Source organism: Paenibacillus sp. sgz302191 (genome assembly GCF_057749925.1).
In genome coordinates this window covers 1-57,671 of sequence record NZ_JBYLHY010000010.1, presented here as the reverse complement: position 1 = coordinate 57,671, position 57,671 = coordinate 1, and the positions used below count along the sequence as shown (strand labels likewise).

48 protein-coding genes and 2 pseudogenes (1 of these 50 running past the window's edge) are annotated in these 57,671 nt (G+C 51.1%); 33 read left to right on the top strand and 17 right to left on the bottom strand.

What is annotated here, in order from left to right:
- The 4 genes and pseudogenes from AC3G2T_RS16330 to AC3G2T_RS16315 form a co-directional block, all read left to right on the top strand.
- A protein-coding gene (locus AC3G2T_RS16330; protein WP_488436167.1) for an amino acid adenylation domain-containing protein crosses the window boundary here: on the top strand, positions 1–2,385 show its end. 7,440 nt of this gene lie to the left of the window's left edge; 2,385 of the gene's 9,825 nt are visible here — the last part of the coding sequence; its start codon lies off the left edge, out of view; its stop codon occupies positions 2,383–2,385.
- Positions 2,386–2,466: 81 nt separating this feature from the next.
- Positions 2,467–3,036, top strand: a complete 570-nt coding sequence (locus AC3G2T_RS16325) for a hypothetical protein (RefSeq protein WP_488436166.1) — start codon at positions 2,467–2,469, stop codon at positions 3,034–3,036.
- Positions 2,988–3,899: an ABC transporter ATP-binding protein gene (locus tag AC3G2T_RS16320; RefSeq protein WP_474681832.1), complete on the top strand. Its 912-nt coding sequence runs from the start codon at positions 2,988–2,990 to the stop codon at positions 3,897–3,899. The genes AC3G2T_RS16325 and AC3G2T_RS16320 overlap by 49 nt, the downstream gene beginning before the upstream one ends.
- A pseudogene (locus tag AC3G2T_RS16315) lies at positions 3,880–5,619 on the top strand (ABC transporter ATP-binding protein). The gene AC3G2T_RS16320 and the pseudogene AC3G2T_RS16315 overlap by 20 nt, the downstream one beginning before the upstream one ends.
- Before the next feature lie 210 nt (positions 5,620–5,829).
- On the opposite strand, the gene AC3G2T_RS16310 reads toward AC3G2T_RS16315, so the two are convergent.
- The 3 genes from AC3G2T_RS16310 to AC3G2T_RS16300 form a co-directional block, all read right to left on the bottom strand.
- Complete coding sequence (locus AC3G2T_RS16310) at positions 5,830–6,288, bottom strand: nucleoside deaminase (RefSeq protein ID WP_474681831.1); 459 nt, start codon at positions 6,286–6,288, stop codon at positions 5,830–5,832.
- A 370-nt stretch (positions 6,289–6,658) separates the two neighbouring features.
- Positions 6,659–7,939, bottom strand: coding sequence for a glycoside hydrolase family 125 protein (locus AC3G2T_RS16305; RefSeq protein ID WP_474681830.1), 1,281 nt, complete (start codon positions 7,937–7,939; stop codon positions 6,659–6,661).
- Between the two features lie 40 nt (positions 7,940–7,979).
- Positions 7,980–8,174 (bottom strand): hypothetical protein, encoded by a 195-nt coding sequence (locus AC3G2T_RS16300; RefSeq protein ID WP_488436165.1) that lies wholly within the window; start codon positions 8,172–8,174, stop codon positions 7,980–7,982.
- A gap of 73 nt (positions 8,175–8,247) precedes the next feature.
- Between AC3G2T_RS16300 and AC3G2T_RS16295 the strand changes: the two genes are divergently transcribed.
- From AC3G2T_RS16295 to AC3G2T_RS16270, 6 genes and pseudogenes are all read left to right on the top strand, one after another.
- A complete protein-coding gene (locus AC3G2T_RS16295) occupies positions 8,248–9,201 on the top strand; it encodes an ABC transporter permease (RefSeq protein ID WP_474681829.1) in 954 nt (317 codons plus the stop codon).
- A 19-nt stretch (positions 9,202–9,220) separates the two neighbouring features.
- On the top strand, positions 9,221–10,132 hold the full coding sequence (locus tag AC3G2T_RS16290) for a carbohydrate ABC transporter permease (RefSeq protein WP_474681828.1): 912 nt from the start codon (positions 9,221–9,223) through the stop codon (positions 10,130–10,132).
- A 121-nt stretch (positions 10,133–10,253) separates the two neighbouring features.
- Complete coding sequence (locus AC3G2T_RS16285; RefSeq protein WP_474681827.1) at positions 10,254–11,843, top strand: type 2 periplasmic-binding domain-containing protein; 1,590 nt, start codon at positions 10,254–10,256, stop codon at positions 11,841–11,843.
- 205 nt (positions 11,844–12,048) lie between these two features.
- Positions 12,049–14,300, top strand: a pseudogene (locus AC3G2T_RS16280) (glycoside hydrolase family 3 N-terminal domain-containing protein).
- Positions 14,297–17,479: an alpha-mannosidase gene (locus AC3G2T_RS16275; RefSeq protein WP_488436164.1), complete on the top strand. Its 3,183-nt coding sequence runs from the start codon at positions 14,297–14,299 to the stop codon at positions 17,477–17,479. Before AC3G2T_RS16280 ends, AC3G2T_RS16275 begins: the two are co-directional and overlap by 4 nt.
- A 76-nt stretch (positions 17,480–17,555) precedes the next feature.
- On the top strand, positions 17,556–18,575 hold the full coding sequence (locus tag AC3G2T_RS16270; protein ID WP_488436163.1) for a glycoside hydrolase family 130 protein: 1,020 nt from the start codon (positions 17,556–17,558) through the stop codon (positions 18,573–18,575).
- A 63-nt stretch (positions 18,576–18,638) separates the two neighbouring features.
- Here AC3G2T_RS16270 and AC3G2T_RS16265 read toward each other — a convergent pair whose 3' ends face one another.
- Entirely contained in the window at positions 18,639–20,969 is a 2,331-nt protein-coding gene (locus AC3G2T_RS16265; protein ID WP_488436162.1) for a helix-turn-helix domain-containing protein, read from the bottom strand.
- 151 nt (positions 20,970–21,120) lie between these two features.
- On the opposite strand from AC3G2T_RS16265, the gene AC3G2T_RS16260 reads away from it, so the two are divergent.
- The 5 genes from AC3G2T_RS16260 to AC3G2T_RS16240 are packed head-to-tail and all read left to right on the top strand — an operon-like array spanning position 21,121 to position 25,798.
- The gene (locus tag AC3G2T_RS16260; RefSeq protein WP_488436161.1) at positions 21,121–22,221 is read left to right on the top strand and encodes an amidohydrolase/deacetylase family metallohydrolase; all 1,101 of its coding nucleotides are present in this window, start codon (positions 21,121–21,123) and stop codon (positions 22,219–22,221) included.
- On the top strand, positions 22,199–23,311 hold the full coding sequence (locus tag AC3G2T_RS16255) for a DgaE family pyridoxal phosphate-dependent ammonia lyase (RefSeq protein WP_488436160.1): 1,113 nt from the start codon (positions 22,199–22,201) through the stop codon (positions 23,309–23,311). The genes AC3G2T_RS16260 and AC3G2T_RS16255 overlap by 23 nt, the downstream gene beginning before the upstream one ends.
- Positions 23,304–24,059: a 2-dehydro-3-deoxy-phosphogluconate aldolase gene (gene dagF, locus AC3G2T_RS16250; protein ID WP_488436159.1), complete on the top strand. Its 756-nt coding sequence runs from the start codon at positions 23,304–23,306 to the stop codon at positions 24,057–24,059. Before AC3G2T_RS16255 ends, dagF begins: the two co-directional genes overlap by 8 nt.
- Entirely contained in the window at positions 24,052–25,065 is a 1,014-nt protein-coding gene (locus tag AC3G2T_RS16245; protein WP_488436158.1) for a sugar kinase, read from the top strand. Before dagF ends, AC3G2T_RS16245 begins: the two co-directional genes overlap by 8 nt.
- 10 nt (positions 25,066–25,075) lie before the next feature.
- Complete coding sequence (locus AC3G2T_RS16240; RefSeq protein ID WP_488436157.1) at positions 25,076–25,798, top strand: GntR family transcriptional regulator; 723 nt, start codon at positions 25,076–25,078, stop codon at positions 25,796–25,798.
- 245 nt (positions 25,799–26,043) lie between these two features.
- Here AC3G2T_RS16240 and AC3G2T_RS16235 read toward each other — a convergent pair whose 3' ends face one another.
- Positions 26,044–26,457, bottom strand: a complete 414-nt coding sequence (locus AC3G2T_RS16235; protein ID WP_474681818.1) for a MarR family winged helix-turn-helix transcriptional regulator — start codon at positions 26,455–26,457, stop codon at positions 26,044–26,046.
- A 194-nt stretch (positions 26,458–26,651) separates the two neighbouring features.
- Here AC3G2T_RS16235 and AC3G2T_RS16230 point away from each other — a divergent pair, with 194 nt between their 5' ends.
- From AC3G2T_RS16230 to AC3G2T_RS16215, 4 genes are all read left to right on the top strand, one after another.
- Complete coding sequence (locus AC3G2T_RS16230) at positions 26,652–27,107, top strand: CBS domain-containing protein (RefSeq protein ID WP_488436156.1); 456 nt, start codon at positions 26,652–26,654, stop codon at positions 27,105–27,107.
- 60 nt (positions 27,108–27,167) lie between these two features.
- Positions 27,168–28,388, top strand: coding sequence for an MFS transporter (locus AC3G2T_RS16225; protein ID WP_488436293.1), 1,221 nt, complete (start codon positions 27,168–27,170; stop codon positions 28,386–28,388).
- Positions 28,389–28,558: 170 nt separating this feature from the next.
- On the top strand, positions 28,559–29,080 hold the full coding sequence (locus AC3G2T_RS16220) for an RNA polymerase sigma factor (RefSeq protein ID WP_488436155.1): 522 nt from the start codon (positions 28,559–28,561) through the stop codon (positions 29,078–29,080).
- Positions 29,081–29,086: 6 nt separating this feature from the next.
- Positions 29,087–30,478: a DUF4179 domain-containing protein gene (locus AC3G2T_RS16215; protein ID WP_488436154.1), complete on the top strand. Its 1,392-nt coding sequence runs from the start codon at positions 29,087–29,089 to the stop codon at positions 30,476–30,478.
- A 313-nt stretch (positions 30,479–30,791) separates the two neighbouring features.
- On the opposite strand, the gene AC3G2T_RS16210 is transcribed toward AC3G2T_RS16215, so the two are convergent.
- Entirely contained in the window at positions 30,792–31,088 is a 297-nt protein-coding gene (locus AC3G2T_RS16210) for a hypothetical protein (protein WP_488436153.1), read from the bottom strand.
- Here AC3G2T_RS16210 and AC3G2T_RS16205 point away from each other — a divergent pair.
- Positions 31,071–31,286 carry a double zinc ribbon domain-containing protein gene (locus AC3G2T_RS16205; protein ID WP_488436152.1) on the top strand — a complete coding sequence of 72 codons (216 nt, stop codon included), beginning with the start codon at positions 31,071–31,073 and terminating at the stop codon, positions 31,284–31,286. The two genes, AC3G2T_RS16210 and AC3G2T_RS16205, sit on opposite strands and share 18 nt — an antisense overlap.
- 56 nt (positions 31,287–31,342) lie before the next feature.
- Here AC3G2T_RS16205 and AC3G2T_RS16200 read toward each other — a convergent pair whose 3' ends face one another.
- Positions 31,343–33,253 (bottom strand): glycosyl hydrolase family 18 protein, encoded by a 1,911-nt coding sequence (locus tag AC3G2T_RS16200; RefSeq protein ID WP_488436151.1) that lies wholly within the window; start codon positions 33,251–33,253, stop codon positions 31,343–31,345.
- Positions 33,254–33,418: 165 nt separating this feature from the next.
- Between AC3G2T_RS16200 and AC3G2T_RS16195 the strand changes: the two genes are divergently transcribed.
- The 4 genes from AC3G2T_RS16195 (at position 33,419) to AC3G2T_RS16180 (ending at position 36,846) form a co-directional block, all read left to right on the top strand.
- Positions 33,419–33,943, top strand: coding sequence for a DUF309 domain-containing protein (locus tag AC3G2T_RS16195; protein WP_488436150.1), 525 nt, complete (start codon positions 33,419–33,421; stop codon positions 33,941–33,943).
- A 5-nt stretch (positions 33,944–33,948) separates the two neighbouring features.
- Positions 33,949–34,677, top strand: coding sequence for a response regulator transcription factor (locus AC3G2T_RS16190; protein WP_474681811.1), 729 nt, complete (start codon positions 33,949–33,951; stop codon positions 34,675–34,677).
- The gene (locus AC3G2T_RS16185) at positions 34,670–36,130 is read left to right on the top strand and encodes a sensor histidine kinase (protein WP_488436149.1); all 1,461 of its coding nucleotides are present in this window, start codon (positions 34,670–34,672) and stop codon (positions 36,128–36,130) included. The genes AC3G2T_RS16190 and AC3G2T_RS16185 overlap by 8 nt, the downstream gene beginning before the upstream one ends.
- A 140-nt stretch (positions 36,131–36,270) precedes the next feature.
- Positions 36,271–36,846 carry a hypothetical protein gene (locus tag AC3G2T_RS16180; RefSeq protein ID WP_474681809.1) on the top strand — a complete coding sequence of 192 codons (576 nt, stop codon included), beginning with the start codon at positions 36,271–36,273 and terminating at the stop codon, positions 36,844–36,846.
- 64 nt (positions 36,847–36,910) lie between these two features.
- Here the strand turns inward: AC3G2T_RS16180 and AC3G2T_RS16175 are convergent, their stop codons facing one another.
- Positions 36,911–37,486: a beta-class carbonic anhydrase gene (locus tag AC3G2T_RS16175; protein WP_488436148.1), complete on the bottom strand. Its 576-nt coding sequence runs from the start codon at positions 37,484–37,486 to the stop codon at positions 36,911–36,913.
- A 54-nt stretch (positions 37,487–37,540) separates the two neighbouring features.
- Positions 37,541–37,864: an iron-sulfur cluster biosynthesis family protein gene (locus AC3G2T_RS16170; protein WP_474681807.1), complete on the bottom strand. Its 324-nt coding sequence runs from the start codon at positions 37,862–37,864 to the stop codon at positions 37,541–37,543.
- Positions 37,865–37,973: 109 nt separating this feature from the next.
- Between AC3G2T_RS16170 and AC3G2T_RS16165 the strand changes: the two genes are divergently transcribed.
- Positions 37,974–39,494, top strand: a complete 1,521-nt coding sequence (locus AC3G2T_RS16165) for a carboxypeptidase M32 (RefSeq protein WP_488436147.1) — start codon at positions 37,974–37,976, stop codon at positions 39,492–39,494.
- A gap of 133 nt (positions 39,495–39,627) precedes the next feature.
- Here the strand turns inward: AC3G2T_RS16165 and AC3G2T_RS16160 are convergent, their stop codons facing one another.
- Positions 39,628–39,897, bottom strand: coding sequence for a hypothetical protein (locus AC3G2T_RS16160; protein WP_488436146.1), 270 nt, complete (start codon positions 39,895–39,897; stop codon positions 39,628–39,630).
- A 1,451-nt stretch (positions 39,898–41,348) separates the two neighbouring features.
- On the opposite strand from AC3G2T_RS16160, the gene AC3G2T_RS16155 reads away from it, so the two are divergent.
- Positions 41,349–41,591: a hypothetical protein gene (locus tag AC3G2T_RS16155; protein ID WP_474681804.1), complete on the top strand. Its 243-nt coding sequence runs from the start codon at positions 41,349–41,351 to the stop codon at positions 41,589–41,591.
- 50 nt (positions 41,592–41,641) lie between these two features.
- On the opposite strand, the gene AC3G2T_RS16150 is transcribed toward AC3G2T_RS16155, so the two are convergent.
- The 3 genes from AC3G2T_RS16150 to AC3G2T_RS16140 form a co-directional block, all read right to left on the bottom strand.
- Positions 41,642–42,460, bottom strand: a complete 819-nt coding sequence (locus tag AC3G2T_RS16150) for a hypothetical protein (protein WP_474681803.1) — start codon at positions 42,458–42,460, stop codon at positions 41,642–41,644.
- A 390-nt stretch (positions 42,461–42,850) separates the two neighbouring features.
- A complete protein-coding gene (locus AC3G2T_RS16145) occupies positions 42,851–43,774 on the bottom strand; it encodes a response regulator (RefSeq protein ID WP_488436145.1) in 924 nt (307 codons plus the stop codon).
- A gap of 5 nt (positions 43,775–43,779) precedes the next feature.
- The gene (locus AC3G2T_RS16140) at positions 43,780–45,063 is read right to left on the bottom strand and encodes a sensor histidine kinase (protein WP_488436144.1); all 1,284 of its coding nucleotides are present in this window, start codon (positions 45,061–45,063) and stop codon (positions 43,780–43,782) included.
- 194 nt (positions 45,064–45,257) lie between these two features.
- Here AC3G2T_RS16140 and AC3G2T_RS16135 point away from each other — a divergent pair, with 194 nt between their 5' ends.
- Positions 45,258–46,532 carry a cation:dicarboxylate symporter family transporter gene (locus AC3G2T_RS16135; protein ID WP_488436143.1) on the top strand — a complete coding sequence of 425 codons (1,275 nt, stop codon included), beginning with the start codon at positions 45,258–45,260 and terminating at the stop codon, positions 46,530–46,532.
- Between the two features lie 46 nt (positions 46,533–46,578).
- The gene (gene aspA / locus AC3G2T_RS16130) at positions 46,579–48,003 is read left to right on the top strand and encodes an aspartate ammonia-lyase (RefSeq protein WP_488436142.1); all 1,425 of its coding nucleotides are present in this window, start codon (positions 46,579–46,581) and stop codon (positions 48,001–48,003) included.
- A 311-nt stretch (positions 48,004–48,314) separates the two neighbouring features.
- On the opposite strand, the gene AC3G2T_RS16125 is transcribed toward aspA, so the two are convergent.
- The 4 genes from AC3G2T_RS16125 to AC3G2T_RS16110 are packed head-to-tail and all read right to left on the bottom strand — an operon-like array spanning position 48,315 to position 52,469.
- Complete coding sequence (locus AC3G2T_RS16125) at positions 48,315–49,433, bottom strand: GerAB/ArcD/ProY family transporter (RefSeq protein WP_488436141.1); 1,119 nt, start codon at positions 49,431–49,433, stop codon at positions 48,315–48,317.
- A gap of 38 nt (positions 49,434–49,471) precedes the next feature.
- Positions 49,472–49,714: a hypothetical protein gene (locus AC3G2T_RS16120; protein ID WP_488436140.1), complete on the bottom strand. Its 243-nt coding sequence runs from the start codon at positions 49,712–49,714 to the stop codon at positions 49,472–49,474.
- A gap of 2 nt (positions 49,715–49,716) precedes the next feature.
- Positions 49,717–50,889: a Ger(x)C family spore germination protein gene (locus AC3G2T_RS16115; protein ID WP_488436139.1), complete on the bottom strand. Its 1,173-nt coding sequence runs from the start codon at positions 50,887–50,889 to the stop codon at positions 49,717–49,719.
- On the bottom strand, positions 50,886–52,469 hold the full coding sequence (locus AC3G2T_RS16110) for a spore germination protein (RefSeq protein WP_488436138.1): 1,584 nt from the start codon (positions 52,467–52,469) through the stop codon (positions 50,886–50,888). Before AC3G2T_RS16110 ends, AC3G2T_RS16115 begins: the two co-directional genes overlap by 4 nt.
- Positions 52,470–52,640: 171 nt before the next feature.
- Between AC3G2T_RS16110 and AC3G2T_RS16105 the strand changes: the two genes are divergently transcribed.
- From AC3G2T_RS16105 to AC3G2T_RS16085, 5 genes are all read left to right on the top strand, one after another.
- A complete protein-coding gene (locus AC3G2T_RS16105; RefSeq protein WP_488436137.1) occupies positions 52,641–53,648 on the top strand; it encodes an ABC transporter substrate-binding protein in 1,008 nt (335 codons plus the stop codon).
- 57 nt (positions 53,649–53,705) lie between these two features.
- Positions 53,706–54,497 (top strand): ABC transporter ATP-binding protein, encoded by a 792-nt coding sequence (locus AC3G2T_RS16100; protein ID WP_488436136.1) that lies wholly within the window; start codon positions 53,706–53,708, stop codon positions 54,495–54,497.
- Positions 54,487–55,332 carry an ABC transporter permease gene (locus AC3G2T_RS16095; protein ID WP_474681792.1) on the top strand — a complete coding sequence of 282 codons (846 nt, stop codon included), beginning with the start codon at positions 54,487–54,489 and terminating at the stop codon, positions 55,330–55,332. Before AC3G2T_RS16100 ends, AC3G2T_RS16095 begins: the two co-directional genes overlap by 11 nt.
- Before the next feature lie 66 nt (positions 55,333–55,398).
- Entirely contained in the window at positions 55,399–56,361 is a 963-nt protein-coding gene (locus AC3G2T_RS16090; RefSeq protein WP_488436135.1) for an aromatic acid exporter family protein, read from the top strand.
- Positions 56,362–56,513: 152 nt separating this feature from the next.
- Positions 56,514–57,146 (top strand): DUF4352 domain-containing protein, encoded by a 633-nt coding sequence (locus AC3G2T_RS16085; RefSeq protein WP_488436292.1) that lies wholly within the window; start codon positions 56,514–56,516, stop codon positions 57,144–57,146.
- The last annotated feature ends 525 nt before the right edge of the window (positions 57,147–57,671 follow it).

The window sequence follows — 57,671 nt, the reverse complement described above, 5'->3', positions numbered from 1 at the left end:
GGCTTGTTCCAATGTGCCGAAGGAGATCATTTACTTATTGCCATTCATCATTTGGTGGTTGACGGGGTTTCATGGCGTATTTTATATGAAGATATTCAAGCAGGACATGATCAGTTCTTAAGAGGTCAAGAAATTCGGTTTCCACAGAAAACGGCTTCGTTTAAACAATGGGCAGAACAAATGTCTATTTTTGCAGATAGCGCTGCGATGGAGCAAGAAGATAAATATTGGCGTCGTATGGAGCAGGTTGAAATAAACCCGCTGCCTAAAGATGTTGATTGTGATGAGACTATCGGGAAAGATAGTGAAACGATAACCATTCAGTGGACAGCAGCGGAAACCGAGCAATTGTTAAAGCAGACACATCATACGTATAATACGGAAATTAATGATATATTGCTGACGGCACTGGGAATGGCTATTCATGAATGGACAGGCATGGAAGAAATCGTTGTGAATATGGAAGGGCACGGGAGAGAACAAATCATTCCGGATGTGGATATCACGCGTACAGTGGGATGGTTTACGAGTATGTACCCAGTGATCCTAACGATGAAAGCCGGGATCGATGTATCGAGAAGAATTAAGACGGTTAAGGAAGAACTGCGCCGGATACCGAACAAGGGTATTGGCTACGGGATTTTAAGGTATTTGTCACATGTGCGTGAAGGATTCACTTTTGAGAAAAATCCCGAAATTAGTTTCAACTATATGGGCCAGGTGAATCAAGGTTCAGACAATGGTGGAATTAAATTTTCAACTTATTCCAGCGGACCATCCGTAAGTGAAAACAACAAGAGACCGTTTGTACTTAATATCAATGGGATCGTTATAGAGGGAAGGCTGTCGCTCACCATTAACTATAGTCGAAGACAATATCAACGGGAAACGATGGAGCAGTTGGCTTGTTTCTATAAGGAAAGTCTTAAAGAAGTCATTGAACATTGTGTTACGAAAGAACGAACCGAACTTACACCAAGTGATATTTCATGCAAGTCATTAACCATTGATCAACTGGATCAATTAGTGGAACAAACTCAGCACATCGGTCATATCGAAAATGTGTATCCACTAACACCGTTGCAGAAGGAAATGCTGTACGAAAGTGTACGAAATCCAATTTCGGGAGCTTATTTTGTGCAAATCATGTTTGACATGCGTGGAGATTTCGATGCTGCCTCTTTTGCACAGAGCTTGGATCATTTGATGCAAAGACATGCGATATTAAGAACTAATTTTTATCGTGATTTCGTGGACATCCCGTTGCAAATCGTTTATCAAGAGAAAAAATTTGAATTTAATGTTGAAGATTTAATGGATATGAATGAGTTGCAACGAAAGGCGTATGCTGACGATTATATCCAACTGGACAAGGAAAGAGGATTTGATTTACAACAAGATTCTTTAATACGCATGTCTCTCTTACGAACAAAGAATGAAGAATACCGCGTCATATGGAGTTTTCACCATATTTTAATGGACGGCTGGTGTATGTCTCTTGTAAGCAAAGAAATTTTTGAAAATTACTTTGCGATTCGGGAGAACAGAAAACCCGAAATGACTTTATTAACACCGTATAGTCAATTCATTGAGTGGTTGGAACAGCAAGACAATGAAGGAGCCATAACGTATTGGAGTCATTACTTGGAAGGCTATGAAGGGCAAACGAAATTACCCGGAGAAAAAATCAAACTGAAGCATGAAAGACAAGATTCCAGAACGCTAAGCTGTTATTTGGAAGATGCACTGATCCAGCAAATGAAACAGGCAGCGGAGCAGCATCAGGTTACGATTCATACGTTCGTGCAGACGGCTTGGGGTGTTTTGCTGCAGCAATATAATGAAAGCAACGATGTTGTATTCGGAAGTGTTGTATCGGGCAGACCGCCTGTCATTCCTGGTATCGAAAGTATGATTGGATTATTTATCAATGCAATCCCTGTTCGTATCCACTCTAAGGGAGAGGATTCTTTTATATCAATCATGAAAAGGAATCAGGCACAAGCCGTTGAGTCACATGCATACGATACGTATTCCTTGTATGATATTCAAAATCTAACCAAGCAAAAACAATCTTTGATCAACCATGTTGTTGTATATCAGAATTTTCCTGTAGAAGAGCAAATGGAGAATTTGGGCAAAAAAGGGGAAAGACCGCTTGAAATTATGAATGTTGAGGGTACAGAACACAATAGCTTTGATTTTACTTTGATCGTAAAGCCCCATGAGAAGATGAAGATCATATTGATGTACAATGCAAATGTTTATGACTTATCCACCGTAGAACAGATTCAAAAACATTTTGTTTCCATGATTAAACAGGTGGTAACGAACCCGGAAGTTCAAATAAACGAACTTGGATTGATTACGTCGAGTAGTTTTTAGCGCCGCTCATTCTTCACCCGTCGGGTGCGAGCGGCGAAGCAATGCGCCGGCTTATCCCGTTGGCCTCTGACAAGCTGGCGCTTGGCGGGCAGGCGACAGCTTACGTTAATCCCGATTCTATTGATCGGTTATTTATTTTGGCTGGATTGGCGCCTGGCGGCGGTGCTGCTTATTCCGATCGGCGTCGGCTTGTGGCTGCAGGCTCGTATGTTCAGCAGTGAAAGCGGACAACAAGCCTATCGGGAATTTCAGTACGCGGTGGAAGAAATGAATGCAACCGGCGTGGAGTATGTTCGGGGAATGCCCGCAGTAAAAATATTTGGCATTAGGGCGGATTCCTTTTTAACGTTCAAGCAAGCCGTTGTCAAATATCGCGATATTACCCTCCGCATTACGGATTTGAGCAAGACGCCGTATAGTCTCTTTTTTATTCTAGTGAGCTCTTTGTTTACTTTTGTTGTGCCCATCGGTATCTTGCTGGCAAGCGGTCATTCCGGAAGTCAATCCTTTGCCGTTACGCTTATTTTGTTTCTGATCATTACACCAAGCTTATCGGTGTCGTTAATGAAACTTATGTACATAGGGAGCGGAATGAGAAAAATGTGGAAGGCAACAAGCGGATTGAAGCTGTTTTTGCCGAACCGATTGTGACGGAACCTGCTTTTCCCCGAGTTCCTGTTATGTACGATATCGCCTTTCATCATGTTTGCTTCGCCTATGAAAAGAAAGAGAGCAAGAATTTTAAGCCGGTGCTTACAGATATCCATTTTGTCGCAAAAGCGGGTGGAATGACCGCTTTGGTCGGTCCTTCGGGCGGCGGGAAATCGACGATTGCCAATTTGCTGCTGCGTTTCTGGGATGCTCAGGATGGAATGATCGCAATCGGCGGCGTTCCGATTCGCGAAATCGGTACGGAAATGTTGATGGATATGGTCTCCTTCGTGTTTCAGGATGTGCATCTTTTCTACGATACGATTGAAGCGAATATTCGGATGGGGAATACGGCAGCTTCCAAAGAAGCGGTCATTGCGGCCGCGAAGACGGCCTGCTGCCATGAATTCATCGAGAAGCTCGCGGACGGATATGACACTAAAATCGGCGAGGGAGGGACTTATTTATCCGGCGGAGAAGCGCAGCGGATTGCCATTGCCCGGGCGCTCTTGAAAAATGCGCCCATTCTGGTGCTCGACGAAGCGACCGCATATGCGGATGCGGAGAACGAAAAGAACATTCAGCAGGGCCTGGCCGAATTAGTGAAGGGGAAAACCGTCCTCATGATCGCTCACCGCCTGTCTACTATACGCGCGGCGGAGCAAATTCTGGTCGTGAGACAAGGCGAAATTGCAGAGAGGGGAACACATGACGAGCTGCGGGCATTAAACGGGTTGTATGAACAGATGTGGCAAGCTCATATCAGTGCGGCTTTCTGGAAACTGGGAGCAAAAGGCAACGCGTCCGCCGCCGCTGCCGCCGCCGCGAAGGAGGGCTCGGGAAATGAATCATTACTTTACTAATATTTCGGGAGGAAATGTCAGAAGCTTATGGCCTTCCGCTTTTGCGGTTTTGCTGGACGGAATCGCCAAGGTAATTCCCGCAGCGCTCCTGGTCGACGTTTTCAATACGATTTATCATTCCTTCGCTGAACCGGAAGCGGGCTTGAATACCGGACGGTTGTGGGCGGTGTACGCGATTTTGTTCGCCTGGCTGATCGTTTCGTATACGACCTATGCCTTGCTCTACAACAAATCATTTAAAACGGCATATCGTCTGGCGGCGTCCGGGCGGTTGAAACTGGCCGAGCATTTGCGCCATCTTTCGTTAGGTTATTTCGGCAAACGCGATCCGGGGGATATGACCAACTTGCTGCTCGGCGACTACGGGCAAGTCGAACATACGATTTCGCACAATGTGCCTCAGCTCGTTAGCGCGATTGTGCTGCCCGTTCTTGCATTGGCAGGACTCGTCTTTTTGGATTGGAAAATGGCATTGGCTATGTTCGTCGCGGTTCCGTTCGGCGTACTGCTGCTTTGGCTGACGGATGCGCTCCAAGCGCGTTTAAGCGAGAGCCATGTCAAAGCCAAGAATGAAGCTGCCAGCCGGCTTCAGGAATATTTGGCCGGAATACGGGAGATCAAAGCCCATAATATGGGAGGCAAACGGTTTGAGCGATTGCGTCTTTCCTTTGACCGGTTGATGCGTGCGTCCATCCGCTTGGAAGGCGTCATAGGTCCTTTAATTATGGGGGCGATGCTGCTGACCCGTTCCGGGATGACGATCATGATTTACGTCGGCAGCTAACTGCTCGTTGGCGGAACGCTCTCGCTTCCCGTCTTTCTCCTGTTCCTGCTGGTGGGGACGCGAGTATTCGAACCTTTGATGGTGGTGTTGATGAATTATGGCGAAATGCGGTATTCCGCTTATAGCGCGCAGCGCATCATGGACGTGCAGCAGGAGCAGCCGATGCAGGGGACTGCAAGCATCGAACCTCATGGGACGATTGTTTTTGACCGGGTCACATTTGGTTATGACGCCAACGCGCCTGTCCTGAGGGATCTGTCTTTTACGATTGAACCGAATACGATTACGGCTTTGGTCGGACCGTCAGGCAGCGGGAAGAGCACGATAACACGATTGATTGCGCGATTTTGGGATGTTCAGCAAGGTTCGATCAAGATTGGCGGCCAATCCATTCAACATGCCGATCCGGAGCGCCTTTTAAAGCATATTTCCGTGGTGTTTCAAGATGTTTACTTATTTCAGGACACTATCGGCAACAACATTCGAATCGGAAAGATGGACGCTGCGCCACAAGAAATTGAAGAAGCGGCCAAGCGCGCTTGCTGCCATGAGTTCATCTCCCGATTGCCGCAAGGCTATGATACGCCGGTAGGAGAGGGCGGTTCGACATTGTCCGGCGGAGAGAAGCAGCGGATTTCCATAGCCCGCGCATTGTTGAAAGATGCGTCGATTGTGCTGCTCGACGAAGCGACCGCCTCGCTCGATCCGGAAAATGAGACCGCAGTGCAGCGGGCCATCAACGAGCTGGTGGCCAATAAAACGGTCATCATCATTGCGCATCGCCTGAAGACGATCCAACATGCGGACAAAATCCTTGTGCTTGACCAGGGCCAACTCGCTGAAGCAGGCACTCACCGCGAATTATGTGCAAAAGAGGGACTCTATGCAAATTTATGGCGTTTGCAGCAAGATTCCTACGGATTGCAGGTCAAATAAAGGAAGAGGATGGATTAGCCAAGGAAAAGTCACCGTACTTGTTGCAACACGTGTACAATTTGCAGATCAAGTACTAAATAAAGATTTGTATAAGAAAATGAACGTAAATGAATTGTTTGTTTTGGCGTGTGCACTTTACGGGCATTGTAGAATGCTACTCATCGAAAAAGGACCGCTAGAGGTTTGGATAAGAGATTATTCTTAGAAGAGTTATTTAAACTGGTAACCTTCAAAGACTTGTAATCCCTCTTTATTTAAAACATTTTCTATGACTAATGGTTTGTTAGGGCTCTTTTGAAAAACCTCTTTACAAGATATCATAATATTGCTGCCAGCAATTTCGGCTAACTGATCATGCGATACACTATAAACAATTTTTCCTAAATTAGACCATACCATTGCTCCTGAACACATCACACATGGTTCGCAACTGGTGTATAAAGTGTAGGATTTAAGATCGGAAATATTCTGTTCAATACAGAACTTTCTGATAAGTCCTAGTTCTGCATGATGTGTTGGGTCACAGTGACTATTGATTTGGTTTTCGCCAACCATAACAATTTCGTTGTCTTTTACAAGTAATGCTCCAAATGGTTCATTTCCATTATCTCTAGCTTGCTCTGCAAGTTTGATTGCTTCTGCCATAAAGTGTTCATCAGTTTTTATCATGTATTACTCTCCTTTATTTCAGAAAATTAACTTTCGGGTTGAAATGGAAAAGGTCGAATTTATGGACAGGTCTACCTCTCCATTCCATTGTAAAGGATTTTTTTTACGTGCAAAACCAAACTAAACAGAATCTTGTGAAGATTTCGAGAATATTAATGCAGCGCTAGTGAGAAAAAATAATGATTGAGGGATACTTCACACCAAAAAATTTAGAGATCTATAATCGATCTTTATTAAGAAGCTCCGAGGCGAGTTCGATGCATGAATAGGCTGTGATTTTGGGGTCTGCTGCACGTTATAAGAAGATATAGGGTCTTCATAAATATGCAGCAGGCGGTCTACACCAAGAGGCTGCGCTCGTCTTTAAAGTTTAAATGAAATTTTTGTCCATCGCCTTGACAATCAAGGTCGCAAACAAGCTGTTGGACCAGGCAAACCAGTCACGGGAGAAATCTGCCGGATTATCCGGGTGGAAGCCCTCGTGCATAAAGCCGGTATCTGCGTCCGTATCGATTAACACTTGAATCAACTCTTTGATCTCCTCTTCATTATCAGAGGTCAGTGCCTGCATGGAGAGTGCCATATGCCATACATAGCCGCCAGGGGTATGGGGACTGCCTATGCCTTTGGCGTGCTTGCCCTCAAAGTAGAACGGATTATCGAAGCTTAGGGCGAAGCGGCGCGTATTCTGATAAATCGGATCGTCCGTGCCTACATAACCGATATAAGGGATGGAGATAAGCCCAGGTGTCCCCGCATCATCCATCAGGCAATAATTGCCGAAGCCATCCGTTTCATAAGCGTAGATTTGACCATGAGTCGGGTGATTCACGATACCGTAATGGCGGATGCCAAAATCGATCTCTCTACGCAGCTTGTCTGCCCGCTCTGCAAGACGCTCATCCTTATAAATCTCGGTGGCAATTTCGATAATATGGCCCAGCACAACGACAGCGAACATATTCGAAGGGATGTTATAGCCAAACACATTGGCATCATCACTAGGGCGAAAGCCCGACCATGTCATCCCCGTGTAGTTAGCAGGCATGCCGTGTCCATCGTTCGGCAGAGTTTCTGTTTCTTGTTTGGTCTGCCTGATGAAATGATAGTTGGAACGCTCTTGATGACGCTGCTCAGTGATCATGACTTCGACGATGGAGGTGAGGGCTTGATAACATTCATGGGTGAATATATCGCTTTGTCCCGCTTCCTTCCAATAGGAGTATATAAGCTGAACGGGAAAACAAAGCGAGTCCAGCTCGTATTTGCGCTCCCACATCCATGGATTCAAATTGCAATCGTCGGTGTCGCGATAGTGGCGATCGTTGGCCGTTTCATTAAAAGCATTGGTGTACGGATCCATATTAATATAGAAGATTTGTCTGGCAATCAGACCGCCGATGATGCGCTGCAGCTGCTCGTCGTTTTTGGCAAACGGAATGTAATGGCGAACCTGCTCAGTTGAATCACGCAGCCACATGGCTGGTATGTCTCCAGTGAATACAAACGTCGTACCGTCATCCAATAATTTGGTTGTTGTTTCTAGTGTGTTAGGGAACGTATTTCGAAATAATTGCTGCAGCTTGGGACGATGGGCCAGACGCTTGTCGGCTTCCTCCAGAAAAGTTGTAATCGATTTTGGCAATGTCATTTTATTAGCCTCCTGAAAGTTGGTCATGTCCTAACTTGACTTACCCAACAGGATGGCACAAGGTCATCAGAACGGCAATATGTATAATTTGCAGGCCAGGAAATGGGTTCAAAAACAACACAAAAGCGCTTACAGCGCTTTGCTGTAAGCGTGTTAAATTTGCTATGGTACAGCGGTCAAACCCAGTAACATAAAGGGTTTGGCCTTTTTTTGCCGTTTGCTGCAAATACCACATATTTTATCCTGCTCAGGTACCTGCCTATAATGTGTAGCAGAGTGGTACAGGAACAGGAAAGGGGCATCAGAAAATGAACGGTAGAGGACAGCAGGCTTTACGGACGCCTCCGCTGCGAGCATCAGGCGGGATCGCCAAGCGAATGAAGCAAAACTGGGAATTGTACTTATTTATGCTTCCCGCGTTTGTATATTTTGCGGTATTTCACTATGGACCGATGTACGGAATTCAAATTGCATTCAAAAATTTCGTTCCATCCAAAGGTATTTTTGGCAGTGAGTGGGTCGGCTTTCAGCACTTTGAACGGTTTTTTAATTCGCATTATTTTTGGGATTTGCTCTGGAATACGCTGAGTATCAGTTTCTATGAGCTGGCCCTAGGCTTTCCGCTGCCAATCATTCTGGCATTGGCATTTAATGAAATCCGCAACGGTTATTTCAAGAAAAGCGTGCAAACGATTACTTATGCACCGCATTTCATTTCTATCGTGGTCATGACCGGGATGATTATTTCATTCCTTTCTCCGTCGAGCGGGATGCTTATTCGCGGGCTTGAGGCACTTGGCATCGATGCACCGCAGTTTCTTAATGATCCTGCTTGGTTTAAGACGGTCTATGTTATTTCTGGCGTATGGCAGAATACAGGCTGGGGAACGATCATTTATTTGGCTGCGCTATCAGCGGTTGATCCGCAGTTGCACGAGGCGGCCATTGTAGATGGAGCAAGCAGATTCAAACGGCTGCTTCATATTAACCTGCCAACCATTATACCGACCATTACAATCCTGCTGATTTTGAACACAGGCAATATCTTGGGTGTTGGCTACGAGAAAATTTTACTGCTGCAAAACTCGTTGAATCTGGAAAGCTCAGATGTCATTTCGACCTTCGTCTACCGATCAGGTCTCGTAAGCGCACAATACAGCTTCTCAACTGCCGTAGGGTTGTTCAATTCGATTGTTAATGCTCTCATGTTGATTACGGTGAACCAAATTGCCAAACGTACAAGTGCAACAAGCTTATGGTAAAGGAAAGGAGAGGTTTAAAATGGTGAAGTCGATGAGGAAATCCACCTCGGACAAGCTGTTTCTGGCAGCAAACTATGTTTATTTGGCCCTTGCGCTCATTGTTGTGCTATATCCGCTTATCTATATCGTCAGCGCTTCGATCAGTACGCCGAAGTTCGTCAATTCGGGGGAAATGTGGCTGCTGCCCAAAGGTCTGACGCTGGATGGCTATAAGCTTGTTTTTTCGAATCCTAAAATATGGAACGGCTATGGCAACACAATCCTCTACACCGTAGTTGGGACATTGCTGAACCTGGCCATCACTTTGCCGGCAGCCTATGCCCTCAGTCGCTCCGATTTTGTGGGACGCAACTTTTTTATGGCGATGTTTCTCATCACGATGTTTTTTAATGGCGGCTTGATCCCCCTCTATCTGACAGTCAAAAATCTGGGGCTGATCAATTCGATGGGAGCGTTGATTCTCCCTGTTGCGGCATCCGTATGGAATATTATTGTGGCCAGAACCTTCTTCCACTCCACGATTCCGAAGGAGCTGCAGGAGGCTGCGCATATGGATGGCTGTACGAATCTGCGGTTGTTCTTCCAAATCGTGCTGCCGTTGTCCGGTCCGATTATTGCCGTTATGGCCTTGTTCTATGGCGTCAGCCACTGGAACAGCTATTTTCCGGCTCTTATATACCTGAATGATGAAATGAAATATCCTCTGCAAATGGTGCTGCGCCAAATATTGGTGCTGCAGGAGATGTCGGCGGAAACGACGGGGGCGGCCATCAGTGGCGACATTGCTCAGGCTATGAACAACAAGGCTGAAATTGCGTCATTGGTCAAATATGCCGTTATTATCGTATCGATCCTGCCGGTTGTCGTTTTGTACCCGTTTTTGCAGCGATATTTTGTTCAAGGGGTCATGATCGGTTCTGTCAAAGGCTAGAATCACCGTCACAAGATGGTAATAGATGCATACGGGTACGGCTTTGCCTTGCTTGGTGAGGCCAGTTATTTCGCAATCATTTGTTATAGCGTTATGATTATATGAAAAGGGAGGATTTACGATGCAGAACAAGAAAAAAGGCGCGGCAGCGCTGTTGTCTGCTGCTCTAGCGGCAGGCTTGCTGGCGGGCTGCGAAACGTCGAATGACAAACAAAAGGCAGAGGTTGAGGTAGAGGTAGCGAAGGAAGGCTTTCCGATTGTAAACGAGCAGATTTCGTTAACGCTGACAGCGCCTGATGTCGGCATTCAGAATTGGAAGGATATGAAAGTCCTGCAGGAGATGGAGAAGCTAACGAACATCAAGATGGTATTTAACAATGCACCGAAGGAAAGCTTTAATACGAGGAAAAACCTTATTTTCTCCAGCGGTGAATATCCGGATGTATTCTACGCAGCGGGGCTTACTCCTGCTGAGCAAATGAATTACGGCAAGCAGGGAATTCTGATTCCGCTTGAGGATCTGATTGAAAACTACGCTCCAAACGTCAAAAAGGTATTGAAGGATTATCCAGAGGTGCGCAAGTCCATTACGGCTCCGGACGGTCATATTTACTCCTTGCCGGTTATCGAGTTCAATCAGCCATGGTACCGCAATCCGATGTGGTACAACGGCGATTTTCTGAAGGCGCTTGGCTATGACAAGCTGCCGGAGACAACGGAGGAGCTGTACACGTTCCTCAAGCGTGTAAAGGAAGAAGACCCGAACAAAAACGGGGCTGCCGACGAGGTGCCGCTGACATCCGTCAATCTGCGTGATATTCGCACTTGGCTGCTTGGAGCCTACGGTATTTACGAGGAAGAAATCTATGTCGACGATAGCGGCGTCGTTCATTACACGCCAATTGAGGATGGCTATAAGGAGTATTTGATCTTCCTGAACCGTCTGTGGACGGAGGATCTGCTGGATCACGAGACGTTCTCGCAGACTGCAGAGCAGAAAAAAGCCAAGGCCCAAAACAATCGGGTCGCGCTGTTCTCCGATTGGAATGCCTACATGACCTTGGGCGGCGAGCCGAGCACAGATGATCCAATGTTCCTGCCGGTCAAGAGTAAGATGGTGGACAAGGCTGTCATCGCAAAGAGCAAAGGCGTAACGACTGGAGCTTTTGCCATCTCCAAAACCAACGCTTATCCGGAAGCTTCGATGCGTTGGGTGGACTACATTTATGGATATGAGGGCGCAATGCTATTCAACAAAGGGCCTGAGGGCGTTCTGTGGGAGTACACGGATCGCGACAGCTTGACCAAGAAATATTTGCCGGTTCCTGGCGGCGGAGACCGTGAAGATTATCGTGCAACGCTAACGCCGAACTACGGTATTCCAGCACCGACGATTTCGATTCCTGAAATTCAACGGGGACTGACCACCAAATTTGATGAGTGGGTTGCGAATGAATCCAAGACCAAGCTATTGGATAATGGCTCACGGATTCCATACCCTACTTTGTTCCTCACTGCAGAGGAGCAAGCGGAGGTAACAACGCTGACCTCGGATCTGACTACGTATGTACGTCAAATGGAAGCCAAATTCATTACGGGCGCTGATACGTTTGACAAATGGGATAAATATATTGCGACTGTAACCAAAATGGGCGGCAATCGCATGAGCCAAATCTATCAAGCCGCTTATGACAGATGGAAGCAAAGCTAACGATTAGAGCTTAAACAGCTATTCCAAGCGAACCAAGGCTATCAGATAAAAAGACAATCAAGATGGATTGCATTCGCCGGCTGCGGCTTCATCCGCAAACGGCATATGGCATGAAATCCGATGGTTAGGAGAGGTGTGCTTCCAGGTGGACAAAGACAACAGGCAGGCTGAAGCGGGGAGGAAGGCGCAGGAGCTGCTCGCTCGCATGACGATCCCCGAAAAAATCGGACAATTGATACAGCCTTTGGCTGGAAATGCTATGAGAAGCAGGAGGATGGAAGCATCCGCCTGACAGACGAGTTCAAGGAGCAGCTGCGGCAAGGAGCGGTTGGTTCGCTGTACGGCGTGCTGCGGGCAGATCCCTGGACAGAAGTTACGCTTGCAACAGGACTGTCTCCCGAGCAGGGGGCCAAGGCTATCAATGACATTCAGGAATATGCGATGCAGCATTCCCGCCTCGGGATTCCCGTGCTGTTCGGCGAGGAATGCTCACATGGACATATGGCGATCGGAGCGACGGTATTCCCTGTACCGATTCTGCTGGGCAGCTCCTGGAATGTAGAGCTGTACAAAGAGATGTGCCGTGCGGTTGCTCTGGAAACTCGCAGTCAGGGAGGCGCCGTGACTTACTCGCCGGTGCTTGATGTTGTCCGCGATCCACGGTGGGGCCGAACAGAGGAGTGCTTTGGCGAGGACCCTTATCTCATCTCCGAGTTTGCAGTTGCGGCAGTTGAAGGTCTGCAAGGCGAGGATCTTGCTGACGAGAACAGTCTGCTTGCAACGCTCAAGCATTTTGCAGGTTATGGCAGCACAGAAGGCGGACGCAACGCACAGCCCGCGCATATGGGGCTGCGCGAGCTATGTGAGGTCGATTTGCTGCCTTTCCGCAAGGCGGTTGAGGCCGGAGCACGCTCCATTATGACGGCTTACAATGAAATTGACGGCATTCCATGCACGAGCAGTCCTTATCTGCTTAACGAGGTACTGCGGCAGGAGTGGGGATTTGACGGTTTTGTCATTACGGATTGCGGTGCGCTGGGGATGCTTGTGAACGGGCATAATGTCGCAGCCAGCGGCGAGGAAGCGGTCAAGCTGGCGCTGGAGTCCGGAACGGATATGGAGATGTCCGGAGAGATGTTCAGCAATCATCTGCTGGCCGCGATTGAACAGGGGCTGCTCAGCGAGGAGACGCTGAATAAAGCGGTTCTGAGAGTGCTGCGCTTGAAGTTTGAGCTGGGATTGTTTGACCGTCCTACGGTCGATCCCGCGAAGGCAGCGCAGGTCATCGGCAGTTTGGAGCACAAGCAGCTGGCTCGCAAAATGGCGGTTGAAGGTATTGTACTGTTGAAGAATGAGCGTCAAACCTTGCCGCTGAACAAGAATATAGGCAAGGTTGCTGTAATTGGTCCCAACGCCAATGCTCCATATAATCAATTGGGAGACTATACTTCGCCTCAGGAGGAAGGCCAAATCTCCACCCTTCTGGACGGTGTGCGAGCTGCGCTCGGCGGGGAACGGGAACGTGTTCTGTATGCTCCCGGCTGCCGCATTAAGGAAGAGGCACGGGAAGGTTTCGCAATTGCGAGCGACTGTGCACAGCAGGCTGATGCCATTATTGTGGCAATCGGAGGCTCAAGCGCCCGGGACTTTGGCGAGGGAACCATCGATTTGGGGACGGGCGCGTCTGTAGTGACCGACAACGCTCAGAGCGAAATGGAGTGCGGAGAAGGCATTGACAGAATGACGTTAAACTTGCTCGGCTCACAGCTGGAGCTGGTGAAGGAATTACGCAAGCTGGACAAGCCGCTTATCGTTGTTTATATAAACGGCCGTCCGATTGTCGAGCCGTGGATCGTGGAACAGGCCGATGCGATTGTTGAGGCCTGGTACCCGGGACAAGAGGGCGGGCATGCTCTCGCCGATATTCTGTTCGGTGACGTTAATCCATCCGGCAAACTGACAGTGAGCATTCCTAGACATGTTGGACAATTGCCAGTCTACTATTACAAGCGCCGTACACGGGGTAAACGTTATCTGGAAATGGACTTCGAAGCGCAATATCCGTTTGGCTACGGGCTTAGCTATACAAGCTTTGAATATGCAGAGCTGCGAATCGAGGATGCTGCAGCAGACGAAGACGGTTATGCGGCGGCGGTTGTAAACGTGCGAAATAGCGGCCAAATGGCGGGGCAAGAAGTTGTGCAGCTGTATGTTACAGATCATGCAGCCACGGTTACGCGCCCGCAAAAAATGCTCAAGGGCTTCCGAAAAATTTGGCTGGAGCCGGGAGAGAGCAAGCAGGTGCGCTTCGTCATTGGAAGGGAACAGCTGGAGTTTGTCGGCCAGCAGCTGCATCGAGTAGTCGAGGACGGCGATTTCACGATTATGATCGGGTCAAGCAGCTTACATTATCTGGAGGCGCCGCTGAGCGTCAGTTCGGAGGGGAGATTATCTTGAAATCCATTCATCGTTTTGTCCGCTGGCTGGAGCAGCGGCAATGGCTGGAGCACATACAGCTAACCCATTGGCAATTAAATAAGCTGCGTTATATCGAGCCTGGAGTCTATGAGCCTATCTCGGAAGGCTGGGCTTTGACCGAGCTTGCCCAGCTTAATGACGGGCATGGCACAACCTATATGCTGCGTCATCAGGCTGCATTGCCTGAAGGCTGGCAGGCAGGAGAGGCCGCCCTTCTGTATTATGGCGGCGGCGAAGGCCTGCTGCGACTGGGCGGAGCGCCCTATCATGGTCTGGATAACAATCATTGGTTTGTGCCGCTACCGAAATCTTGTCAAGCCGGCGACGAGCTTGATCTGGAGATCGAGCTGTATGATCCAATCCCTGAGCCGGTAGACCCGCTTAACCGGCAATCCAAACAAAAGCCGCCGATCAACGGCGTTTCGGTCTCGCTGGTACAGGTCAATTGGCCAGTCTACCAGCTGCTTCATACCGTACGCGCGGTGCAGGAATCGGCAGCATTGCTGCCAGAAGGAAACTTGCAGCGTACCCAGCTATTCTTGGCGTTGGAGGAAGCTATCGCCAGTCTGTATGAGCCGGGCGGAGATAGTTCCATTGATCTGTCCGCTTGCCAGCAGGCGGACGCTGAGCTGAGAAAGGCAGCGGAGGCAGCGCGGCAAGCATGCGGCAATAACGGACTGATGCATATGGTTGGCCAATCGCATATCGATATTGCCTGGCTATGGCCGATAAAGGAAACCGTCCGTAAGGCAAGCCGCACCTTCTCCACCGTCTGCGCGCTGATGGATCGTTATCCGGATTTTTATTATTCGCAAAGCCAGCCCATTCTGTATGCGTTCGTTAAGCAAAACTACCCGGAGCTGTATGAAAACATCAAGCGACGGATTGCCGAAGGACGTTGGGAGCTCGTAGGCGGCATGTGGGTTGAGCCGGATTTGAATATACCAAGCGGAGAGTCGCTTGTTCGTCAAATCCTGATCGGCCAAAGATTCTATGAGGAAGAGTTCGGTCGGCGCTCCACTATTGAGTGGCTTCCCGATACCTTCGGTTACTGCGCGTCGCTGCCGCAGCTGCTTAAGCAGGCCGGGATCGATTATTTCATGACGACCAAGCTTGGCTGGAATGATACGAATGAGTTCCCGCATACGCTGTTCAACTGGGTTGGCATTGACGGCACCGGCATTGTGGCTTATCAGAATCACGGCTTGAACGAGCATACTCGTCCGCAGGATGTGCAAGAGCATTGGCAGGCCTATAAAGAGAGGGATCGGCACGACGAGCTGATGCTGCTGTATGGCCATGGTGACGGGGGCGGTGGAGTCACGCATGAAATGCTGGAGTACATCGAGCGCTCCGCCTGTATCCCTGGCCAGCCACAGGCCATGTATTCGACTGCGCGCGAGTTTTTTGACGGTATAAGCAGCAGGGGGGTCAAGCTGCCGGATTGGCATGGCGACTTGTATTTGGAGCTGCATCGTGGCACCTATACGACACATGCCAAGAACAAGCGAAGCAACCGTCAGGCCGAGCAGCTGTATCGCGCTGCCGAAGTGTGGCTAAGCCTCTCCGGCCTGCTTGACCCGCAGCGCCAAAGTCAAGCCGGGAAGCGGCTGGAAGAAGGCTGGAAGCTGCTGCTGCTCAATCAGTTTCATGATATTATTCCAGGCACCTCCATTCCGGAAGTGTACGAAACCTCATCCAAGCAGTATGAGGAGATTATGAGACTGGGCAATGCTGCTCTGGAGGAAGCAATGGGGATGCTGGCCGGCCGTATGCAAACGGAGAACGAGGGAGTTGCCTACGTTGCTTTTAATAGCCTTGGCTGGGCAAGGGATGGAATGGTGTACATTCCGCTTCAGTCAGTAATGGAACAGCTGGCGGCTTATGATGCGGATGGCGAGCTGTTGTGTCGTATAGAAGCCCCATCGCAGCCGGGAGAAGCTGCACAGCTAGCTGTGCGGACGGGAACGATTCCTGCATTCGGCTGCAAAACGTTCTGGCTGCGCCCGGTGAATAGCGATCCTCAGGATATGCGCTCTGATGCGGAACAGCAACAGGCTGCGGAAGCTGATAAATCTATTGGCATCGGCGTATTTGAAACCGATTATTTTACGATTGAACTGGATGAGCAAGGGCTTATCAGTCGTTTGTACGACAAGTCTTGCGATCGCGAGCTGCTGCAGGCAGGGCGGCGCGGCAACGAATTGCAGCTTTTCCATGATACGCCGCTGCTGTGGGATGCATGGGACATTGCACATGATTACGAGAGCAAGCGCGCAGACGCGCAACAGCTGACGGGCTGGCGGATACTGGAGCATAACACGGACCGTATCGTAATCGAGCTGAATTGGCAGCTGAGCCAGTCGTGGATCAGACAGAAGATGATCATCCCGATTCATGATCGCTGCATCGAATTCCGTACTTACGTCGATTGGCGGGAGAATCATAAGCTGCTTAAGGCTGCCTTCCCGCTTGGGCTGGTAAGCGGCAAAGCGACCTATGAAATTCCGTTTGGCGCATTGGAGCGCACGACCCATCGCAACACAAGCTGGGAGCAGGCGCAATATGAGGTATGCGGCCACCGCTGGGCGGATTTGTCCGAGCATGGATATGGCGTAAGCCTGCTGAATGACTGCAAGTACGGCTATGACGTTAAGGACGCCGTCCTGCGGCTGTCGCTGCTCCGCGCACCGGGCTGGCCGGATGCGGGAGCCGATCGGGGCGAGCATGTGTTCACTTATGCGCTATATCCGCATGAAGGCAGCTGGCAGCAGGCCCAGACAGTTCGTGTCGCAGCCGGGCTCAATGAGCCATTGCGGGCGATTAAGGCTGATTCTACTTCCGCTACCGTCAAGGAAAGCCTAGGCTTCGAGCATTCCTGGATTGATCTTGCAAGCGATCAGGTCATTCTGGATACGGTGAAGCCGGCGGAGGACGGCACAGGAATCGTATTGCGGCTGTATGAAGCAGCTGGCGGCCGTTCGGAAGCTATTATCGGCTTAAGCGGAAAACTGCTTGCCGCCGGTGAGCGGTTTGCTGTCACGGAAGTCAATATACTGGAGGATCGACTCGCGGACTTGACGATGAGCGGCGACGGACTCCGGCTAAGCTTCAAGCCCTTTGAGATCAAAACGATTAAAATAACGACATCATTATAACTCGGCGTCCTCTCGGAAAACAGTGGTTCATATAGGCAACTGAGAGGGAGAGCGCCTGGGCAGGAGGAGAACGACCATGCAAATTACGAGGCATCCGAACAACCCGATTGTTGTGCCGGGAGGATATGACTGGCGGAAGGTAACGGTTTTTAACCCGGCGGTTATCATTGATAACGATAAATTTTATATGATTGAAAGAACCGCGGAGTCGCTGACGCCTTGCAAAAACTTTTTAGGCTTGCTGGAAAGCGAGGATGGCGTGAACTTCACCCATGTGAAGGACGAGCCGATTGTAACGCCGGATATGCTCGGTTTTCCTTATGGAAGCGTACAAGACCCGCGTCTGGTCAAGATTGACGGTACCTTCTATCTGAACTATGCGCTGCGTCCGTGTGCGATGAGCTATTATCCGACAGGCGCTGGCGTACCTGCCAGATCCATTCCCGAGTACCCGGATGGATGGGGGGAGCAGGAGGGGCATTGGCTGACTCGCTCTTCCATTCTTAAATCGCAGAATTTGCTGGATTGGGAGTTTGTTGCTGACACTACGCCGCTGGATATTAACGATCGCGACAATATTTTGTTCCCTGAGAAAATTAACGGCAAGTTCGTCCTGTTTCGCCGTCCGGAGGAATATGTAGGCGAGCAGTACGGGACAGAAAAAGCGGCTATGTGGATTACCTATTCCGAGGATCTGATCCATTGGGAGGAGCCAAAGCTGCTTATCAAGGGGGAAAATCCGGAGTGGGAATCCCGCAAAATCGGTGGCTCCACACCTCCAATCAAGACTGACAAGGGCTGGCTTGTGCTGTATCATGGCGTGGACGAGGAGATCGTGTACCGTGTTGGCGCTGTATTGCTTGATCTGGAAAACCCGGAGAAGGTGATCGCGCGTACCCGTCATTTCATTATGGAGCCTGAGGCTTATTATGAGAAGTTCGGCTTTCAAATTCCTAATGTCATCTTTCCGACAGGCAATGTCGTCAAGGATGGGCTGTTATACATTTATTATGGCGTGACCGATACGGCGATTGCACTGGCCACAGTGCCGCTGGATGAATTGGTAGAGTACATTCTGAACGAGCCGGCGCAATAACAGCATAGTAGGGGCAAGTGATCCGGCTGCGGCCATTCACTTGCCCCTGGTCTGTTTGGGCTGCTAATAGGAAGGGGTATTGCTCTGACAATGCTGCTTGCGGAATTGCCCCGGGGTCAACCCGCTGTCCTTCTTGAACTTGCGGATAAAGTTCGGAGCGTCCAGATAGCCCACCTGCTCGATAATAATTTGGAGCGGATCGTTGGTAGCGATAAGCAGTCGTTTCACCTCGTTCATGCGCAGCAGCCAAATATAATGTGTGAAATTCATACCCGTTTTTTCTTTGAAGCTACGGCTAAGATAAGAAGTGGATACCGAAAAGCGCAGGGCAATATGCTCAAGGCTCAGCGTATAATCAGCATAGTTCTGGTCGACGTAGGCAACTAAATCATCAATCAATGAGGGCTGGCTCGTTTCCGTCTGATGGTTGACCTGCCTGCAAACCTCGCCGGCCAGTACGGCCAGCTTGTTCTCGAATTCCTCGAGCGTGTCAAAGGAAGCGAGCGCAGGCACACGGCCAAACACATCGCCCATGCCCAAATCGGCTGCGGTTCGTAAAATCGTGTTGAGTATGTCGAAGCACATAAGACGCAATATTGGGACCGAAAGCGACTCCTGCTTGATTTCCTGCACCATGCCGGACAGCATGGACTGCGCTAGCGGTTCGTTTCCTTGCTTTAGGCTTTGCTCCAGCTTAAGGATCGTTTTTTTGGACAGCCAGAACGTTTCCTGCGACACGGCCTGCTTATTCTGGAGATGATCAAAGAAGGTGATGCCCGGCTCTCCCGGCTTCCGATAATCAAGAGCGGTGGAAGCCTCAATAAAGGATTGGTTGATCTTTGACAAGCTGGGATAAATCGTGCCCACGCCTATATGCGGCAGCGTATCCGTCTGCTCCAGCAGCATCGCCCGAATGTCCTCAAAAAGGCGGTTAATCGCAGCCTCCTGCAGTTCGGGGCTTTGGTCTGGCAGCAGCACCATAAGCGCAAAACGGTCACGGACGGAAAATTCGACGCCGTATACTTGAATCCCCAGCTCTGGAAATGACAGCTGGCTAAGCAACTCCAGCTGCAGCATATGATCCGGCTGCCCAGGCTCATCTTCCTGCGGAGAATCCCATGAGAGCACAGCCGAGAAATAAGCTCCTCCGGCATCAGGCGGCTCAAGACCCGTTTCCATGATCATCCGTTCAATCTCGGGATCGTTTGGTTTGCCGTGCTTCAGCAGCAGCAGCAGGCATTGATTGCGGACGAACGGCGTCTGCCAGTGAATACGCGCCTTATAGTCGCGAAAGGTCTGGGTGATCCATTCCCATTCGTTACGCACCTTGAGCGCTTCATCACGGCCGCCCGTTTGCAGCCTGGCAAAGTCGATTAGATTTTTGATCGGATGATACTGGCGTCTCGCCAAAATAATGGCCGCCACAATGCCGGTCAGAGCCGCGATAGCAAATACAAGCATGATCAGGGTTTGGATGTGAACCACACTCTCAAAAAACTGGTAGGTCGGCATAGTGGTCGCATAGCTCCAGCCGTTCTCGGTGGATTTGACAGCAACGACGGATTGCGCTTCTCCGTCCAGACGGATACTGTAAATGCCTGTCGCAAGCTCTGCAATGTCAGTCAGCGCCTCCCTAGAGAGCGATGTGCCGTTCGTATTGGACGTCAGCACCTCGCCGGTGGGGGACAGAATGTAGCTGTTGCCCTTGTACTGGTTGAGTATGGTGTCCATAAGACCGGTAAGCTTGGCTTCCTTGAGCAGAAACATGACCGCTCCGTACGGGTAGGGATCATTGGGCTTGATCGGGATGAGCAGTGTAAGCAGAGCTTCCTCCCGCGAATAAATGGAGACAGGCTCGGCGGGACGAATAAGTGGAACAACGGATTCGTTAAGCGCTTTCACCAAGCTTGCGCTGCTCCAATTATGATATTTGTACACCCGGTTGAAGAGGGTTGTAGGACTGGTCATGCCTTCGTAGGAATAGATTTCATTCCTGTCATGGTAATAGAGAAAGAGCTGCTCCACAATGCTGCTGTTGGCCGTGTAGCTCGCGAGCGTGTTGATGCCTTCTCGACTGCGATAGGGATCGCTCATCATATAGGGAGTCAAATGCTCGTCATAGGATATGCGGCTGGCGATTTCGTAGAGATCAGACATATGGCCATCAATCGTCAGCTTGACTTGCGTCAATTGGTTAAGATTGGCCCGTTCAATTTCAGAGCGCAAATTGTAGGCTGCATTTTCATAAATAAAGATCGTTACGACTGTAAGCGGAACCAGAAACATGACAATGTATGAAGCCGCATATTTGAACAACAGGCGCGACTTGTATTGGCTCCAATATTTGCTGATGTACTGAGTCAGTGTATTTGCTTTTATTTTGAAATGATGCACAAGAACGCTCCTTTTTCTTCATCCATTTAAACATTATAACGTTATATTTATTTTAATGCTAGATTGTGTTAAGCTGTTTTTTGAAAAATAGTTAGGCAGCAGCTTTTCGAATGGGCATAGGGTTAATGAGCCAGAGAGGGGCAGAGATGAAGTGAAGGATTTTATTTTGCACAATATCAGGCTATTGTCAGGCGAGAAGGCGGCGATTGTAGTCAGCGGAGGGCGGATTATCGATATAGCGCCACAGCTCCCGGCAGATGCGGCAGGTTGCAGAATGGATGGCAGGGAGGCCTACGTTTCCAGCGGCTGGATTGATTTGCACGTTCACGCGGATGCCGCCCTGGAGCCGTACGGAGATGAAATCGACGAGATTGGCATAGCACAGGGCGTTGCCACCATTGTGGATGCGGGCAGCTGCGGAGCCGATCGCATCGGCGGTCTGCATGCAGCAAGCCAGAAAGCGCAGACCCATGTGCTTGCCCTGCTGAATGTATCGCATATCGGCCTGACACGGACGGATGAGCTCTCGCAGTTGGCCTGGTTAAACGAGCAGCTGCTGCGTGAAGCGGCCGAGCGGTATGGCGAGTTTATTGTGGGCTTGAAGGCGAGAGTCAGCAGCAGCGTAGTCAAAGAACAGGGAATTGAACCGCTGCGTCTGGTTCGCGGCTTTGCTGATCGGCTGGACTTGCCTCTAATGCTGCACATCGGCTCGGGGCCGCCTTCTATCACAGAGATTCTGCCTTATTTGCGCGGCAATGATGTCATTACGCATGCTTTCAACGGCAAGGCTAACGGCTTGTTTGACGAGCAGGGGAGAGCGATTCCCGAGCTTGTCGCCGCAATGGAGCGCGGAGTGCTGCTGGATGTCGGCCATGGCACGGCAAGCTTCTCGTTCAAAGTGGCGGAGCGCGCGCGCGCGGCAGGGTTTGCACCAGATACGATCAGTACGGATATCTATCGCGGCAATAGGCTGCATGGGCCTGTGTACAGCATGGCGCATACGCTTGACAAATTTCTTCTCCTTGGTTATTCGCTTGAAGATACGATTGCACGGGTGACAAGCAGGCCCGCAAGCTGGCTGAAGCGTCCGGAGCTTGGGCGGATACAGAAGGGTGACATAGCCAATTTAACGATATTTACCGTGCAAGAAGAACAGGTGCCGCTGACAGACTCAGAGGGAGAAACTCGTCTGGGGATGCAGCATATCAGACCGGAAGGGGTAGTTGTAAATGGCAATTACATTGCAATCTAAATATGGCCTCAAGCGAGTGGTGAATGCCAGTGGGCGCATGAGCATTCTTGGCGTATCCGCACCGACGGATAACGTGATGGAGGCGATGAAGCAAGGCGGTCAGAGCTATGTTGAAATCGCTGAGCTGGTAAAGCGTTCCGGCGAGCATGTCGCTTCGGTTATGGGGGCAGAGGGAGCGGTCGTTGTTAATTCGGCGTCTAGCGGCATCGCGTTGTCTGTTGCGGCTGTTGTGACAAGAGGGGCGGAGCGTGCCTCCCTTCGGCTTCATCAGGATTCCATATTGAAAAATGAAATCATTATGTTCAAGGGACATAATGTCCAATACGGGGTGCCGGTGGAAACGATGATTTATTTAGGCGGGGGGCGGCTGGTCGAGGTTGGCTACGCAAACGAAGGACGAGCGGACCATCTTGAGCAGGCGATTGGCGAGCGCACCGCGGCTATCCTGTTTGTCAAATCACATCATTGCGTGCAAAAAAATATGATCAGCCTGGCGGAAGCGCAGCAAGTAGCCAAGCGTCATGGGGTACCGCTCATTGTGGATGCAGCGGCGGAGGAGGATCTGTATAGCTACGTCAAGCTTGCGGATTTGGTCATCTACAGCGGCTCCAAGGCTATAGAAGGACCAACCTCGGGGATTGTGGCAGGTCGCAGGCTGTATGTGGATTGGGTACGCATGCAGCTTCACGGAATCGGTCGCAGCATGAAGGTGGGCAAGGAGGTTGTGTTTGGACTGCTGGCCGCGCTTGACGAATATGTGGTCAAGGAGGATAAAAGCGAGCAGGAGAAGCAGACTCTGGAGCAGCTGAAGGTGCTGTCGGATTTGCCGGGAGTGGATGTGACTATCGTTCAGGATGAGGCTGGACGTTCTATCGTCAGAGGCAGGATTCGGCTGGATGCATCTGTCGCAGGTATTAGCGCAGCTGAGGCGAACGATCAGCTTCGTGATGGGGACATTGCGGTGTATACACGGGATTATGGCGTGCGCCAAGGTTACTTTGATCTGGACCCGCGCTCCCTTCAGGGAGATGATCTTGAAGTTATCATTGAGCGGATACAACAAATTGTAGGAGGGGCAACACATGTCTAAGCTGGAGAAGCGTCTATACAAAAACAGGGCGGCACTTAATGTGCTGACAGGATCATTGGAAAATACCAAGCAGGTTTTCACTGCGGCAGAAGGACATGTCGTCGTTGGGATTTTGTCCAAAAGCTATAGCACCGTCGAAGCGGCTGTGGAGGCCATGCGTGCCCATGGAGCGCACATTGAGGACGCGGTATCGATTGGACTGGGCGCAGGCGACAACCGCCAGGCGGCGGTTGTGGCGGAGATCGTCCGGGAATATGAGGGCGCGCACATCAATCAGATTTTCCCTGCTGTAGGAGCTACCAGAGCTAACCTTAAGGAGCGTGCGGGCTGGATCAATGCGCTCGTATCTCCATGCGGCAAGGCAGGCTATGTGAATATTTCAACCGGCGTCCACAGTGCGCCACTGGAGCAGAAGGCGATTGTGCCTGTAGAAGCGGCTATTGCGCTGGTTCGTGATATGGGCGGAAATGCCCTGAAGTATTATCCGATGCATGGGCTGCGTTACGAGGAGGAGTACCGTGCTGTGGCTGCGGCCTGCGCCGAGGCGGGATTTGCGCTGGAGCCTACTGGCGGCATTGATCTGGACAATTTTTCCGATATATTGGAGATTGCACTGAAGGCCGGTGTGCCTCAAGTTATTCCACACGTGTACACTTCGATTATTGACTCGGCTACTGGTGAAACAAAACCTGAGCAGGTAAGGCAACTGCTGGATTTTCTCAAGCAATTGGTGGATAAATATGAGTAAAATTGCTGCGTTCGGCGAGGTCATGATGAGGCTTGAAACACCTGGCTACAGTACGCTTGCGCAGGAGAATCAGCTTAAATATTCCTTCTCGGGCAGCGGTGTCAATGTACTTTCAGCTTTGTCCCGGTATGGTCATGAGACTTATCTCATTTCTGCGCTGCCGGACAATGCGTTGGGCGAGGCGGCCGTAGCGAATTTGCGCAAGCTGGGATTGTCCATCCGTCATATTATGCGCTCGGGGCAGTATCTGGGCATGTACTTCTTGGAGAAGGGATTTGGCGCAAGGGCAAGCAAGGTAACGTACAACGACCGCTTAGGCAGCAGCTTCAATACGGCAACGTTCGGCGATCAGCGGCTGGCGGCAGCCGTCGCAGAGGTGGAGGTGCTCCACTTTTGCGGCATTTCGCTGGCAATGAACGATCAGGTGCGCAGCAGCATGCTTCGTCTTGCCCGGGAAGCCAAGCGACAGGGACGGAAGATTGTATTTGATTGCAATTATCGGCCGACGCTGTGGGGAAAAGATGGCTATGAGCGCGCAAAAGGTCATTATGAGCAGATGCTGCAGCTTGCGGATATAGTCATGATGAACGAAAAAGATGCCATGCTTGTGCTGGGGATGCCGACAGCTGCGCTTGAGCGGGAGCAGCAGTTGAAGGAGTTGCTTCCGGCAGTGGCGAAACAATATGATATCCAGACGATCGCGGGCACTCATCGCCGCATTAATGGAGACAATACTCATTCGCTAAAGGGCTTTATATTCAGCAATGAGCGTCTCGTTATGGGCAAGGAGCATAGCTTCTCTGTCCACGATCGCGTAGGAGCGGGCGATGCTTATGCCAGCGGTATTATAGACGGCCTGCTGCGCGGGTTTCCTGTGGAGCAGGTGGTTGAATTTGCAGCGGCAGCTGCAAGGTTGGCACATACGATTCCGGGAGATACGCCGCTGTCGACGCGCGAGGATATAGAGAAGGCTATCCATAACGAAACAGGAGATGTGGAAAGGTAGGGGACATCCGGTGTCCATTTCGCGAAAAAAGGGTCCGCTCTATTTGCAAATCAAAAAAATTATCAAGGATCGGATCATGCACGGAGTGTACCCGCTGGGGACTAACATCCCGGCGGAGCCGCTGCTGGAACAGGAGTTTCAGGTAAGCAAGATGACGGTGCGCAATGCCATCCGTGAGCTGTCCACTGAAGGCTACGTCGAGAAAAAGAGCGGGGTAGGCACAATCGTGCTGCGCAATACGTCCTCCTCCAAACTATCCAAGGGCAAGCGCTTCACAGAGCTGCTGGTGGAACAGGGGCATCGGATGGAGAAACGGCTGCTCGGAGCAGAGATGGTGAATACGAAGGCAGACGCTGAACTGCTGGAGCTGTTCGGCGAGAGCTGCCAACGCATTGAGCGGCTGTATTTGCTGGATGAGCAGCCCTATATTCATTTTCAGCATTACATTACGCCGGGCGTGGCACTCGTACAGGCTGAGAACGATGAAGGCGCCTTATTCTCCTCCTTGTATGAATGGCTGGAGGAGAAGAAAATCACGCTGGAAAGCTTCCACGATCGCTTTCTGGTAGAGACGGCAGCGGCGGAGACCGCCGTCATTCTAGGGCTGGAGCCGGGAGCGCCTGTGCTCAAACGGCTGCGACGCTCTCAGGATAGCGAAGGCAATCTTATTGAATACAGCATCGGAATTTACAACACGCAGCTGCACCCTTATTTGGTCAGCTACGATGCTTGAGCAGAATAGGGAGCAAGCCCACATATTCCATACGTGTAGCAGCAAGCTGGCTGCGCAAGGAAGAGCTATCATAGAGCACATTTGCTTTGCGAGAGAACTCTTCTTTTTTGTATTCAGGTCAGATTCAGTATAACCTTGCTTTCTCGTAAAATGCCAGAACGCCGAACAGGCTGCCCCCGAAGTAGATGCACTACTTTGAAGGGCAGCCTTTTTGCAGATGCCGGTGCGATGGCGTCGACCCGGTTTTATAAAAACGTGCGGTTAAACTTTTTCAAAAGCTGGCCGAACATGCGGCGTTCTTCCTCGGACCAATGTTCCAGCAGCTCGCTGACTCTGGCTACTTTTGCTTCTTTGCTCTCGGTCAATTCTTTCATGCCGAGCTCCGTAATCTGCAGCGAATACGCTCTTTTATCCAAGGGGTCGGGGATTCGGTAGACATACCCCTTTTCCTCAAGGGCCGTCGTTTGCCGGCTGACGGTGGAAATGTCCAGGTGGAATTCATCCGCCAATGCCTTTACTCCGGCCGATCCGTGAGAAGCGATTTGATGCAGCAGCAAATAAGCGGCCCGGTCGAGATTTTTATACGGTTTAATCGATGTGATTCGGCGGACGAGGATGGCCATTTCCAAAGAAATGGTTTCCAGAGGGTTTTCATTCATTGCTGTTCGACCTCATAATTATAATATTTTCTAAAAGCTATAGTATCATACGCGCATTCGGTTTTGAACTACAATCACTCCTGTAAAAATGATCGTATTGACATCATTCTATATAGTTGTATAATACAATTATAATATAGTTTCATCATACAACTTGTTTTGAGAGAAAGCAATCTGCGAAGGGAGGATTGTCTATGCAAGCCCATGAAATCATGATTAGCCAGGTGTACAAAGTGAAGGAAACCGATACGGTAAGGTCTGTCATCGAAAAGTTTATCGAGCATCGGATCAGCGGCCTGCCGGTGGTCAATGATAGAAATGAAATTGTCGCTTACATCAGCGACGGGGATGTGATGCGGTATATCGGCAAGCATGAGAATCGGGTGATCGGTTCTTTTTATTATGTTTTTGTCGTCAACGGCGATGATCAAAAATTCGAAGAACGTGTGGAAACGCTGCTGAACTTGAACGTGATGGATGTTGCCCAACGAAAAGTTTTCAAAGTTGCATGGGACGAGGAGATTGAAAATATCGCCGCGATTTTGGGAAAAAGACATATCAAAAAGCTGCCCGTTGAGCGTAACGGAGTTTTGGTCGGCATCGTCAGCCGCGGCGACGTCATCAGGCATTCCTTCAAAACGATCTTGTGAAATTCCGGAAACTCTCAATGGTAAAAGGAGAAAAAAAGCATGTCATCTACAACGCACTCCATGGAATCAAAAGCGGCAAGAGCCGCTTCACCCTTGCAAGAAACAAGTATTTTAAAGCAGCCCAGAGCCGTATGGGCTGTCTTTTTTGCCTGTATCATCGCCTTCATGGGGCTTGGTCTTGTCGATCCGATTTTGCCTGCCATCGCCAAAAATTTGCAAGCTTCGCAAAGCCAGGTTACTCTGCTGTTCACCAGCTATAACGCTGTAATGGCGGTGGCGATGCTGATTACCGGCATGGTGTCGTCAAGGCTCGGCATCAAATGGACGCTCCTTGCCGGCATTGTGTTGATTGCTTTATTTTCGGCGCTCGGCGGTTTATCGGGCGATATCTCGACGCTTGTCGGGCTGCGGGGCGGCTGGGGGTTGGGCAACGCGCTGTTTGTCGCGACCTCGCTGGCCGCGATCGTATCCCTTTCGAAAAGCGGCACCGCCAAAGCGATCATTTTATATGAAGCGGCGATTGGGCTGGGCATTTCGGTCGGCCCGCTGCTCGGCGGCTGGCTGGGGGGCATCTCGTGGAGAGGCCCTTTTCTTGGCGTCGCAACGCTAATGGTAGTCGCTTTCATCGGCCTCGTTACGCTGATGCCGAAATCCGGCGCGCCCAAAGCCACGGCCTCGAGAACATCGCTGCTGGACCCGTTCCGCGCCTTGAAGCACCGCTCACTTTTGATTTTCGGCATCGCCGCGGGGCTGTACAATTTCGGCTTTTTCACTTTGCTTGCTTACGCGCCTTTTGTCATGGGTCTGGATGAGCACGGTCTAGGCTTCGTATTTCTCGGCTGGGGCATTTTGCTGGCGTTGACTTCCGTATTTATGGCGCCGAAGCTGCAGGAACGGTTCGGAACCGTCAAATCGATGTGCGCGATGCTGACCACGTTTGCTCTGGTCCTTGCTGTTATGGGCATTTGGACGTCGACGCAATGGGTTATTATCGCGGCTGTCATTTTTGCCGGGGCATTGCTCGGGAACAATAACACGCTCATTACGACGGCTGTCATGAACGCGGCTCCAGTCGAACGGTCGACGGCGTCGGCCGCGTACAGCTTTCTTCGCTTCATCGGCGGGGCGATTGCTCCTTATCTGGCCGGCAAATTGGCGGAGTGGTACAATCCGCAAGTTCCGTTTCTCGTAGGCGCGGTATTTGTTCTTGCTTCCGTGCTGTTCATCTTAGTGAACCAAAAGCATGTGAAGCATGTCGATCAAGCCGGATCGGGTCATTGAGCATTCGGCCGCGTACGCTTAAAAAAATCGCTCTCTGCTTTGGGCTTTGTCCCGGGTGGGGGGGCGATTTTTTTGTTTTTTCACGGCACTCCGGCCAAGTCGAAAGGGGGGACCGAACCTTTTCTAACATTTTTGGATATATACATTAAGAAGTAGAGGGGGTGATTGATTTGAATATTTCCCGGGAAGAGGCGCAGCGCATTTATGAGGAACAGTCGGCCTACGTTTTCAGACTAGCTTTATTCCTGACTAAATCGCGGATGTTGTCTGAAGATATCGTCCAGGACACTTTTATTCAAGTATTTCAAAACTATTCCCAATATGATACGGCGAGGCCCATTCAACCGTGGATCTACCAAATCACGTTAAATACGGTGAGAAAGGCGCTGCGCAAGCGGCAATGGTCGCAATTGTGGAATGGACAGCCCAAGGCTGAAACGGTTGAAGAGCTTGTGGTAAAAGAAGAACAGCATCAAGAATTGTGGGACGAAGTCAATCATCTTCCATTCAAAAGCAAAGAAATTATTTTTTTACACTATTATCTGGAATTGAAGCTGACGGAAATTGCTGAAATTTTGAATATCCCGATCGGAACTTGTAAATCAAGATTACATACCGCGTTAAAATCGTTGCGAAGAAAAATGCCGAACGGCGATTTTAACATTCAAACATATAAAGAATTCGGAGGTTGATTGGACATGGATGAGCGCAATTCTCGTATTAGCAAAATGTTGGGCGAACAATTTGATCATGAGTTTCCTGCTGCATCCTTCGATAGCATCTGGAATCGGTCAATCCGCAACCCATCGATTGTACCCCGGCCCCGGTTTCGAAATGCGCTAAAATATAGCTGTTGGACTGCAGCCATCGCTTTCGTTTCGCTAGGAATGCTGCTTATTTCGGCCTCCATGACGCCAACTTTGGCGCAATCTGCTTTTATCAAATCCGTCTTCTCATTTATAAGTTATTTTTCAGAAAAACATCCCGATCAAGGCGGACAGATCTCCGAAGTGCAGCAATCGGTTACGGATCAGGGCATTACGATCACAATTTCGGAAGTCTACTATGACAATTACAATCTTACTGCCAGCTATACGCTGGAGACGGCGGATGCTTTTAAAAATGAAAGTGTAACCCCATACGATATCGAGTTTAATGTTAACGGTCAAACATTTCGGGCTGCGGCAAGAAGAGGCGTGTTGGTAAACGATCATCAGTTTGCCGGAGTCATAGAAACGGATGCGGACGACACATTGCTGAAAAGGCTGCCGGAACGGTTTGAAATGAACGTATCGATAGGCCGTATCGGTTATTTGGCAGCAAACGGAGATACGATAAACAAAGCGGGGAAATGGAATTTATCTTTCCCTGTTAGCATGGATATGCTCCGTGCGGGAGTGCACACTCTGGATATGATGAAAACCGCCGGCCAAAATCATTTGCAGATTACCGTAAAAAAAGTAAACTATTCTGAAACGTTCATCGACCTCATCGGAGAAACGAGAATCACACCGAGCGATGAAAAAGCGACAATAGCGGAATCCTTCCCGTTGCTGGAAATTACAGACGAAAACGGAGAAGTTCTCGATTTTATTCAAAGCGGCGCGACTATTAACAGCCAGGAAGGGCAGACCGAAATCTTCAAGTGGAAAATGAGCTATAGACCCACCGGTAAATTTCCAAAATCGTTGGCAATCCGCTCTTACTTGATTCCGAAAGATACTGGCGTCAGAACGCGAGTGGTGCCGATGGACCACATTCCGACAAAGGAAGCTCCCTTCATTGTTCAGCGCGGTCCGCTTGCCGCTTTGGAACTGACGAGTATAGAGTATTTTCCCGAAAAAACGCTCGTCTTTTACCGAAGCTCAGGGGAACGGCGAGCTGATCACGATGATTCCGCTTTACGCTTGCAGGGGGAAGACGGGAAGGAATGGCGGATGCTCGGCGAACGTGCCATTGATAAAGGGGAGTATACGTTTGTCCGGGAATTCCCGGCTTTAAAGCCGGAGCAGACAATTAGCCTGATTGTCCAAGACCCGATCCCGAGAACACCGCTAAAAGATCTTGAAATGTTCATTTCTCTTCCATAATTTTAAGTCTCGTATAGAGGGTTTCTCATTTTTTGGGAGGAGGGGGGCTGGGGCTGCGAAAAATTCCTGCAATTGTGCAGGTTTTTGCTCGTAAATGCCCCTATAGGCACAGAATTCCTGCAAAAGTACAGTTTTTTTAGCTGCTGAGCGGGCCCAGGTCCATTTTTGTCGGGAATTCCTGCACAATTGCAGGCTTTTCCTCAAAATGAACCCCATGCACAGAAAAAGCCTGCACTTTCGCAGGTTTTCTGCGTGTGGCGGACCAGATTCGCCAGCTTCGGCAGTCGGGTTCACGAGTTCTGGTGGAACAGATTCATAGGCTCCTTCGCAGGCAATAGGCCAAAGCATTGGCGTCAGCCAGGAAGATGCGGTCGCCGGCCAGCAGCAGCAAGCAACGACGCTGGAGATCGAGAACTCCGCCAAAGCGCTGGCTGACCTTGCCGAAGAATTGCAGCTGGCGCTGCAGCAATTTGTCGTCCAGGATGGCGGCCGCACGGGCTAATTGTTCCGTCCACCGGGTGCAGGAAGGTGAGTCATCCCGGCGCGCCGCGGCATATACATATAGCAGCATAGCTTCGGGAGTGTGGCGGGCATGGCGGAAAAAGAGCATCAAACGTGCGCCAGGTGCATGTATGTGGCGGATAAAGACGACAAATACTGCATTGCCTGCGGCGCGCCGCTGAAAAATACGTGCACGAAGAAAAAAACGGTGCTGCACAAAGGCTGCTCCAAGGTGAACAAACCTGACGCCAAATATTGCTCGGCCTGCGGCACGGAAACGTTGTTCTCCGAGTGGGGCCTGCTATAAGAACACAGAAGACCGTCCGATCTCTGCGGCATACGGAGAAGGGACGGTCTCTTGTTTTATTTATTTTGCAAAATGATTTTCCATAAGTCCGGTTGATCGTAGCCCAGACGCCATGCGGCGACTCCGGCCAGATCGTACTTTTTGGCCAAATCCAGCCGCGCCTTCACGGTGGACTCGTCTTCGAGCCAAAATACATATGTCGATCCGTTCTCCTGATACTCGACCTTGAATTGCTCGAACGTCTTGTCCCACGTTTGCGTCGCTTGCTTGGAGGCGATCAGCTTCGGAATGTCCTTCAGCAAAACCGCGCGGTTGCTGACGAGCTTGCCGCCGGCGTCAAGCTGCCATTCCCTTACGTAGTACGGAATGCCCAAAATGATTTTGTCCCGCGGAATTCCGTAGGACAAGTATTCCTGAATGCCGCCGTCGGCCCAGGGGAGGCCTGATACGGAGCCGGGGGAGTCGCTGCCTTTGTAAAATTGATCGTAAGCCATGATGACGATGTAGTCGACGATGCCGCCCAGCTTCTCATGATCGAAGGCGGACAAATGGTTCCATTTGACGCTGCCGCGGGGCAAATCCAGCGAAATCGTCAGACGCTGCGCGTGCGAGGCGTCCGTCAGCTTTTGCATGAAAGCGCTGAACGCATTGCGGTTCGAACCGGCGAGGCTTTCAAAGTCGACATTGATGCCCGGCACTCCAAGCGCGGCAGCCTTGTTTACGAGCGCCTGGATGAAAGTGTCCTGGGCGCCTGCGTCGGCCAGAAAAGATGTCGTCAGTGAAGCGTTGAACTGATTGCTGACCAACGGATACACGGTATGGCCCTGCTGCTGCAGCCATTTGACGGTGTCCGCGTTGGAGCTGTCTTTCAGCTTGCCGCTGCTGTCGGCCAGTTCGAAAAAGCTGGGCGACACGACATCGAGTCCGAGCGTTCCGCTGACCTGTGTTTTGATCGTGTCGGCGCCGGAAACGCCGTTCCAGCCCCACACCTGCAATTTTTTAATATTGTCCCACAGAGTCGTCCGATTCAGCGTTTGGATGGAGGCGTTGCCGTACTGCGCGCCGTAGCTCAGCGCGTCGGCAATCGTCTGAAACTCGCCGATCAGATTGGAATTCTGGAACACCTGATAGTAAGGGAAGTTGTTCCAGATTTTGCGCCCTTCGTAAAAGATCGCGCTGTGCCCCCACAGCCGCGCATAATCCGAGGCCTCGTCCAGATTGACGAAGTCCTGCAAAAACGTATCGTTCTGGTACACCTTGTACGGCTTGACGTTGCTGTATACGGTTTGGCCTGTCTTGATGTTGACGACATTCGAACCGCCCCATTTCAGCGCTTCGGCTGCGGCGTCCTCAAGGTAAGCGAACTGCCAATTGTCCGCCGAGTAGGACCCCTGATACACTTTGTACGCCGGCTCGCCTGCGCGCAGCGCCGTTTTGTCGGCGGCGGACAGGTTGTCCCAAACCCACCGGTTCGTGTTCAGATCGATAATGTGCGCGCCGCCCCATTTTTTGGCTTCGTCCGTCGCCTGCTGCAGCGTCGTGAAGGTCCAGGCGTCGATCGTGATGTCACCCTGATAAACCCGGTAGTGGGGATAGTTGTTCCACACCCAGCCGGCTGACTGGAGATCGCGAACGCTCGCATAGCTCCATTTTTTGGCTTCGTCGATCGCTTCCTGCAGCGTATCGAACTGCCATTCGGGAGGCGAAATGTCCAACTGGGAAACCTGGTAGCGGTGAAAATTGTTCCACAGCCATTTGCGCGTTCCGATTTCCTCTACGTGGCTGTTGCCGTAGCCTTTGGCATAGGCCAGCGCCTGCTTGTAATCCGCAAATTCCATTAAAATTTGATTGTTCTGGTAAACCCGGTATTTCGTCGTTTTGTCTGTCGTATTGGCTGCAGAAGCGGGAGCGGGCAATGTCATACACAAAAGGAGCGCTCCGGTCAGCATCCATTTACCTTTTTTCATCGATCACGCCTCTTTCTATATGATCTACTCTATTGGACGCGCCATCTGCCGGATTGGTTGCGTTGGTAAAAGGTTGCAAAAGCCGGACGTTGGACGTTCGCAGCCTTTTCAGGTAACATGAATAAGAGAACTTTTCAATTCAAGTTAGGCAAGGTGGCGCTAACGATGCAAAAGTACCCGGAAGCATATACGGATTATTTGATTTTTTTCCACGCTGAGCGTGATTATTTTGAATGCCATGAAGTCATGGAAGAATATTGGAAGGAACATCCCGGCGATGAGAACGGCCGAACGTACGTGGGATTGATTCAGATTGCCGTCGGCCTCTATCATGAGCGGAGGGGAAACGCCGCGGGTGCCGTGAAAATGCTGCAAAGCGCGGCAGTCAACCTGGACCCGGCTCATACGGCTGCGCTGGGGCTGCAGTACGACGAGCTGCTGCAAATGATTCGCGGCAGGCTCGAACGAGTCCGGCAGGGGCATCCTGTGTACGAGGATATCAATCTGCCGATTGCGGACCCGCAGCTGGCTGCTTATTGCGAGAACGAAAGCTTTCGCCGCGGCTTGACCTGGCAGGGAGCGAGCGCGCTTGACAATGAAGCGCTGATCCATAAGCATACGCTGAGAGACCGCTCCGGCGTCATTCGGGAGAGAGAGCTGCAGAAGCTAAGACGCAAAGGAAAAGGGTGACGGCCATGAATACGGAAGGAAAAATATTAGTCGTGGACGATGAGCCGAATATTGCCGAAGTCGTAAGGCTTTATTTGGAGCATTCCGATTTTGAGGCGGTTCTGCTGATGCGCGGGCAAGAGGTGATCCGGACGGTTCTGCAGGAAAATCCGCAGCTCATCATTTTGGATATTATGCTGCCGGATATTTCCGGCTACGAGCTTTGCGAGAGCATTCGCAAATTGGAGCCTCCTTACGACCAGACGCCGATTATTTTTCTGTCGGCCAGAGGGGAGCCGATCGACAAGCTGCGAGGATTCAATCTGGGTGTAGACGATTATTTGGTGAAGCCGTTCGATCCCAACGAGCTGATTGCGCGGGTCAAAGCGGTGCTGCGCAGAACCACGCAGAGACGGTCGGAATCGGCGAAGGAGGAAACCGCTCCCCGAAGAGTGCTGCAGGTCGGCAATATAATGGTAGATTTGGAACAGTTCCGCGTCAATGTAGACGGCAAACGGGTTGAATTGACGCCGAAGGAGATGGAGCTGCTTTATTTTTTGGCGAGCCATCCGGGCCGGGTATTTACCCGTGAGGATTTGCTTGGGTATATTTGGGATTTCGACTTTGCCGGCGGAACCCGCACGGTGGACGCCCATGTGAAAAATTTGCGCAAAAAGCTCGGACAGCACGACACTTGGAACATTCAGACGCTATGGGGGATCGGCTATTCCTTTGAGGTCGTTCAGCATGTTTAAAAAGTGGATCGGCAACCGGTTCCGCAGCTTGTATTTGAAAATATTTTTATCTTTTCTGGCAACCTGCGTGCTTTTTTTCGTCGGGCTGTTCGTCTTTTGGAACTATTATTTTACCGACTTGTTTTATAAGGATAAAAAGGAGCTTCTCAGCGAGCGCTTCATCGAAGTGACAAGACTGCTCGCTTCGTATCAGGATGGGACGATCTCTACGCGCGAGCTGAAATATACGATCCGCATCGTAGCGAGAAGCATTAACGGGCAGGTATGGCTTGTCGACGACAAAGGCATGATTGTGAACGGCTCCTCGGATAACGAGGGCGGGAATTTGCCCAGGGCGATGGATCCGTTGTTTATCGAAGGTCTCCATGGGCGCAGTGGGTCTGAAATGGTCAATTTCACAACCCATAGCGGACGAACGGTCAATCTTTTCACTTACTACGCCCCTTATCAGTTGAACAACAAGGCGATCGTGGTCATTTTGCAAATTCCGCTTGAAGATATTAGTGAAGCCGTTTCCGCAGTCCGGTTGAACATACTGGTGCCCCTGGTATTTTCGCTGATTGCCGTCGGTGTTATCTTGTACGTCATTTCCCGCAAGCTGGCCAGACCGCTGCAGCAGATGAACCGGGCCGCGCTGGAACTGGCCGGAGGCGATTTTACAACCCGCGTGCCGATCAAGTCCCACGACGAAGTTGGGCAGTTGGCTGCGAGCTTCAACTTCATGGTCGAGCAATTGGAAGAGTGGGAAGACACCCGGCAGGAGTTTTTGACGAACGTGTCCCATGAGCTGAGATCGCCGTTAACGACGCTGCGCGGCTTTATCGTGGCGATGAATGACAGGATCATACCGGAGGAGAAATATTCGCATTACCTCAGCATTTGCGACCAGGAAGTTCAGCGCTTGCAGCGGCTTGTGAACGATTTGCTGGACCTGGCGCGGATTCAGAACGGCGTCGACGTGTTTCGGTTGCGGCCTGTGGGCGTCCGCGAAAAGCTCGATGAGGTGCTGGAGCTGCTGAAAGAGCCGATCGCCCACAAGCAGCTGGCGCTGGAAGTCTTGCTGCCGCCGCTTTCTGCCGAAGTGCCGCCTGTGCAAGCTTATTTGGACCCGGACCGCTTTGCCCAAGTGATTCAAAATCTGATTTACAATGCGTTGAAATTTACGCCGGCCGGAGGGACGTTGACAGTCGCCCTGGAATATTCCGGGGAAGAAGTTGTCCTGTATGTCCGGGATACGGGCGAGGGGATGTCCGAAGCGGATCTGGAGCGGATCTGGGACCGCTTTTACAAGGCGGACGAGGCCAGAAGCCACCGCGCCGACGGCACGAGCGGCACCGGGCTTGGCCTGACGATCGTCAAGCATCTGGTGAGCGGGATGAAGGGAACGATTCATGTTCGCAGCCGGATCGGCGAGGGGGCGGAATTTCGCGTTGCTTTTCCGCGGATGAAGTAGTTTTTCACAATTTTTTTACAACTGAAGCAAACATTGTTCATGATTACCGATTATCCTGTTCCTTGTGGACAGGTTTTTTTGCTTTTTGCAGACGGACTTATCGATCCGGCACAACAATTGTTTCGCACGGAGGTGCTTGTATGACGGGACGCGCGCTGATGCTTGGTCTTGGCGCCGTATTGCTGGCCGCGGTCTTGTATGGTTGTGAAGCGAAGCCGGCGCAAAGCGGCGACGATCCGAATTCCGTGCAGCGGCAAAGCGGTATGGATGTGCAAAACCGCAACGAGCGGCAGCTCGTCATACTGTTTCGGGGACTTCTGAGCATGGACCGCCAGCCTCAGCTTGCGATCAGCAGGCAGCAGGCTGAGGCACTGCTTCCTTTCGTCCAAAAAAGCAAAGATGCCGGCAGCTTGAATGAAGCCGCGCGCAAGCAAATGATGAACGTGCTTAGCGATGTGCAGCGGCAATACCTGGAAGAGCAGACGAATAAAACGGATGCCCGGGCGAACCGGCACCGTTCCGGCGAGCTGGATGGACTTACTCCCGAGCAGCGGCAAAAGATGATCGAGCAATTCGAGCAGCAAAGGAAGACCGACCGGGACGATGATGCCGGCGAGGGCGGTACCGGCGGCGGGGATCGCGGCGCGACGGATGACAGCGGCATGAGCAAAAGCGTCGAGCAGCAGCTGATCGACATGCTGGAAGCGAAGCGCTGACCGGACTTGCCGGCATGAACGTGAAAAAGGTGCTTTCCCCCTGAGGGAAGAGCACCTTTTGTTTTTATTCGTTTTCCACGGCCACGTAGCCGTCTTCGATCAGGTCGAGTCTGCCGGTTTCCGGGTCCATGATCAGCCCGTGAACGGGCAAGCCTTTGGGCAGCAGCGGGTGTTTGCGGATGATGCTGACGCTTTTGACGATACCGTCCTTGACATGTTCGAAGCCGGTCAGCCAGCGCGACAAATTAATTCCCGAATTTTCCAAAGTTTGAACGACGTCGTCGGATACTCCGCGCTCCTTTGCCTTGGAGATAACGCTCTGTGAATTCAGGCCCGTCATGCCGCAATCGTAGTGGCCGATGACGTACACTTCGTCCGCTTTCAATTCATACACGGCGACAACGATACTCCGCATAATACTGCCGAACGGGTGGGACACGATGGCGCCCGCGTTTTTAATGATTTTGGCGTCTCCGTTGTGCAAATTCATCGCTTTCGGCAGCAGCTCGACGAGTCTGGTGTCCATGCAGGTGAGCACGACCATTCTTTTATCCGGAAACTTGGTTGTCAGAAACTCCTTATACTTCTGGGTTTCGACGAAATTTTGGTTGTGTTCGATAATTTCTGAGAGCAAAGACATGGTTATCCCTCCAAGTGTATAGTGTGCTAGCTGCTGCAGGGATTTTGCGCAGCTTTATCTTTTGTCGACCAAGTCCATACCCGCATTGTAAATTTGACCGTTGCTTTTAAGTATATAAGATTTTTTTTCCGGCTGGTAGTCGATTTTCAAAACATCTTCGAAAAAGATTTCATCTTTGACGCTGTAGCTGACTTTGAAGGGATCCGCTTCCGCGTAAATATCGCTTTCCGGCGCTTCCGAGACGAGCCACAAAGAGGGGACGCCGTTCACCGCGCAGCCGCAGCCTTCCGTGTCGTATACGAGCCTCAATTGCGCCTGGCTGCCGCCGGCTGACGGAGTGAGTTGATCGATCGCTGTCTGAGTAAATAAGATTTTCATAGGTAAATCAGCTCCTTTATCTCTATTCTACCATAGTTCCGCATAAATTTGATTCTGGGCAAGGGGAGCAGTATGATAAACGAAGTAACCTTTGGAAGGAGATCTGAGCATGAGCGAACAAGAGACATTGACAAAGCTGGAAGCATTCAAGGCATACGTGCGCAAAATGAAGCGGTATGAGGAGGCCATTGCCTTGATTTACTGGGACATGCGGACAGGTGCTCCGAAGAAAGGAATTGAAACCCGTTCCGAAGTCGTCGGGGAGCTTTCCACGGAAGTTTTCCGCATGTCGACATCGGACGAGATGGCCGGTTATTTGGACGATTTGACACAGTCCGGACAGCTGGAAAAGCTGGATGAAATCAGCCGGAAAATGGTGCTGGAAAGCAAAAAAGATTACGACCGCAGCAAAAAAATTCCTGCGGATAAGTATCAGGCGTATGTCGTGCTGACGTCGCAGGCCGAAACCGTATGGGAAGAAGCTAAGCCTAAATCCGATTTCACCATGTTCCAGCCCTATTTGGAAAAAATCGTCGGCACGACCAAAGAGTTCGTCGAGCTTTGGGGCTACGAAGGGAACAAATATAATACGCTGCTCGATATGTATGAGCCGGGTATGACCGTCGACAAGCTCGATGAAGTGTTCAGCGCGCTGCGGAGCAAATTGGTCCCGCTGCTGCAGCGGATACAGGCGTCCCCGAACCAGCCGGATCGCTCGTTCCTCGATCAGCAGTTCGATATTGCCAAGCAGAAGCAGTTCAGCCTGATGATTTTGAAGCAGATGCAGTACGACTTCGAAGCCGGCCGCTTGGACGAAACGGTGCACCCGTTCGCCACTGCGCTTAACCCGGGGGATGTACGGATCACGACGCGCTACCTGCCGAATGATATCGTTTCGGCGCTGTTCGGCACGATTCATGAAGGCGGTCACGCCCTCTACGAGCAAAATATTTCCAAGGATTTGGTCGGCACCAATCTTTGCACCGGCACTTCCATGGGAATTCACGAATCGCAATCCCGTTTCTGGGAAAATGTGATCGGCCGCAGCAAGCCGTTCTGGAACCGCTACTACGGTGAGCTTCAAGCCGCGTTTGCCGGTCAAATCGACGATGTGGACGTACATACGTTTTACAAGGCCATCAATCATATTGAGCCGTCTCTGATCCGGATCGAAGCGGACGAACTGACATACAACCTGCACATTATGGTGCGCTACGAGTTGGAAAAAGAACTGATCAACGGCACCATTCTAGTGGCCGATCTGCCTGAAGCGTGGAACGCCAAATACAAGGAGTACCTGGGCATCGAGCCGGCCAACAACGGCGAAGGCGTGCTGCAGGACGTGCATTGGGCCGGAGGGGCGTTCGGCTACTTCCCGTCGTACTCGCTCGGCAACATGTACGCGGCCCAGTTCGCCCATACGCTCCGCAAGGAGCTGCCGAACTTCGACGAGCTCATCGAAGCGGGCGACTTGACGCCGATCAAAGAGTGGCTGTCAGAGCGCATTTACCGCTACGGCAAATCGCTTACGCCGAACGAAATCGTCAAGCAAGTAACCGGGGAAGAGCTGAACCCCGATTATTTGGTGCAATATTTGGAAGAGAAATACCGGGCCGTGTACGGAATCTAAAAGCGGCGGCGCTTGTGCCGCTTGCTGCTGAACACCGGCGGCGCTTAAGCGATGCTTTGCGGTGTTTCTCCCGCGTGCCCGGAACCCCATGCGTCAGAGCTGGTTGATCGCATGTTTTTGGCAGCGCGCGAGTCTATAAGACGTTAGACTGCCCGGGAATCCCACAAACCGAAGCCGGTCGCACAATTTGCCTCGGTGAGTGAAGAAAAACCTGCAAAAGTGCAGCTTTTTGCTCGTTGATGCGCTGGAAATGAAAAATTCCTGCAATTGTGCAGGAATTTCGCTGCGAACATGGGCTACGATTGAATTTCATCGAAAATTCCTGCACAATCGCAGGCTTTTCGCCAAAACAAACCGTTTCCTTCGGAAAAGCCTGCACTTTTGCAGGCTTTTGCCCTGCCAAGACTGCTTGCCCCCCCCACTTTAGCTCCGTAGCCCATGTAGGAACTGAAAGTGGGGGGAGCGAGAGCTGCTGTACCAACTCTAATTCCTCTAACCCGTCACTTTATTCTGTGGGGTGACGGTCCACGGCGTCATGTGAGTTTTTGCAGGCTTTTCGGCCGGCGAAACTGCTTTGTGAACGGCTGCGCCGGCTTGGGTGGGAACAAGTTGGGTTAGTGATTGGTTGGCGGCTTGGGGACCGCAGACCATGCGCCGCTGTATCACACAAACTTTGGCCGACATGGCCAGACGAGCCATGGTTCGTGTGCAACTTCTTGGTCAACCGACGCACAGACCGCCGATCGTAGCTCCGCTGCATGCCTGCCACTACCCGGAAGCGCCGCCGGCAGGCTCCGGTTTGGAAATAGCCTATATAGCTAACTTCATGCTGGACCGCTGTTTTGAGCGCAACGATTTCCCACCTGCAGCCAATCTCGTCTCCTGGCCAGACATGGTTTTCCCGGAAGTAGCAGCGGTACCGGCGTGGAAACGCCGAACGAGCACGATAGTACCGACGTCAGAAGAGGATCTCGTTCCTGGATGCGCACAGCATCGGCTCAGGGCTGGCGCCGACAGACGGTGGTATTCCCATCCTGCGAGCTGCAGGCTTTGTAGTACGTACCGACCAGCAACCGGCGGCGAAATACAAAGAATAGTCGCCAACGGAAAGTCGGGGCGCTGAGCTCCGATGGCAGCACACGGATGATCAGTGCATCCAGAATTAAAATAAACAGAGGTGGCTGCCCGCCTGCAAAGGGGCTAATTCTTTGTTGCAACTCGACCGAGCAGGCCACAGTAATCTTGTACATTCTGGTGGAGTTCACTCTCGGATACTTGTTGCAGCAGATCGCTGTTCCGGTTGACTACTTTCGGCTCGATACAGTATGCTGGGCCAGTACCGGTCCGGTCCGGGAGTAAATTTCTGGGAAATCGGCACGCTGGATATTTCGTAAAGTTAAATATAGTTAATAATACCCATATAATTACATTATTTCATGTGTTAATATAACTCCGTATGGCGGGGGTTAAACTCGACGCACAAAATCAATTTGTGCAATTCAAAGTTGAGCGTGGCTTTGCATAGCAACTTAATTTTAGTAATTATGTAATCTTCGGATGGCTAACCTTAATTAGTGGACATTCGAAAATTAGGAGGTCATTCAGGGATAGGCAGTAGGGACTGATTGCCCAGCAATGAATGAGTTATGTTTATGCACAGATAAGTCTGCGTGCTCTAAGGTTACACTTATTTTGTGCCTGGGAAAGTGAATCTACACAAATAACTATTGGGTCACCCCAAAAGGGATAGCCCACTCACTTCCTGCAATTCTAGGATTAATAAAAATGCACTCAAAACACAATGATTTCATAACGTTTTGTGCCTTGAGTGAAGAGAAAGGAATGGGTATAATTATGAAATTTTTAAAAATAGTTAAGTTACTAATAACAGTAGCTTTTTGTGTTTTAGTTTTCATTTCTTTTGTTAAAATAATACCATTAAAAATAAATTTTGGGCTTATGACTGCTTGTTTAGCTGGTGTAATGTTTATTCAGGCTTTTGAATTATGGAAAAGATCAAAGATAGAAGGAACTATTACAACCATCATAGCCGGAATAATATCTATTATATTTACTTTATATATCTTTATTTTTTAAAAGTAAAAACAGATCTCAGCAAAAATCTAAGAGATCTGTTTTTGAAATTTTTAACTACGCGATAACAAATTATAAGCATTTTGCATATTCGAATGACCACTATTACTAGCAGTATATATAGCATAAGCAGTTGCAGATACACCTATTGCACCAAGCACCCAACCAGGGGTTACTAACGCAACACCAGACGCAATTGCGGCTGCACTAGCAGCATCTATAGTATCACGAGCACTAGACACATTATTTGCGTACATTTTGAAGTCTGAAAGATTATTACTTGCATAAAGAAATCTTGTCACATCACCACCTGTTTGAGTTCCTGGATCTAAAAAGAAGTTTGCATCAGCATAAGTATGACAATAAAATAAGTCTTTATTACTATCGTAGTTTGAGTAGTACGTTAACCAAGAATATCCACCACTTTCAATAGAAGATTTAGCGGCAGTAGCGGAGATTGGAGTGGTCAGAAAACTCTCAGAAAGTCTGCCATCGTTAAGGTAGTAGTTACCTTCAGAATCTTTGAATATTTTAGTAGTTGTTATTTTGTCCACAAAATTCTTTTTATATTTCTCTTTTCCCTGAATAAATTCGTATTTTGTTTTTTCTTTGAGAATAGTAGTTGTCCCTTGTTTTGTAGTGGTTGTTTTAATTTCAGCCTCAGTAATTTTCGTTCCAATTACCTTATTGTTTTCGTCAAGTAGAGGAGCTTCTACTTTGCGCTCAACATTTTTCTCAGGAGTCGAATCTTCTGATTGGGAATTAACTCCACTTGGATTGATTTCTTGAGTACCGTTAGGTGCGGCAGCATAGGCACTACCTGTAGCTAGCATGGCAGAAATTGCAAGAAAAGAAATCGTTTTCTTCATCATAAAACATCTCCTAATCATTTTTTTTATTTCTTAAAAAAAATAGTATTTACTTACTGGATATTTTCTTTAATCCATCCTAATATATGTATTTTATTGAAACTACTATTAATTTATCATAGTGAATATGTAAATAAAAGGGTAAAATTACCTGTGTTGAAATTAACATAAAACATCAAAATATTCCATTATTTGCATTTTTGGTGCATCTTTGATGCTTATTTGGGAAATGGCCTGAAAAAACAATCCGACTCACAGCAATATAAATTCCACCCGATCCGCAGACAGCAAAAAACAGCCGCCCGTCACGCAGTTGAGACTGCAGGCGGGCTGCTGTTTTTTTGCTCTCAGGGCCCGCGATGCGGCTGCGGCAGAGCCAGAGCCGACGGTCCGTCATCCCATCAACTGCTTCGCTTCCAAATAGAGAACCTGAATAAACTTTTTCGTATTCAGGCGAACCGCGGACTGTCTCGGATCGGTTTCGCTTTCGATTTCCCGCATTTTTTTGCGGATTTCCGTGAAATCGAAAAACTTCGCGGCGTAGTTTTCAAATTTGGCGTTGGAATAATCGGTCAAGCCCAGCGAGGCCAAATGATTCAACGCCTGAAAAATGACGCGGCGCACCCGCTGCTCGGCCGCTTTCATTTCTTTGCGCAGCGCGGTCGGAGGCGCGGCTGTCCCGAGCTTTTTGACGGCTGCCCGCTCAAACAGCATTTGAAGCGAGGGGAAGCCCTGCTCCAGGGCGTTCGCCGAGTCCAACTCGCGCAGTTCCTCCAGCAAGTCCAGCAGGTCCTTGCAGCCGGCCTCGCCGATCATGCCCAGCTCGGACAATAAATAATTGCCCGAAGCGGCGATGCTTTTTACCGCAGGCGCCGGAGGCTCCGGCTCTTTTCCCGGATGGATGCCGAGACCGGACAACGACCGCTGAATTTCGTGAATCGAATTTTGCAGCTTCATCCGTTCGATCACTTTTTGAATGACCCCGATCACTTCCAGACGGTTGATCGGCTTCGTAATGTAATACTCGATGCCGAGCGAGTAGGCGCCGCCGATCATGTCTTTGGATTCCACCTGGGAGATCATCACCGTTTTGCCGCGGAACGTTCCGGCCAGTTGGCGGACCGTTTCAATGCCGTCGCGAAGCGGCATGAGCAGGTCGATCAGCAAAATATCGACTTCTTTGGCCGCCAGCAGCCGGCTGTCCACATAAATGCCGTCCACGGCTTCGCCGGCCACTTCACCCAGGTCCTCGTCCTCGATAATTTGCGCCAGCATGGAGCGAATGGCCGGATCGTCGTCCGTTATAAAAAAACGCATGCACGTCATCCTTTACTAATTAGGTTGTCGATCGGGAGGCGAAGCGTGAAGGTCGTCCCCGTCTCTCCGGTATCACTGCTGCGAAAGCCGACTTCGCCTTGCAGGCTGCCGGCGAGCGCTTTCACATAGTACAGTCCGATGCCTGTCGAAGGATTGCCTGAAGCGTCGTATTTCGTCGTAAATCCGGGTTCGAACAAAGCATTGCGGATTTTCGGAGGTATGCCCGGGCCGTTGTCGCTGACCTCAAGCAGCAGCCAATTTTCGTCGCGCTGCGCGGAAATGACGACGGTTCCCGAGAACGCCATCGCTTCGACGGCATTTGCGACCAGATTATTCAGCAGCGACAGCAACGTATAAACCGGATAAGGCGGATGCGATCCATCCGTATGAATCCGGAAATCGACCGTTTTGCCCAGCAGGTGCGCGTAGTTCCGGTTCGTCTTGACGACGACCTCGCACAGCTCCTGAACAGGCATCGAATCGGCTCCGCTTTCGCTTGAAATAATGTCCGCAATGCCGGCGTATATGCGCTGATTGTCTTTTTTGATCTCGTGCACCTGCCCGGCGATTTGCAGGGCGGCCCGCGCAAGCTCGCTGCGGTCCGGTGCCGGCGATTCGTTCATCAGCCGCTGATAGAGCCCATAGCTGTCCCGCGTAATCCGCTCCGCGTCCTGGAGCGTTTTTTTCAGTTGAATCGATTCCTCGTACAGCTGGGAGACCAGAATGAGCATCTGTTCGTACTGTTTGCGCTGCTGCCGCTGGGCCGTTTGCTGCTCCCGGTGTTTCAGAAAGACGAACAAGCCGACGACGGAGAAGCTGCGGAAAAAGGCGATCAGCAAAATTTCATTAACCGAGGTTGCCGACAAATGTTCCAAAGTCCATGGGGAGCGGACGAGCAGCTCTACGGTATTAGCTGCACTGTCGGCCGCCGCCGCAAGCAGACCCATTTTGTACGGGCGGTCTCCGTAGCGGCCAATCCGCAGCAAATAAAAAATGAGCGTGTACGTGAAGTAGTAAAAAAAGGCGGGATAATGCTGGTTGAACGCTTCGGCAAAATGAAGGGTAGGGTAAACGTATACGTCTTCGGCTATGCGAAACAAGGGGACCGCCAGAGACCCCGTCAGGCCGAGCGCCAGCATGTGAACGCGGCTGTTCCACAATAATAGGAAGAAAAACGCCGCAGTACCCATACTGACGCGAAAATCATCGTTAAACGGGTAAAATTTGAATTCCCCGGACAAAGATACGACGATCGCCGTCAAACCTAAGAAAAATAGTTTTTGTTTCAAGCAAACGAACCCTTCCTCGTTGTGGTTTATCTCATTACTATAACGCAATTTGCCGCCGTTCACACATCTTTCAAAATTTTTTCGAGCGGTTGTGTAGTTTTTTATAGAATCCGGTAGGAGTGATTATACAATCAATTTGCAGCGTAATCAAACAAAAAGAAAGCGCTTCAAAAACTGAAATCGAGGTGGAACTAATGAAAAAATTCGGTTTGGCCCTGCAGGTATTCATTGGACTGGCGATCGGTATTATCGTCGGGGCCGTCTTTTACGGCAACCCGGCGGTAGCCACCTATTTGCAGCCGATTGGTGATATTTTTATCCGTTTGATTAAAATGATTGTCGTTCCTATTGTCATTTCATCGCTCATTGTCGGCGTAGCCGGAGTGGGCGACATCAAGAAGCTCGGAAAGCTGGGCGGGAAAACGCTGCTCTATTTCGAGCTGGTGACGACCGCCGCGATCATCGTCGGCCTGCTGGCGGCGAACATCGTGCAGCCCGGCGCAGGCGTCGACATGGGGCATCTGGCGAAAACCGACATCGCCAGCTACGTCGCCACGACAGAGAAGGTGCAGAGCCACAGCTTTGCCGATACGTTCGTCAACATCGTGCCGAGCAACATTTTTGAATCGCTGGGCAGCGGCAACATGCTGGCGGTCATCTTTTTCTCCGTCATGTTCGCGCTGGGTGTCGCGGCGATTGGCGAGAAGGGCAAGCCGGTCATCGCTTTCTTCCAGGGCGTCTCGGAGTCGATGTTCTGGGTTACGAATCAAATTATGAAATTCGCTCCGTTCGGCGTATTCGCCCTGATCGGCGTGACAGTATCGAAGTTCGGCATTTCCTCGCTTTTGCCGCTTGGGAAACTCATTTTTACCGTCTACGGAGGCATGTTATTCTTTATTTTCGTAGTATTCGGACTGATCGCCAAAATGGCCGGAACGAGCATCATTTCCATCATCAAAATTTTGAAAGACGAAATCGTGCTCGCTTATTCCACGGCAAGCTCGGAAACGGTTTTACCTAAATTGATGCAAAAAATGGAAAACTTCGGATGCTCCAAAGCGATTACCTCTTTCGTCATTCCTACCGGGTACTCGTTTAATCTTGACGGCTCTACACTGTATCAGGCGATAGCGGCGCTGTTTATTGCGCAAATGTACGGCATTCATTTGCCGATAACGACACAGCTTACGCTTGTGCTCGTGCTGATGGTTACGTCCAAAGGCATTGCCGGCGTGCCCGGCGTTTCCTTCGTCGTGCTGCTGGCGACGCTGGGGTCGGTCGGCATACCGGTAGAAGGACTGGCGATTATTGCCGGCATCGACCGCATTCTCGACATGGCCCGCACCGTCGTGAACGTGCTCGGCAACGGACTGGCGGCCATCGTAATGTCCAAGCTGGAGGGACAATATGACAAGGCGCAGGCGAAGCAATATTTGAATTCCATTGACGAAGTAAACAAAGCGGCATAGCATATGACTTGAGAGATGGACAAAACAGCGATTGGAGCGAGAGAACATGTCGAATGGAAACGTACGGTTGGAAAAAGATTTTCTGGGATCGAAAGAAGTCCCTTCCGAAGCATATTACGGTATTCAGACGCTGCGGGCGATGGAAAATTTTCCGATTACGGGCTACCGCATTCATGAGGAACTGATCATTGCGATGGCTATCGTCAAGAAGGCGGCCGCGCAGGCCAACATGTCGGCGAGGCAGCTGAATCCGCGTCTGGGCGAAGCGATCGTGCAGGCCGCGGAGGAAATTATCGGCGGGCAATGGCACGACCAATTCATCGTGGACCCGATCCAGGGCGGAGCCGGAACTTCAATCAATATGAACGCGAATGAAGTGATCGCCAACCGTGCGCTCGAACTGCTCGGCAACGTGAAGGGGGACTACTCCGCTCTAAGTCCGAACAGCCATGTCAACATGGCGCAATCGACGAATGACGCGTTTCCTACGGCCATTCATATCGCCGCTCTTTCGCTGCTTGACCAGCTGCTGGCGACGCTCGGCCAACTGCATGACGCTTTTCAAATCAAGGCAAAAGAATTCGACGGCGTGATCAAAATGGGGCGCACGCATTTGCAGGACGGCGTACCCATTCGCCTCGGCCAGGAATTCGAGGCGTACAGCCGGGCGCTGGCCCGGGATATCCGGCGGATCGGCGGGACGCGCGCCTGCCTGTACGAAGTGAACATGGGCGCGACCGCGGTCGGCACAGGGCTGAACGCATCCCCGCGCTATATTGCCGAAGTCGTGGAGCGTTTGGCGGCGATCAGCGGGTTTCCGCTCACAGGCGCCGAGCATCTGGTCGATGCCACGCAAAACACGGACGCTTACACCGAAGTTTCGGCCGCTTTGAAAGTGTGCATGATCAACATGTCCAAAATCGCCAACGACCTGCGGCTGCTCGCATCCGGGCCGCGCGCCGGACTCGGCGAGATCAGCCTGCCGCCCCGGCAGCCGGGCTCCTCGATCATGCCGGGCAAAGTGAATCCGGTCATGTGCGAGGTCGTCAACCAGGTCGCCTTCCAGGTCATCGGCAACGATCATACGATTTGCCTGGCTTCGGAGGCCGGCCAGCTTGAGCTGAACGTGATGGAGCCGGTGCTTGTATTCAATCTGCTGCAATCGTTAAGCATGATGAATCAGGTGTTCAAGGCGTTCCGCACCTACTGCCTTGAGGGTATCCAGGCTAACGTGGAGCAGTGCAAAGCCTACGTAGACCGGAGCGTAGGGGTCATTACTGCGCTTAATCCGCATCTCGGCTACGAGGTGGTCGCCAGAATCGCCCGCGAAGCGATTGAAACCGGCCGCTCCGTACGGGAGCTATGTCTTTTGTACAACGTGCTTACCGAAGAAGAACTGGATCTTATTCTGGATCCGTATGAAATGACGAATCCCGGCATTGCGGGAGCGTCGCTGCTGGAGAGGGAATGATCCTGACCTGTACGGCGGATCCCCTTGGTAGCACGAAGAAAACCTGCAAACATACATGAATTTGCGTCCTTGATCGCTGTTCACGAACAATTCCTGCAAAAGTGCAGGCTTTTCACCAAATATATAGACTCATACTCACTTTCAGCGAAAACTCATGCACTTTTGCAGGTTTTTCGCCAAAATAAGCGAATTTCAGAGAGAAAACCTGCACTTTCGCAGGTTTTTTTCCTTGCCAAGCCGCTTTGCCTCCTCACTTCAGCTCCGTAACCTATGCAGGAGAGGCGCAGGTCGGGGAAGAGCGGCTGCCGAGTTCATCGGACAGGCTCCCGGGAATGCTGTTTTTTTCGTCGAAGCCAGGTTACCAGGGCGACCAGAAGGAGCGGCGCAATGTATGCGGCAGTATCCATGAGGGGCCAGATGATGTAACCGTCTTCGGTAAATTTCAGCTCCTCGGCATACATGGTGCTGGCTAACAGCAGGCAGACCAGGGCAACGGGGAAAACGAGCATGTTGGAATCCGGCAATTTCAGCAGTTGCGCCAAGACTTTGATTAATATGAACAAGACGATGGAAGCTTTCATATAAGAGCCGACGATCAGCGAGAAACCGACCACCGATTCGATTCTTTCAATGATTTCCTGAATAAATATTAAGCGGGCAAGCTGATATAAGGAATATTTCAGTTCGCCGGCCAAAGGGCCCAAAGCCATAATGGAACAGATGATGGACACAAGCAGCGTTATACCGTTAACGGTGATCGCAATCGTCATCATTTTTCCGAGCTTGGGCTTTTCGTCATTGCGGACATACGGGAGGATCATCGCGTACAGCGCAACTTCGGCATAAGGGAACCCGTATGCGATGTAAGCGCCGTGAAGGATCGGCTTGATCCCGTCCGGCATGAACGGCAGCAAAAATTCCGCGTGATAGTAAGGCGAAGCCATCGCCCAAATCATAAGTATAAATGCGAACATCAAAGTCAGCAGAACAACGGCCATCCGGGCTATGACTTCAATGCCTTGGCGGACCGTTAGCGCTATCGTAACGAAAAATAAAAGATGAATGGCGGAGACAGGCGTTTCCTTCATCATCGTGCTTTTGAAGAAGCCGCCGATTTCAATCACAATGGCCGATACTTGCCAGAACAAGGCGCAAACATACGGCACGGCGAGCAGAATCGTCAGCCATTTCCCGAGCGCCTGCCGGCTCTGTTCAAAAAAAGCCGCCCCCGGATTCGCTCTGTGCAAATAGAGGATGCAGGCCAGTATAAGCAGCCCCATGGCAAAAGCGATGATAAGCGAAAGCCATGCCCCGTTTTTGGCGGCGCCCGCGAGCGGCGACGGAATCAATACGATGGACGAGCCGGTCATGCCGGCAAGAAACAGCATAGCCATTTGGAAAGAAGAGATGCTTTCTTGCTTGTTCATCATAACCATCCTTTTATCGATCGCATCGATCCCGGCCGGCTTCACTCCGGAAGCTTGATCATCTCGACAATGCGTTTTGCCGGTTTCTCAAAGAAGTACTCCATGAGATCATTCAGATTCGCCCATTGCTTATTCGTCACAAAAAGGAGGCCGAGATACAGAATCGGAATCGCAAACATTCCATAAATGATCCGCTCCCGCCTGCCGGCCTGCTTCCATTTCGAGGCGTCGCCGGCCAGCATTCCCACACAAAGAAGGAGGAGAACCGCGAATTTGGCGAGCACGGCTATTCACCTCTTTTCCGGAAAGGCGTGCCAAGGTTGAGCCCGGTATCGAGCAATTTGACCTGGACATCGATATGGAACCGCACATCGGCGAAACGCTCGTTCCAATCCGGCTTCAACCGCTTCCACAGCGCCGGGTTTTTTCTGTATATGCGATTTCCGATGCCGAGAATATCGATTTTTTTGGCCTGGGATTTAGTAATTATTTTCCGCATATTTTGCTCGACTTGTTTGCCGATCATGCGCTCGAATTGTTTCCCTTCATCCTTGGTCTTCAAAATGGAACAGCGAAGCTCGCCGACACTCCCGGTTATTTGGGTCGAGACATCGACGCTAATGTCGTTTCCCTTGATGATGGGCGTCATTTTTGTCTGCAGCGTGGTCACTTGATACGATTCTTTGGACATTTTCGATTTGGATGTCGAGCCGATGCAGGGAAATTCGACGATCCCGTGGTCGTACTTGTCGTACAGCATCGCCAAAGCCTGGGTATCGGACGGCGATACCGCAAGGTCGGTCATATATCCTTTTTGGATGACTGCGCTTCCGGCTACGGACAACGCATGTGAAGATTTGTCTTTATAGATGAAAGGAACAATGCCGACGTTCGTTTCGCTTTTTAGCTGAATCGCGAGTTCGAGCAGCGGCACTTTGGACGTTTTGGATGTGTATGTTTGCGCCGTTTCCTCGATGCTTCGGAGTTGTTCGCCAATGGTGTTTTCGATGAACGGCTTGACGTACAGGTAGTCGCCCGCCTTGCCTTCCGCGATCAAGAGCAGGACGGTACCCCTCGGTTCATGATCTCTTGAGAAAAAATCGAGTACTTCCCCGATATGCTGCTTTCGGGCCAATTGTTCGCCGATGACGATGATGCGCATATGGTCCCATTTTGCCTTCCGCCCCAAATGAATCGTGATATCCCGCACCGCGTCGAAGACGGTATCCGCTTCGGTTTTAATGTTCAGCCCTTTTTTTCCCTGCTTGGCGGTTTCGCCCATACTGGTTCCTCCCGAAGGATTGTAAAAATGGGTGGTGAGCGCGATTTTTCCTTCTTCGTTCTGATCGATCGCGACCGCCTGGACATACCCGAATTCGGTCAATTCCGCCTTATCCCAGCAGCCGGTGAGCGGGACTAAGGCCAGTACAGCCAGGGCGATGCGAACGAACGGTTTCATGACACCTTTTTCCTTTCTCCCGTCTTTTTGTGCAAATGCTGGTTGCGGGGCGAATGAAGCAATATTTTGCGCGCGAAAATGATGATGACGTCGCGGAATTGCTTGATGTCCAGAGGGGCCAAGGGCGACATATACGGCTGGCCAAGCGAACGCAATGTCGTGAGATGCAGGAATACAAGCAGGCATCCGATCATGATGCCGAGACCCCCGAACGTGGCGGCGAGTACCATGAGCGGGAACCGCAAAATCCGCACCGCGATGGACATGCTGTACTGCGGCAGCGCGAAGGAGGCGATTCCGGTCAGCGAAACGACGATGACCATAACCGGGGAAGCGATTTTGGCCTGGATCGCAGCCTGGCCGATAACGAGCGCGCCGACGATGCTGACCGCGGAGCCGACCGGCCGCGGCAGTCGAATGCCGGCTTCACGCAGCAATTCGAAAAAAAATTCCATAATGAGCGCTTCCACGAACGCCGGGAACGGAATGCCTTCGCGCGTGTCCAGGATCGCCAACAGCAGCACGGTCGGCAGCAGCTCGGAATGGAAGGTCGAGAGGGCGATATAGGTGCTCGGAAGCAGCAGCGCCATCAGGAATGCGCCAATTCGGAGCAGCCGGATTAACGAAGTGAAAACCGTTCTTTGATAATAATCCTCGCTGGTGGAGAAAAACTCGAGAAAATGCGCCGGACAAATGACGATCGTCGGCGTTCCGTCTACCATTACGATAATTTTGCCGTCGAGCAGTGCGGCGATCGCCGTGTCCGGACGTTCCGTATATCGCACCTGAGGAAACGGCGACAAGGAGGATTCGCCCAGCCATTCTTCCAAATACGAAGTTTCCAAAATTTCTTCCTTGTCGATATCCGCAAGGCGCCGCCTGAATTCGGTTAGCGTCTCCGGATTGACGGTTCCGTCCAAATAACCGAACGTGATGCTGCGCTGGCTTTCCTCTCCCGCCCGCAAAAATTCGAACTTGAGCCTTGGCGACTTCAGCAGGCTGCGGATGATGCCGATGTTGGTGGCGAGATCCTCGATCATGCTGACGTGCGGTCCCTGCACGACCGGCTCGGTAATCGGCTCGTTCAGCTGGCGGTGTTTGACGTCGAGCGCACTGTAGGCAAGCGCCTTGTCCCATTGGTTGAAAAAGATAACCAGATTCCCGTCCAAAATGTGCTGCACGGCTTGCGGGAAGGCGACCAACATTTTGGCCGACTGGGCGGACACCCCGTTACCGGAAAAAAAGCCGGCTATCTGTTCGGGCGTAACATCCTCCGCCGGTCCGATTTCGTGCGTCACCAGATCCTGCAGCGTTTCCTTCATATAGTTCACTTTTTTGTTTTGGACGAGCGTATCGAAATAGACGGAGAATGCCGTTTGCCCGAGCTCCGGGCCATAGCTCCAGGGAAGGATGACGAGATCTTTGCAGTTGCTGAACGTCGTCTGGATTCGCTCCAGACTGTCGGCCAAACAGGCCGGAATGCAGGCGCTGCCCTGGTCCGTCTGCCTGGACTGTTCCTCGGCAGGCTGGGGCGGCTTTGCGGCGGGCGGGCGATTTTTGAAAAATAGCTGTCTCCACATTGTCTGCACTTTCCTTGTCGGGAATCTATTGGAATCTGTATGGCTTATCGTTCCTCATCCATGGGGGCAATATTCGCATCCGCACAGAAGGATATGTTCCAAGCCGCCGTTAACCGACCTCTGGGCATTTGCATACGATACAGTACAACAATCCAATGGAGGGAATCATCCATGAAACGTATAGGCTTGGTATGTGGGCTGACAGCGGTGCTGCTGCTCGGCATCATTTTACCGGCGTGCGGCAAAAAAGCGGAGGAAACGGCGAAAGTCCGGATCGGGGAAGTGACGCGATCTTTATTTTATGCCCCGCAGTACGTCGCATTGTCGCAAGGATTTTTCAAAGAGGAAGGGCTCGAGGCGGAGCTGACAACGACGCCGGGCGGAGACAAGACGATGACCGCTCTGCTTTCAGGCGGGATCGATGTGGCGCTGGTCGGTTCGGAAACGTCGATCTACGTTGCGCAGCAGGGCTCGGATGACCCGGTCATTAATTTTGCCCAGCTTACGCAAACGGACGGTACTTTTCTCGTATCCCGCAAAAAAGTCGATCCGTTCGACTGGAACTCGCTCAAGGGCTCCGTCTTTCTGGGACAAAGAAAAGGCGGCATGCCGCAAATGGCCGGAGAATTTACTTTGAAAAAGCACGGCATCGACCCGAAAAAAGATCTCGAGCTGATTCAAAATGTCGATTTCGCCAACATTACGTCCGCCTATTCCTCGGGCACCGGCGAATATGTCCAGCTCTTCGAGCCCCAGGCTTCGATCGTTGAAAAAGAGGGCAAAGGCTACGTCATCGCTTCTTTCGGCGTGGAAAGCGGACACCTGCCTTACACTGTCTTTATGAGCAAAAAAAGCTTCATCGACAAAAATCCGGGCACGATCCAGAAGTTTACGAATGCCGTGCAGCGCGCGCAAAATTGGGTTAATGCCAAAAGCGTAGACGAAATCGCGCAGGCGGTTCTGCCCTTTTTTAAAGACACGGACCCGGAAATCGTCAAAAGCGTCATCAAACGCTACAAAGATCAAGGCTCGTATGCATCGGACCCGATCGTCGACGAGAAGGAATGGAACAACCTGCTCGACGTGATGACGACGGCAGGCGAGTTGAAGCAGAAAGTGGAGTGGAGCAAGCTGGTCGACAACACGTTTGCCGAGAAAGCCAAAAACAGCGTGAAATAGTGAAAGAGCACAGCGGAACGGCGCACGCGACACATGAGGGCAAGAGGGGGGAGGAACATGGACACGGCTGTATCCATTGCTGAAATTACGCAAATTTATGTCACACAGCAGCGGGCTACGCTAGCCTTGCAAAATGTAAACATGACCGTCCGGCGCGGCGAATTCGTCAGTCTCATCGGTCCCAGCGGATGCGGAAAAACGACCGTCTTGTCGATCGTCGCCGGGCTGATCGCGCCGACAGCCGGCGTCGTCACCGTAGCGGGAGAAGCGGTCAGCGGGCCGTCTTCCAAGATCGGGTACATGCTGCAGCAGGATTATTTGTTTCCTTGGCGCACGATTTTTCATAACGCGGCGATCGGACTGGAGCTGCAGGGCAATTTGACCGCGGAGAAGCGGGAGTACGTGCTTCACCTGCTCGACGAAATGGGGCTTGCACGCTACAAGGATTACTATCCGGCACAGCTTTCCGGAGGGATGCGCCAGCGGGTCGCGCTCGTGCGCACTTTGGCGACGGAGCCGGAAATTATGCTGTTGGACGAACCGTTCTCCGCGCTCGATTACCAGACCAAGCTGCAGCTTGAAGACTTGGTCGCCGGGACGCTGCGCGCCAAAAACAAGACCGCGGTGCTCGTCACGCACGACATTTCCGAAGCGATTGCCATGAGCGACCGGATTATCGTGCTGGAGCCGAATCCCGGACGCATTCGCCGTGAGTTTGTTATACCCGAGGAGATTCGCCTGGCGCTACCGTTCTTGGCGAGGGAGCTTCCCGGTTTCAACGGATTGTTCAAGTCCGTTTGGCAGGAATTCGAAGCGCCGGAGACAGGAGAGGATACCGATGCAAAATGAAGAGATCCGGCCTGCCGAGCCGTCCATGGTTACTGCGCGGCGGCTAACGCACGAAGTGCGGCGGCAGTATATCGCCGCAAGAAACAAGGAAACCGTCTGCGTTCGGCTAACCCAGCTCGCCATCCTGATCGCCTTCTTCGCGCTATGGGAGCTGGCCGGCCGGATGAAATGGATCGATGTGCTGCTGTTCAGCTACCCGAGCAAGGTGTTCGGTCTGCTCTGGGAGAAGCTGCTCGACGGCTCGCTTTTGCCGCATGTGGGAGCCACCGTTTTTGAAACGTTTGCCGGTTTTGCCCTCGGCACTCTGTTCGGTACGGCGCTCGCCGTCATCATCTGGTGGTCGCCGTTTTTGTCCCGGGTGCTCGATCCTTACATCGTCGTGCTGAACAGCATGCCGAAGGTCGCGCTCGGCCCGCTGTTCATCGTCGGCCTCGGCCCCGGGCTGCTTGCAATCATTGCGACAACGTTGTCGATAACCGTTATCATCACGACGCTTGTCGTGTACGGCAGCTTTAAGGAAGTCGATGCGAACTACGTCAAAGTCGTTCACATTTTTGGCGGCAGCAAGCGGAAAGTGCTGCAAAAAGTCATTTTGCCGGCCTCCTTTCCGGCGATCATTTCGACCTTGAAAGCGAACGTCGGTCTGGCTTGGGTCGGCGTGATCGTCGGCGAATTTCTCGTCTCGCAAATCGGCCTCGGCTATTTAATTATTTACGGCTTCCAGGTGTTCAACTTCACGCTGGTCATGAGCACGCTGATCGTCATCGCACTCGTCGCGACGCTGATGTATCAGGCCGTTGCCTACCTCGAAAAGCGGCTGACCAAACACCGATAAGCTTGCCACATGCGGCCTGAAATGAAATAATGAGCCCATAGACGAACCGCGAAAGAGGTGAAAGCTATGGGCTTTCGAGTGCTAAAAACGGCGATTGCCGTCGTAATCGCAATGTGCGCCGCCGGGCTGCTGGGGCTGAAATCGCCTGCGGCAGCGGGCCTGCTCGCGATTCTCGGCGTCGAGGTGACGAAGAAAAAAGGGCTGCAAAGCGCCCTGCAGCGGCTTGCAGCTTCCTTGATGGGGCTATTGTTCGGCTCCTTGCTGTTCCTGATGTTCGGTTTTCATGCGTGGGTCGTCGGGTTGTTTGTGCTTGCTGTTTTTCCGATTTTGCACCGCTTGCGAATCAGCGAAGGAACCGTGACAGGTGCGGTCTCGATGTTCCATCTGTACGCTTACGAAACGGTGAGCCTGCCGGCGATTCTGAATGAAGTGTATTTGCTGCTGGTCGGTTTGGGCACGGCGACATTGATCAACATCGCCTACATGCCCAGGGCAGACCGGGAGATCACCGCACAGAAGGAGCGGGTCGAGCAGCTATTTTCCGACATTTTCAAACATATTGCGGCTCATTTGCGGGACAATTCCACCGTTTGGGACGGCAAGGAACTGCTGGATGCCGGGGAAGCGATTGAACGCGGCGGGCTTTTGGCCAAACGGTCGCTGGACAACACGCTTCTATTCGGAGGCGATCCTTACTGGAGGGTCTATTTCTACATGCGCGGCGAACAGCTGGATCTGATCAACCGAATGACCGATCTCGTCGCCCGGGTATATCAGACATTGCCGCAGGGCGAACTTGTCGCCGCTATATTCGAAGGCTTGAGCGAGCACGTCAAAGCGGACTATTACATAGGTCATACGGAGCGGGAATTGCAGCTGCTGGAGCAGCGCTTCAAAGAGATGCCCTTGCCGGCGAACAGAGAGGAATTCGAGGTGCGTTCCGCCATTTTTCAGCTGCATAGAGAACTGATACAGTACTTGTCCGTCGCCAAGAAACAAAAGAAGCAAAAGCCCGGAAACAATGAATAAGAGGCGAATGCCGTCGAATCTTAATACAAATTTTAGTAGACTGAGCCTTAAATACTATGTATAATCGATAAATAGGAAAATTATACTATTTATTGGGGGCTGTTGAAGTGGCATTTCTAAAAGTATTGGGATGGATTTTCGTGCCTTACGTCATGATCTTTGTATCATGGAAAAATTTGCGGGTCGCAGGTAAAATTTTCGGGGTCATTTGGGCTGTTATTGCTGGGCTTTATGTGATCGGTAGCTTGAAAATGGCTACGGCGAAAAAAGAAGTGAGCGCCCCTGTCAAAGTGGAGCAAAAGCAGGAGCAGGCCGACACCAAAAAAGCATCGCCGGCGGCTGCGGCTACGGCCAAATCGACGCCAACACCGACTCCAGCGCCGACACCGGCCGAACTTTCCAAAGAGGGCGTATCTTCCGATGTGAAAATCACCGTCGAAAGCGTGGAAACAAAAGAAGAGGCCGGCGACAACGAATTCTTGAAGGCCAAGGCGCAAGGCGTTTTCAAAATCATTAAACTGACGGTTGTCAACAACCAAAAAGATAAGATCACCGTCGATCAGGCCAGTTACAAATTAATCGACGATCAAAAAAGAGAATTTTCGAGCTCTTCGGACGCCATGACGGCGGTTGGCATGGACAAATCGTTTTTCCTGAAAAGTCTTAATCCCGGATTAAGCCTTACCGGCTACGTCGCTTTCGACGTCCCGAAAGATGCAAAAGGATTTTATCTGCAAGCGCAAGGCGGCATGATGGGCAAAAAAATCAAGCTTAAAGTAGAGTAGCTGATCAAATCTACGGGACGAAGCACAGGACGTGGCTTCGTCCTTTTTTCATGGGCGCCGGAGTGCCGGCCTGGCTTCGTGCGGTCGACCGACCGCCGCCATGCAGCGCAGCACCGCAAGCTGGGACTGCGCGCGGGCGCGAGTAAGCACGAGCGAAGCGCCTAGTCGGTGCTTCGGGTGTGGACCCGAGCGATGCGAAACATCGGTAGAGGGCGGGGAAGAGGGGGAAAACCTGCAAAAGTGCAGTTTTTTTTCGTAAAAGTGGCTTATTTTGGTGAAAAGCCTGCGATTGTGCAGGAATTTTTTATAAAAACGAATATGAGCCTATGTTTGCGGCGAAAAACCTGCACAATTGCAGGAATATTTCGTGGCCGGCATATCCATCGAGAAAAAGATGTACTTTATACGAAAATAAAAAGTAACTCTAGCCTCGTATGATGGCAGAACGCGTTTGAAAACGGCTGGGTTTGGACATACTTATCTCTAAAAAAGCAAAAAAAAAGCCCACTGCCCGAATTTTAGCTT

Bases quoted from the DNA above. Each gene is read 5' to 3' on its own strand.
- AC3G2T_RS16190 (WP_474681811.1), top strand. From the start codon at position 33,949: ATGAATACGGAAGGAAAAATATTAGTCGTGGACGATGAGCCGAATATT.
- AC3G2T_RS16180 (WP_474681809.1), top strand. From the start codon at position 36,271: ATGACGGGACGCGCGCTGATGCTTGGTCTTGGCGCCGTATTGCTGGCC.
- AC3G2T_RS16125 (WP_488436141.1), bottom strand. From the start codon at position 49,433: ATGATGAACAAGCAAGAAAGCATCTCTTCTTTCCAAATGGCTATGCTG.
- AC3G2T_RS16170 (WP_474681807.1), bottom strand. From the start codon at position 37,864: ATGAAAATCTTATTTACTCAGACAGCGATCGATCAACTCACTCCGTCA.
- AC3G2T_RS16285 (WP_474681827.1), top strand. From the start codon at position 10,254: ATGCAGAACAAGAAAAAAGGCGCGGCAGCGCTGTTGTCTGCTGCTCTA.
- AC3G2T_RS16215 (WP_488436154.1), top strand. From the start codon at position 29,087: ATGGATGAGCGCAATTCTCGTATTAGCAAAATGTTGGGCGAACAATTT.
- AC3G2T_RS16155 (WP_474681804.1), top strand. From the start codon at position 41,349: ATGAAATTTTTAAAAATAGTTAAGTTACTAATAACAGTAGCTTTTTGT.
- AC3G2T_RS16235 (WP_474681818.1), bottom strand. From the start codon at position 26,457: ATGAATGAAAACCCTCTGGAAACCATTTCTTTGGAAATGGCCATCCTC.
- AC3G2T_RS16095 (WP_474681792.1), top strand. From the start codon at position 54,487: ATGCAAAATGAAGAGATCCGGCCTGCCGAGCCGTCCATGGTTACTGCG.
- AC3G2T_RS16145 (WP_488436145.1), bottom strand. From the start codon at position 43,774: ATGCGTTTTTTTATAACGGACGACGATCCGGCCATTCGCTCCATGCTG.
- AC3G2T_RS16150 (WP_474681803.1), bottom strand. From the start codon at position 42,460: ATGATGAAGAAAACGATTTCTTTTCTTGCAATTTCTGCCATGCTAGCT.
- AC3G2T_RS16270 (WP_488436163.1), top strand. From the start codon at position 17,556: ATGCAAATTACGAGGCATCCGAACAACCCGATTGTTGTGCCGGGAGGA.
- AC3G2T_RS16185 (WP_488436149.1), top strand. From the start codon at position 34,670: ATGTTTAAAAAGTGGATCGGCAACCGGTTCCGCAGCTTGTATTTGAAA.
- AC3G2T_RS16115 (WP_488436139.1), bottom strand. From the start codon at position 50,889: ATGAAACCGTTCGTTCGCATCGCCCTGGCTGTACTGGCCTTAGTCCCG.
- AC3G2T_RS16310 (WP_474681831.1), bottom strand. From the start codon at position 6,288: ATGATAAAAACTGATGAACACTTTATGGCAGAAGCAATCAAACTTGCA.
- dagF (WP_488436159.1), top strand. From the start codon at position 23,304: ATGTCTAAGCTGGAGAAGCGTCTATACAAAAACAGGGCGGCACTTAAT.
- AC3G2T_RS16205 (WP_488436152.1), top strand. From the start codon at position 31,071: ATGGCGGAAAAAGAGCATCAAACGTGCGCCAGGTGCATGTATGTGGCG.
- AC3G2T_RS16305 (WP_474681830.1), bottom strand. From the start codon at position 7,939: ATGACATTGCCAAAATCGATTACAACTTTTCTGGAGGAAGCCGACAAG.
- AC3G2T_RS16200 (WP_488436151.1), bottom strand. From the start codon at position 33,253: ATGAAAAAAGGTAAATGGATGCTGACCGGAGCGCTCCTTTTGTGTATG.
- AC3G2T_RS16210 (WP_488436153.1), bottom strand. From the start codon at position 31,088: ATGCTCTTTTTCCGCCATGCCCGCCACACTCCCGAAGCTATGCTGCTA.
- AC3G2T_RS16175 (WP_488436148.1), bottom strand. From the start codon at position 37,486: ATGTCTTTGCTCTCAGAAATTATCGAACACAACCAAAATTTCGTCGAA.
- AC3G2T_RS16090 (WP_488436135.1), top strand. From the start codon at position 55,399: ATGGGCTTTCGAGTGCTAAAAACGGCGATTGCCGTCGTAATCGCAATG.
- AC3G2T_RS16230 (WP_488436156.1), top strand. From the start codon at position 26,652: ATGCAAGCCCATGAAATCATGATTAGCCAGGTGTACAAAGTGAAGGAA.
- AC3G2T_RS16100 (WP_488436136.1), top strand. From the start codon at position 53,706: ATGGACACGGCTGTATCCATTGCTGAAATTACGCAAATTTATGTCACA.
- AC3G2T_RS16135 (WP_488436143.1), top strand. From the start codon at position 45,258: ATGAAAAAATTCGGTTTGGCCCTGCAGGTATTCATTGGACTGGCGATC.
- AC3G2T_RS16195 (WP_488436150.1), top strand. From the start codon at position 33,419: ATGCAAAAGTACCCGGAAGCATATACGGATTATTTGATTTTTTTCCAC.
- AC3G2T_RS16245 (WP_488436158.1), top strand. From the start codon at position 24,052: ATGAGTAAAATTGCTGCGTTCGGCGAGGTCATGATGAGGCTTGAAACA.
- AC3G2T_RS16105 (WP_488436137.1), top strand. From the start codon at position 52,641: ATGAAACGTATAGGCTTGGTATGTGGGCTGACAGCGGTGCTGCTGCTC.
- aspA (WP_488436142.1), top strand. From the start codon at position 46,579: ATGTCGAATGGAAACGTACGGTTGGAAAAAGATTTTCTGGGATCGAAA.
- AC3G2T_RS16295 (WP_474681829.1), top strand. From the start codon at position 8,248: ATGAACGGTAGAGGACAGCAGGCTTTACGGACGCCTCCGCTGCGAGCA.
- AC3G2T_RS16290 (WP_474681828.1), top strand. From the start codon at position 9,221: ATGGTGAAGTCGATGAGGAAATCCACCTCGGACAAGCTGTTTCTGGCA.
- AC3G2T_RS16255 (WP_488436160.1), top strand. From the start codon at position 22,199: ATGGCAATTACATTGCAATCTAAATATGGCCTCAAGCGAGTGGTGAAT.
- AC3G2T_RS16085 (WP_488436292.1), top strand. From the start codon at position 56,514: ATGATCTTTGTATCATGGAAAAATTTGCGGGTCGCAGGTAAAATTTTC.
- AC3G2T_RS16110 (WP_488436138.1), bottom strand. From the start codon at position 52,469: ATGTGGAGACAGCTATTTTTCAAAAATCGCCCGCCCGCCGCAAAGCCG.
- AC3G2T_RS16165 (WP_488436147.1), top strand. From the start codon at position 37,974: ATGAGCGAACAAGAGACATTGACAAAGCTGGAAGCATTCAAGGCATAC.
- AC3G2T_RS16225 (WP_488436293.1), top strand. From the start codon at position 27,168: ATGGAATCAAAAGCGGCAAGAGCCGCTTCACCCTTGCAAGAAACAAGT.
- AC3G2T_RS16300 (WP_488436165.1), bottom strand. From the start codon at position 8,174: ATGTGGTATTTGCAGCAAACGGCAAAAAAAGGCCAAACCCTTTATGTT.